Raw genomic sequence first — 47,079 nt, forward strand, 5'->3', positions numbered from 1 at the left:
GCGACAGTCGGGTCGTACGACGAGATCGAGTCGGTGGTCGGCAGCGGCCAGGGCATCTACACCGGCACGGTCAGCATCGACACGACGCTCTCCGGCAGCACGTACCAGATGATCGATCCGTCGCACGGCAACGGCCGTACCTGCGACATGAACAACGGCACGTCGACCTGCACCACCTTCACCGACGCGGACAACGCGTGGGGCACCGGGGCAAACTCCAACCGGCAGTCCGCCGGCGTGGACGCGCACTTCGGCGCGGCGAAGACGTTCGACTACTTCAAGAACGTGCACGCCCGCAACGGCATCTTCGGCAACGGCGCCGGCGTGCCGAGCCGGGTGCACTACGGCAACAACTACGTCAACGCCTTCTGGGACGGCGCCCAGATGACCTACGGTGACGGCTCCAGCAACTCCCGCCCCCTCGTCTCGCTGGACGTGGCTGGGCACGAGATGAGCCACGGTGTCACCGAAGCGCTGGCCGGCCTGGTCTACTCCGGCGAATCCGGCGGCCTCAACGAGGCCACCAGTGACATCTTCGGCAACATGGTGGAGTTCTACGCCGCCGCGCCGAGCGACCCGGGCGACTACCAGGTCGGCGAGAAGATCAACATCAACAACAACGGCACGCCGCTGCGCTACATGTACAACCCGTCGCTGGACGGCTCGTCGGACAGCTGCTGGTCCACCAGCACCAAGAACAAGGACGTGCACTACTCCTCCGGCGTGGCCAACCACTTCTTCTTCAACCTGGCCGAGGGCACCGGCGCCACCTCGTACGGCACCTCCCCGGTCTGTGGTTCCGCCCCCGCGGTGACCGGCATCGGCCGGGCCAAGGCCGAGAAGATCTGGTTCCGGGCACTGGACGTCTACTTCACCTCCAACACGGCGTACGTCAGCACCAGCAACCCGGCGAACACCGCCCGCGCCTACAGTCTGCGGGCGGCCACCGACCTGCACGGAAGCTGCTCCACCGAGTACAAGGCCGTGCAGGCCGCCTGGACCGCGGTGAACGTCGCCGGCAACGACGCGCCTTGCTCGACCGGCAACGACTTCTCCGTGGCGCTCTCGCCGACCGCCGGCTCGGTGAACCCGGGCAGCTCCGCCGCCACCACAGTGTCGACCGCCACCACCAGTGGCTCGGCGCAGACAGTGACGTTCTCCGCGTCCGGCCTGCCCAGCGGGGCGAGCGCCGCGTTCAGCCCCGCCTCGGTGACCTCGGGCGGCTCGTCCACCCTCACCATCAGCACCTCGGCGAGCACCCCGGCCGGCACGTACTCGATCACCGTCAACGGTGCCGGCGCGGTCACCCGCAGCGCCACCTACCGGCTGACCGTGAACGGCGCCGGTGGCGGTTGCACCGCGCCGGGTCAGAAGCTGGCCAACCCGGGCTTCGAATCCGGCGCGACCGGCTGGACGGCAAGCTCCGGCGTCATCACCAACTCCAGCAGCCAGGCAGCCCGCACCGGGTCGTACAAGGCATGGCTGAACGGGTACGGCAGCACCCGCACCGAGACGCTCACCCAGTCGGTGAGCCTGCCGGCCGGCTGCGCGTCGTACGCCCTCAGCTTCTGGTTGCACATCGACTCCGCCGAGACCACCAGCAGCATCGCCTACGACAAGCTCAACGTGCAGGTGCTCAACTCGAGCGGAACCGTTCTGGCCACCCTGGCGACCTACTCGAACCTGAACAAGGCCACCGGCTACAGCCAGAAGTCCTTCTCCCTGGCCGCGTACGCCGGCCAGACCGTCAGCCTGAAGTTCACCGGCACCGAGGACTCCTCGCTCCAGACGTCCTTCGTGGTCGACGACACCGCGGTCACCGTCTCCTGACCTGACCACGAGCCCAGCGACCCGCACAGTGGTCGCTGGGCTCGCCGGTGCGGTGCCGGCAATCTTGGACAGTTTCCGTTCAGCGCTGACGGAAACAGTCCAAGATTGCTTCGGGCAGTCCGCGTGGTCTGACCAGTCGCCGCGCCGTTAGTGTCGCCGCACTGGTGCACGGCGTCGGCTCGCCAGATCGGCGTCGTCGAACGGGTGCGCGGGAAGGGGCGGACGTGTCGGACGCGGAGTTGACCGTCGAGGTGACCGGGCCGGTCGCCACCGTTGTCATCAGCAATCCGGCCCGGCGCAACGCGATGACAGCGGCCATGTGGCGTCAGCTCCCCGAACTGCTCGACCGGCTGGAGCCCGACCCCGACGTACGGGCGTTGGTGCTCACCGGCGCCGGCGACGCCTTCTGCGCGGGTGCCGACCTCGGTGACCTGGCCGAGCTGCTGGACGCCGGTGACGCCAGCATCGCGGTGACCGCCGAGGAGCGGCTGGCCCGGTTCGCCAAGCCGACGATCGCGGCCATCCGGGGCGCCTGCGTCGGCGGTGGGGCTCAACTTGCGGTCGCCTGCGACCTGCGGATCGCCGCAGACGACTCCCGTTTCGGCGTACCGCCGGCCCGGCTCGGGCTGGTCTATCCGGCACCGACGACGCGCCGGCTGGCCCGGCTGGTCGGCCCGTCCGCCGCCAAGCATCTGCTGTTCACCGCCGAACTGATCGACGCCGAGCGCGCCCTGCGGATCGGCCTGGTCGACGAGGTGCTGCCGGCCGACCGGCTCGCCGCCCGGGTGGACGAACTGACCGCGACGATCGCCCAGCGGTCGCCGCTGAGCATCGCCGCCGCGAAGGAGATCATCGAGGAGCGGGCCGAGCCCGCGCGGATCGCCTGGTGGCACCGGAAGGTGACGACGACCGGCGAGGCCCGCGAGGGGGTGGCGGCGATCGCCGAACGCCGGCAGCCCCGCTTCGCCTGGCGGCCACCGACCGACGCCTGAGCGCCTCGGCTGCTGCGGGTGTCATGACAACGCGGAGCCACCCGAGCCGATGTTGAAACCTGCCGGCCCCGAGGCGCCCGACAGCTGATCGCGTTTGTCGTACGACCATCGATGGGTATCCCGGGACCAACCAGGGGCGGGGGCCTTCATGGAGATGGTGACTTCATCGCAGAGCCGCAATCGTCGGCGACTGATGCTCGTGGTACCGCTGTCGATTCTGGCGGCTGCCATGATCGTCGGCGCGGTCGTGGTTGGTCGCGACACCGGCATCGTCGGCGGCGACCCGCCGGCCTGGGCGGCCGCTCTCGGCGGCGTCCTGCAACTCGGCGGGCTCGCCCTGACGATCGCAACCCTTGTCTGGCTGGTGCGCAGCGGCCGGTTCCGTGCCGACCGCGAGTCGTTGCTGCGGCGGCTGCACCCGTCGGACACCCGAAGCCTGCAGCAACAGGTCAGGCGGGGCGCGCCGCAGGACGATGCGGACTTCGGACTACTCCGAGCCGCCGCGCGGACGATGATCAACCAAAGTTGGTATTCAATGGTGCTTCTCGGCTTCGTGATCTCGAGCTTTGGTCAGGTGCTGCTGAAGTTCACACCGCTGTTCACCGGTCTTTTCGCCGTCATGGCGACGTTGGGCGTCGGTGCCGTCGCGTTCTCCTTCCGTGATGCCAGTCGGGCCAAGGCATTCCTCTGCGCCCACCCGGAACCGGAAGAGCAGGAGTCGCACGACTGACGCGTCTCACCGCAGCATTCGGCAGTCTCGGCCCGACCGGCGGCCGGCGAGCGTTTTGGCTGCCATCGTCGATGGGTAGTTTCCCCGCCACGCGGTGATCGGGGGACCACTATGGACGCGACAGCGACGGATCCGGACCGGGCCGGGCGGAAACAACGGCGACTCCGTCTGATTTTCGGGTTCGTGCTGCTGCCCGCCGTGGTCGGCGCGCTCGCGGTCGGTGTCGCGATGGGTGGCCAGAACACCGGCATTTTCGACGGTGATCCGCCGCGCTGGGCCAGTAATCTCGGACGCGTTCTGCTGATTCTCGGAGTCATCGTCGAGGTGGCCGCTGTCGTCTGGGTCGTACGCACCGGGCGCTACCGGGCGTCCCGACAGTCCCCGTTGCTGGCCTTGAACTGGTCGCGCCGTCGGCGGCTGGCGCGGCAGGTTCGACGCGGCACACCCGAGGCCGACGAAGACGCGGCCTTCCTGGTGGAGACCGCCCGACAGTTCGTCGAGCAGCGCTGGTTTGTGGTGCTGGTCGCGGGGTTGGCGATGACGAGCGTCGGTCAGGCATTCCTGGGGTTCGCGCCGTTCTTCGCGATGATCGGCGGGTTGCTGCTGGTGATCTGGGCGGTGCTGACCGTGTCGGTCCTGCGAAACGCCCGCCGGGGCGAGGCGTTCCTACGGGACCACCCGGATCTGAGCGGACAGTAGCCGCAAGCCGACCCCACTCATCGCGGGATTTCGATCCCGAGTGCCCGGTTCTCAGGCCGGTACGGCAGGCTGTCCGTTGTGCAGCGTGATCAGTTGCTTGCGGGCCGCTACCGGCTCCTGGAGCGCCTTGGCAGTGGCGGCATGTCGGCGGTGCATCGGGCGTACGACGAGGTGCTCGAACGGGACGTGGCGGTGAAGGTGTTGGTCGCCTCGGACACCAACGCCCGACAGCGGATCCGAGGCGAGGCCAAGGCCGCGGCCCGGCTGTCGCATCCCCACGTGACGGGCGTCTACGACTACGGCGAATCGGTGCTGGACGGTGCCCAGGTCCCGTTCGTGGTGATGGAGTTGCTCGGCGGTCACACACTCGAACACCGGTTGGTGGTCGGGCCGTTGCCGCCGCGCCCCGGTCTGCGGGTGTGCGCCGAGGTGGCCTCGGCCCTCACCGCCGCGCATGAGCAGGGGTTGGTGCACCGCGACATCAAGCCGGGCAACGTGATGCTCACGCCGACCGGTGCGAAGGTGCTCGACTTCGGCATCGCGGCAGCCGCCGGCGCGCCGGAGATCGACTTCGAGGGGCGGCTGCTGGGCACGCCGGCGTACCTGGCGCCGGAGCGGTTGCTGGCCGGCGAGGTGCTGCCGGCCAGCGACGTGTACGCCCTCGGCCTGCTGCTGTACCGGGTGCTCACCGGCCGGTTGCCGTGGCCCGCTGAGACACAGACCGGGATGCTCCGCGTGCACACGCTCGTCGAGCCGGACCCGCTGCCCCCGATCGACGGCGTACCGCCCGAGGTGCACCGGCTCTACCGCTGGTGCCTGGCCGGCGACCCCGCCGACCGGCCGTCGGCCGCCGACGCGGCCCGCATATTGCTCGCCGCCGCCAGCGGCGCCGCCCTTGAGGCGGCTGCCGCTGCCTCGGCGGCAAACGTCGCTGAGTCGACCGGCCCCGGGTCGACCGGCGCCACAACCACGGCCGCACCAACCGGGGCCGAGCCGACCGGCACCGGGCAGACAAGGGCTGGGCCGACCCGGGATTCGGCGGTGCGGATGAGGCGCGGGCCGTGGCGTCGGCGGCGAGCCATTCTGACGGTCGGCGGAGCCGTGATCGCCGCGGTGGCGCTCGCCGGGTCGCTCGGGGACTTCAGCAATCGTCGACAGGGACAGATCGAAGCGCCGACCGGCAGTGGCCCGGGCACCACCACGGTGGGGATGCCCCGCACCGAGGAGTCGACCGACGCTGCCGATGCCGGACCGACCGCGGTGCCGCCGACCAGGAACACCGCGCCCGCTACCCGGATCAGCCCTCCGGCCGCTCCGGGCGGGACACTGGTCCCGGGCCCGACGAGCCCCACTTCTGACCCAACCCCGACCGCGCCGACTCCCACCGCTGCCGCCGCTGTACCCGTCGACGCTCGTGGCGGGACGGTCACTGCTCGCTGCGTGGGAAGGTCGGTCGAGGTGCTCACTGTGGTGCTTGCGCCCGATTTCCGGGTCGAGGGGTACGACCCGGGTCCGGCGAAGCAGATCGTGGTCGAGTTGACCTCCGCGGAGCACCGCAGCGAGATCCGGGTGCAGTGCCCCAATGGGCAGATGCAGTCGAAGGTCAAGGAACGCGCCGTCTGATCGGGGGCCGGCGGGTGCCGCGCCCGGGACGTACCCGGGACGCGGCCCCCCGTTCCCGCCGGCCGGTCCGTCACCGCCCGGCCAGCGCCGCCCAGCCCGGGTTCACGGGCTCCCGACGCAGCGGCATGCCCGCCTCCGCTGGCGTCCGGTCCCCCTTGCGCTGGTTGCAGGCGTAGCAGGCGGCGGTGGTGTTCCGCCAGGTGTTCCGGCCGCCGCGCGAGCGGGGCAGGACGTGGTCAATGGTGGAGGCCGGGCCGCCGCAGTACGCGCAGCACCGGTCGTCGCGGCGCAGCACACCGGCGCGCGACCAGGCCGGCCCGGAGTTGAACCTCCACCGGGTGACCACGAAGCGGACCAGCCGCACCACCCGGGGCAGCGGGAAGACCCCGATCACCCGGTCCGGCTCGGCCTCGTGGATCTCGGCCACCCGGCGGCAGAGCATGCGGACAGCGTGTTGAACGGTGACCCGGTGCAGCGGGCCGAGGTCGGCGTTGATGACGAGGACGGCGTCCACCGGGATCTCCCTCCGTGCTGATGACGAACATGGCGACGACTTGCAAGGCGACGACGAACAGGGCGATGAGGGACGGACAGCAAGAAGCCGCCCGGTCCGGCTGTCGGACGGGGCGGCTCAGCGCGTACGGATACGCGTCAGTCGGGCCGGCCCGCCCAGGGACCTTCCGCTCGGTAACCGTCACCGGGCAGCGTCGACAGCACGGTGCTGACGTGCCATGTCGTCATGAGCTGCTCCCGCGGTGGTGGTTGACCTTGCGCGCTCACGGTAGGTCGACCCGGGAGACACGGGCAACGTATTTCGATCGGCCAGCCTCGTCGGGACGCCGCTGGCGACGGGTGCGGGGAGCTGCTTTGGCCGAGACCTGGGCGGTGGTCAGCGGCCGGTTCAGCCGCAGGGCCATCCGTGCGGTGAGTTCGCTGTCCAGCAGCGGCCGGTTGACCTCCCCGGCGACGGCGAGGGCGGGCCCGGAGACCGACCTCCAGATCGCGGCCAGCCCGGCGCCGAGGCCCACCAGGGCGACGGTGGCCCGGGTGGTCGGTGAGCCGGCGGCCGCGGCGGCACTCACCCCGACGACCGCGAAGAGCACCAACAGCAGGGGTACGAGCACCGGCCAGAAAATGCCTCGGGCCGCCTGCGCCACCAGTCGCCGGTCTCGGATGATCAGGTTCCTGGCGATCACCGCGTAGTCCTCCTCGTCGAGCAGGTCGCGCGGGTGCAGGCCGCCGGTGAGCACGTCGCGCCAGAGGTCACCCTGGCCGCGTAGCGCCCGGCTCAGGGTGGCGGGCGTCGGCTCGGTCGGGTCCCCGTGGCCGGCCCGGTCGACAGCGCTCGCCCAGGCGGCCAGCGAGCGGCGCACCACCGCGGCCGAGTACGGCGGCAGCACGCTGGCCAGCTCGTCCAACCACCTGCTGATCTGGACCTGCCGGCCGCCGAACTGCCGCAGCAACTGCGAGACGTCGCCGGCTCGGACGGTGTCGGCCACTGAACGGCCCAGTCGGTAGGCCAGCCCGACCCGATGGTTGGCGGCCATCGCCCAGCGCAGCACCTCCACGTTGAGGTCGTCGAGGGCGAGCAGCAGCGGCACCGGGTCGGCGGGGTCGGGCTGGCCCAGGTCGGGGAGCAGGGCTCGGGCGGCCGACGTGTCGGGCACCGGCCCGGTGTGCCGGGTGAGGTCGGCGATCTGGGCCAGGGCTACGTCCACCCCGTCGAGGTACATCCGCATCCGACGGTGGGCGGACATCTCGGTGAGGTTGGAGAGTTTGGCCGGCGGTACGGCTGGGCGGGCCTCGACGAAGGCGCGGGGCTCGGCGTGCTGCCCGTGGTGATAGGCGTCCGCCATCCACCAACCCAGCCGGAGCGCGGTGACGATGCAGGCGCGCTCGTCGCGCATCAGCGGGTACGCGTCGTCGCGGCCGATCTCGTCGATCGACGAACCGTTCTCCGCGCCGGCGCGGTGCAGTGGTGACATCTCCCGCTGCCCTCCCGCCCGGCCGATCGACGGTTGATCATTCGAGCGTACGGCAGCGTACGGTGGCTTATGTTGTGTTTTGTCGATTTGGCCCGGTGCGACCGGCCAACAGCCCACGCGGTCGGATCGAGCGCACCGGCTCGGCCGCGCCACCCTCCGCGCGCAGGATGTGGTTCGCGGCGATGATCCCGGTCGCCGCCGAGCGTTCCATCAACGCGCTCGGGAAGCCCGTGGCGATGCCGTCGCCGGCCAGGTAGAGGCCGTTCGCGTCGGTTCGTACCCCCGGCCGCCAGGCGTGGCTGCCCGGCGTGAACGCCGGCGCCTGCGCCTCCACCCGGGCCCGCAGCTCGCGGACCCGCAGGTCGCCAGCCTCCGGCCAGAGCGCGACCAGCTCGCGGCGCATCCGCTCGGCCAGCTCCTCGGCCGGCACGCCGGGCTCGCAGGCGTACGCGTGCAGCTCGACGACCGACCCTCCGGTCTGCTGCGCCCAGCGCCGCGGCTCGTTCTCCAGCCGGTGGTAGAGCGTCACCGAGTCCAGAGTGGGCTGGCGGGACACGCCGCTGAACACCGCCCGCTCGGCGGCCACGTCCCCGTCACACCAGTACCGCGCCACCGCGTACGGCGGGCCGGGGGTGCCGAAGGCCGGCATCCGTGCCGCCAGCTCGGGTGCCTGCTCGGCCAGGTCCGGGGAGGCCGCCACCAGCGCGGCGAGCGCCGGCGGGTCGACGGCGAGCACGACGTGACCCGCCGGATGGCTGCCGCCGTCGGTGGTCGTCACCCGCCAGCCCTCGGCGTCGCGGTGCACCCCGGTGGCGGCGCAGCCGGTGAGGACCCGGCCGCCGTGCTTCTCCACGTGCCGGGTCAGCGGCTCCCAGATCGCCGTGGCGTAGTCCTCGTCGGGGCAGTCGAAGGCCAGCCCCTCCGGGTTGCCGAGCAGATAGAAGTGGAACTGGGCGACCATCTCGGCGGCCGACATCTCCGCCTCGTGGTTGAAGAACGAGTGCGAGAAGACCTCGAACAGCATCGCCCGCGCCCGGTCCGGCAGTCGCAGCGACGCCAGCAACTCGTCGGCTGTGGTGTCGTCCAGGTCGGCGTAGGTGCGCACCGGGTCGTAGCTGAGCAGCGGCAGCGCCGCGTCCCGGTCCATCAGTCGCAGGTCGGCCAGGCGCAGGCTGGGGCTGCGCAGCAGCAGCGCCAGCAGGTTCGCCGGTGGCGCGGGTGGCAACCTGCCGAACTCCTCGGTCGGCCACTGCTCGCTGAGAATCGGGTAGCCCGGAATGGGCTTGAGGAAGCCCAGGTCACTGTCGATCCGGCGGAGAATGGACCGCCAGTTGTAGTACTGCCGGAAGAACGCGTGGAAGCCGTGCTCGTTCTGCTGGCTGCCGTCGGCGAGCGCCTCCGGCCAGGCGCCCAGTCGACCACCGAGGGTGGGTGCCGCCTCCAGCACCGTGACCGCCACACCCCGCTCGGCCAGCACCACCGCCGCCGACATCCCGGCGATGCCGCCACCCACCACCAGCGCCGTGGTCGGTCGCGGCACCCGGTCGGCGCCACCGCCGCCCGGGTCCACCTGGTGCTGCCGTACGCCGATCAGCCGACCTACCACTTGCGACAGCGCCATGGGCCCAGTCTGCCCCACTTTGGATCAGTCGGCTGGTAAGCAACGGCGGGGACGGTCGGAGGCCGGCCAGACGTACTCCAGATCCTCCGGCACGTCGTCGCCGAACAGCGGGCGGTAGTGCGTCGGGTCCTTGCGCAGCAGCGACGAGCGGTGACTCAGGTGCAGGTCGTCGCGGCCCAGCCACGGTGGCAGCTCACCGGCTCGGGCCAGCTCGTCCTGGGTTCGGATCACGCCGGCCCCGCAGGCGGCGGCGAGGTCGACCGTCATCGTGGTGGCGCAGGTGTCGGCCCGCCCCGGTTCGGTCCAGACCGCGCACATGTCCAGCCCGTAGCGGACGAGCGCCTCCTCGTACCCGGCCCACATCTTCACCGCCGGGTGGTTGCGCCAGCCGTACCCGGGTCGGGTGAGTCCACGCAGCACCTGGATGGCCTCCACCCGCTGCTTGCCGAGCCGCTTCTGGTCCAGCGTGCGGGCGCTGGCCAGAAAGCCCGGGTACGGGAGGAACGTCTGCATGGCGCTGCTCTACCCGTCGCCGGAGCGGACATACCTGGTCCCGGGATGATCCGGACGGGGTCGCCCACCGTGGCCGTGCTGATTACGATCCGGGCATGGCGGAGCCGTGGCGGGACCGGGCGCGACGGGCGGTCGAGTGGAACTGGCGGCTGCGGTCCGTCGGTGATCCGCGCCCGCACTACGTGATCTGTGGCAGGGACGCGCTCGCCTACTACGTGGCCCGGGCGATGCTCGAATCCGAGCTGCCGACGGGTGGGGCCCGGGTGACAGTCGTGGTGCCCGAGCGTTACCGCAGCAACGGGCCGGACGTGGCCGGGCTGCGCGGCGTCCGCGTGGTCCGTTCGGACCGGCTGGACGTGGCCACCTTCGAGGCCGCCGGTCTGGCCGGCGCGACGGGGCTGGCCCTGTTGCACCAGGACGACGTGGGCAACCTGCACGCCGCGCTCTGCGCCCAGGCTGTCGACCAGCGGGTCCGCCAGGTGCTGCGGATGTTCAACGGCACTCTCGCCGACGGCGTACGCAAGCTGCTCAAGGCCCCGGTCGAGGTGCTCTCCGACGCCGAGATGGCCGCGCCGGCCTTCGTGGCCGCCGCGCTCAACGAGGTCGACCCGAGTTCCTTCCAGCATCGGGACAAGACGCTGCGGGTGGCGCGGCGGGCCGACGTCCGACCGCAGGACGTGGTCTGCGCGTTGGCGCACCTCAGTGAGACGCAGGGGGTGGAGCTGCTGCCGGCCGAGCAGGCCGGCGCCGACCTGGTGCTCGCCGAGGCGACCGGTCAGCCAGCGGGCACCGAGGTCGCCGCCCGCCGATTGGTCAAGGCACGTCGGCGGCGTCGTCCGGTCGCGGTGGTGATGGGGGCGGTACGTGGCTTCGCCACCCGCAAGATCGGCATAGCGGTGATGGCGGTGCTCGCGCTGATCGCGGTGCTGGGAGCGCTGATCTCCCGGGCTGAGGACGTCTCTCCGCTGGAGGCGCTGTACCTGACGCTGGTCACCACCCTGAGCGGCGCCGACCCGGACACCACCAAGGCGGCGGACGCCCAGATCATGCAGGTGGTGCTCAACCTGGCCGGGTTGGCGCTGATCCCACTGATCACCGCCGTCGTGGTGGACGGCATCGTCAACGCCCGGCTGGCCCTGCACACCGGCCGCCTGCAACCCGCGCGGGTCGGGCACGTGGTGGTGATCGGCCTGGGCAACGTCGGCACCCGGGTGATGGCGCAGCTGCGCGAGTACGACGTCGAGGTGGTGGCGATCGACAAGGATCCGGAGCCGCGCGGCGCCGCACTGGCCCGCCAACTGGAGGTGCCGCTGATCGTCGGCGACGCCGCATTGCCGGAGACGCTGGTCGCCGCCTCGGTGGCCGACTGCCAGGCGCTGGTGGTGGCGTCCACCGACGACGTGGCCAACCTGGAGGCGGCGCTCGCTGCCCGCGACCTCCGCGCCGACCTGCGCGTGGTGCTTCGGCTCTTCGACGGTGACTTCGCCGAACGGGTGGAGGAGACCTTCGCGCTCGGCGTGTCCCGTTCGGTCTCCTACCTGGCCGCCCCGGCCTTCATCGGGGCGCTCACCGAACGCGCCGTGATCAGCACCATCCCGGTCGACCGGCACGCGTTGCCGGTCGCCGAGGTGCCGGTCGCCGCCGGCTCCGAGCTGGACGGTCGACCGCTGGGTGTGGTCAACCGGGACGGGCAGGTCCGGCTGATCGCCCGCACCCCGGCGGGCGGCGCCAAGACCATCTGGTGGAAGGACCTCGACCCTCGGCAGGTGATCTTCGCCGGTGACCGGCTGACCGTGGTCGCCCGGCGGCGCGGGTTGGACTGGCTGACGCGGCAGTGCGCCCCGCCCGCCTCGGCAAAGGTGACCATGCCGCAGGGGCACGTGGGTTCGGTGCCCCGGCCCGTGCCCACCCAGTCGGGCGCCGTTGCGGCCGAGCCCACCGCTGGCGAGGAGCCGTCTGTATCGACGGCGGTCCCCGGGTCGTTGCCGGCGTCGACCGACTGGGAGGTCGCCGCCTCGGCCCCCGACGCGACAGGGCAACCGGCAGGTCACCCCGCACCTTCCAGCGGTAGTGATCCTCGAACCCGAACGAGCGAAGAGCAGTGACCAGACGCTCCGCGCCGGACGTGTCTGTCTTTTGAGCGGTATTCCTCTGAGTCATAAATATGACTCAGAGGAATACCGCTCAATGCGAGCAGGCCCATCGCGCGGGCTTGTCCCCGATGTACGTGGTGTGGGACAACGAGCACCCGGAGCGTGAGTGGCCCTCCTAAACCGAAGGGTCGACGGTTCGGGCCGCAGGAACCGGCGCGCAGTGGGCGACAATCCATGGCATGCGTTTCCGCATCCTGGGGCCGACCCAGGTGGTGCTGGCCGACGGGCGAGAGGTCCCCGTGGGCGGTCCGCGGCTGCGCGCCCTGCTGGCGCTCCTCCTGCTCGACGCGGGCCGGGTGGTCTCCGCGGAGCGCCTGATCGACGGCCTGTACGGGGAGCATCCGCCCCGGGGCGCGGCGAACGCGCTCCAGTCCCAGGTGTCGCGGCTGCGCCAGGCCCTGCCCGCCGGGCACGACCCGGTCGAGTTTCACCCGGCCGGTTATCGCCTGGCGGTGGATCCCGACGACGTCGACGCGTACCGGTTTGAACGGCTCGCCGAGGCGGGGCGCCGCGCGCTCGTCGGCGGCGACTGGCACCGGGCGGCGGCGGTGTTGCGCGAGGCGCTGGAGCTGTGGCGTGGTCCCGCCCTGGCCGATGCCATCGGCGCAGCCGGCGCGCCCGCGCAGGCGGCCCGGCTGGAGGAGCTGCGGTTGGCCGCCATCGAGGATCGGGTCGAGGCGGACCTGGCGTTGGGCGTACACGGCACGCTGATCGCCGAGTTACGGGAGCTGGTCGTCGCGCATCCGTTGCGGGAGCGGGCGCGGGGCCAGCTCATGCGTGCCCTGGCGGCACTGGGTCGGCCGGCGGAGGCGCTGGCCGAGTTCGAGGACGCCCGGCACACGCTGGCCGAGCAGCTTGGCGTCGACCCATCGGCGGAGTTGGCCGCGGTCCACCTGGCGGTGCTGCGCGGTGAGGAACGCGGGTCGGCTGAACCGGTGCTGCCGAGTCAACTCACCACCTTCGTCGGGCGCGAGGAGGAGCTCAAGCGTGTCGGCGACCTGCTCGGCGATCGCCGGCTCGTCACCCTCACCGGCCCCGGGGGCGCGGGCAAGACGCGCCTGGCGATCGAGGCCGCGGGCCGGGTCGACGGGGAGGTCCGTTTCGTCGAGCTGGCCGGGCTGGCCGACGGGTCGGACGTTCCGCAGGCGGTGCTGAGCGCGCTCGGCCTGCGCGACGCGGGCCTGCGCGCCCCGGCCGAGTCGGGCTGGCAGACGACCGACCGGCTGGTCGAGGCGCTCGCCGAGCGGCAACTGCTGCTGGTGCTCGACAACTGCGAACACGTCCTCGTCGACGCGGCCCGGCTGGCCGCCCGGCTGCTGAGCGCATGCCCGGCGTTGCGCGTCCTGGCCACCAGTCGGGAGCCGCTCGGGCTGGCCGGTGAGGCGCTGTGCCCGCTGTCCGGGCTCACAGTGCCGCCGCTCGGCGCGTCCGTGCTGGACGCCGACGAGTACGCGGCGGTCGGCCTCTTCGCCCAGCGGGCCGCCGACGTCGCGCCCGACTTCACCGTCACGCCGGCCAACGTCGAGATGGTGCTGCGGATCTGCCGCAGCCTGGACGGCCTGCCGCTGGCGATCGAGTTGGCCGCCGCGCGGCTGCGTGCGCTGTCCGTGGCCGAGGTGGCCGCACGTCTCGACGACCGGTTCCGGCTGTTGTCGACGGGCAACCGGGCCGTGTCGCCGCGACACCGCACTCTGCGGGCCGTTGTCGAGTGGAGCTGGGATCTGCTCGACAACGCCGAACGGGAAGTGGCCCGACGGCTGACCGTCTTCGCCGGTGGGGCCACGCTGGAGGCGGCCGAGCGAATCTGCGGCCTGCCCACCGCCGAGTTCGTCGACGCGCTCACCGGTCTCGTCGACAAGTCCTTCGTGGAGATGACCGGCGGTCGGTACCGGATGCTCGAAACGGTGCGGGCCTTCTGCGCCGAGCGTCTCGCCGAGGCCGGCGAGGCCGACCAGCTCCGTCGCGCGCACACCGCGTACTTCCTGGAATTCGCCTGGACCGCCAGCGATCACCTTCGTTGCGCGGAGCAGCTGCACTGGCTGCGACGGCTCGACGCGGAGCGGGACAACCTGCACGCGGCGTTGCGCCGGGCCACCGCGGCCGGTGACGCGTCCGAGGCGGCCGGAATGGTCGCGGCCCTGTCGTTCTACTGGTGGCTGCGCGGCATGCGCGGGGAAGGGGCGCGGCTCGCCGCGGACGTCCTCGAACTGCTCGGCACCGAGGCGCCGCCGGGGTTGGGTGAGGAGTTCGCCCTCTGCGTCTACAACGCCTCGCTCGCCGGCTCCGGCCCTCTGCCGTCCCTCGGGACGCAGCGGTCCGTGATTCGCAGCCTCGACGGGCCGCCCCGACAGCCCTTCCTGCTGTACCTGTCGGGGATCTCGACGGGACCGCCGTCCGGCGGTGCCGAGGACGTCGACGAGCTGATGGGGGAGCTGCGACAGCTGGTCGGCCCGGACCCGTGGATCAACGCGCTCGGCGCGATGGGCACCGGCTCGGCGCTGATGTGGAGCGACCAGCGGGACCGGGCGAGGGCAGCGCTGGCCACCGCGCTCGACGGCTTCCGCGGCACCGGGGACCGGTGGGGCACCATGATCACGCTCGGTGCGCTCGGCGAACTGGCCGCCTGGCAGGGCGACCCGGCGACCGCGGGCACCCACATGGATGAGGCCATGGGACTGGTCGAGGCGCTCGGGTCGGCCGTCGACCAGGCCGACATGCTGCGTACCCGGGGCGAGATCAGGCTGCGCGCCGGTGACCTCGCGGGGGCGCACGACGACTTCGCCGGTGCGTTGCTCCTCGCGCAGCGCAGCGGCGCGCCCGAGTTCGTGGCCAGCGCCCGGCTCGGCCTCGCCCAGGTGGCCCGGGTGCGCGGGGACCTGGCCGCCGCGAGGCGGTTCTGCGAGGAGGCGTTGACCGGCGGGCTCACCGGCTGGTACGTCGGCGAGGCCGCCCGTGCGGAGATCATTCTCGTCCTGAAGGAGATCACCGAGGCGGAGAAGGCCGGTGCGCCGCCGTCAGCGGGCGGTGCGTGATCCGTCAGCGCCCCGCCGCACCGTGGGGGCATGACGACATTCGAGGTGGTCGCCGAGGGTCTGGGCAAGCGGTACGGCCCGACCCGCGCGCTCGACACGTTCGACCTGACCGTGCCGCCCGGCACGGTCCACGGACTGCTGGGACCCAACGGCGCGGGCAAGACGACGGCCGTACGGATCCTCACCACGCTGCTGCGTTTCGACACGGGAAGGGCCACAGTGGCCGGGTACGACGTGCTGCGCCGGCCGGACGAGGTGCGCGCCCGGATCGGGCTGACCGGGCAGTACGCCGCGGTCGACGAGATCCTCAGCGGCCGGCAGAACCTGGAGCTGTTCGGCCGGTTGTTCCGGCTCGGCCGACGGGAGGCCCGCCGACGCGCCGGTGAGCTGCTGGAACGGTTCGGGCTCGACGAGGCGGCGAGCAGGTCTGCCGGTGAGTACTCGGGTGGGATGCGTCGCCGGTTGGACCTCGCCGCCAGCCTGATCCGTACGCCGAGGGTGCTGTTCCTGGACGAGCCGACGACCGGCCTGGACCCGCGCAGCCGCAACCAGGTGTGGGATCTGGTCCGCGGTCTGGTCGCGGACGGGACGACGGTGCTGCTCACCACGCAGTACCTGGAGGAGGCCGATCAGCTCGCCGACCGGATTTCGGTGATCGACGCCGGTCGGGTGGTGGCCGAGGGCTCACCGGACCAGCTGAAGGCGATGACCGGCGGCGACCGGATCGAGGTGGTGGTCCGCGACGCGGCCGAGCTGAGCCAGGCGGCCCGTCTCGTCGCGCCGATCTGCGGTGCGGAGCCCGAACTCGATCCGGAGGTCCGACGGCTCAGCGTGCCGGTGCTCGATCGCGTCGCCGGCCTGGTCGACGTGGTTCGCGCGCTGGACGACGCCGGGATCGCGGTCGAGGACATCGGCCTGCGACGCGCGACGTTGGACGAGGCGTTTCTGCACCTGACCGGGCACCGGCCGGACGACACCCGCGAGCCCGTCGGGGCCGGACGAACTGTGGAGATGGCATGACCACTGCGATCGCCGACGGCTGGACGATGACCAGGCGGAACATGACCCACGTGGTCCGCGCGCCGGAGGAACTGATCCTCTACTTCTCGCTGCCGATCATGTTCGTGTTGGTCTTCGGGTACGTGTTCGGCAGCGGCATGCAGGTGGCGGGTGGCGGCAACTACCGCGAGTTCCTGCTGCCCGGGGTCTTCGTGATGACGATGCTGTACGGGCTGGGGGCCACCGCGACCGGCGTGGCGCTGGACCTCAGCCGGGGCGTGGTCGACCGGTTCCGGTCGATGCCGATGGCACGGTCCGCGCTGATGACCGGTCGCAGCGCCGCCGACCTGCTGCGCGCCCTGCTGGAGATGTCCACCCTCCTGGTGTGTGGCCTGCTCGTCGGGTGGCAGTGGCGACAGGGTGTCGGCAAGGCGATGCTCGCCGTCGGTCTCCTCCTACTGCTGCGAATCGCGATCACCTGGGTCGGGATCTACCTGGCGTTGCTGGTCCGCAACCCGGAAACGGTCGGTGTGATCGTCTTTCCGGCGGCGTTCCCGTTGAGCGCGATCTCCAACGTCTTCGTGTCGCCGGAGCTGATGCCTCCGGTCATCGGGACGATCTCGGAGTGGAACCCCTTGTCGGCCACAGTGGCGGCGATCCGCGAACTGTTCGGCAACCCGGGCCTGGGTGGAGACTCCTGGCCGGCGGAGCACGCGATGCTGTTGGCGGTGCTGTGGCCGGTGCTGCTGATCGCGACGTTCGCCCCGCTGGCCGTGCGCCGCTACCAGCGGCTGAGTCGTTGAACTCCTCCGGGCTGACGCTGAAAAGGTGAGCGGTGTGTACATTCCGTGATGTGGTCAGGGGTGCGATGAGCGAAGGTGATGTTCTCCGGCGTCTGCGCGAGTTGGAGCTTGCAGACGTGGGAGAGGCTCTGGACGATTCTGACCAGACGGAGAGGCTCCTGGCAGGGCTGCCGAGCGTCTATGCAGCAGCTCTTCGCATCGCGAACGGATTCACAGTGCACAGCGGCATGAACCGCGTCTTCGGGGTTCGGGAGGACCGGCATATGGATCTCCGGTCCTGGAACGAGGTGGAGGGATGGCGATTCGCCTGGGGCGAAAAGGCGGATCCCTCCTTCCTTATGTTTGGCGAGACCGCGTTCGGAGATCAGTATGCGCTGCGTTGGACCGGAAGCTCCTACGAGGATGTCGTCTACCTCCTCGACGTGAATCTTTTGAGCGTCCGTCCCATCTTCAATTCGTTTGCGTACTTCTTGGATCAGGAGATCGTGCAGAATGCGATAAGCCCTTCCCACCCGACGGCACTGGCTTGTGTCGAAAAATTCGGCCGCGTGCCTTTCAATGAGAATGTTGTCCTTACGCCTTCCCTTTTATTGGGTGGGTACGAGGACGTTTCGAATATGGTGAAGATCGACAGCTACGCCGCGATGATTTATGGGGGCGACATTTATACTGCGGTGGTGTCGGCGCCTGACGAGGCGGCTGTTGTGGGAGTGGAGCCCTGGGTTGATGACATCGGTCGGCCAAGGCTGCGCGTCGTGTTCGCGGACTGAGGCCGCTTCCCCTGCCAGAAGGGGTAACTCAAGGTCGTGAGGTGCGGGCGGCGTACCAGACAGCGCCGAGCGCCAGCACACCGAAGCCGGCGATCACGCTGCTCAGCGGCAGGTTGACCGCCAGCAGCAGACAACCGAAGAGCCCCAGACCGGCGAGCACCCGGACCGGCAACCGCCGGTCCGGGTCCCGGCCAAGGGTGAGTGCCGCAGCGTTGGTGATCGCGTAGTAGACGAGCACCGTGCAGCTGGAGAAGCCGATCGCGTCGCGTACGTCGCCGAGCAGCACCACCACGATCACCACGCCGGCGACCGCCAGTTCGGCGCGGCGCGGCACCTGGTGCACCGGGTGCACGGCGGCCAGCGCGCCGGGCAGGTCACGGCGGCGGGCCATGGCGAGGGTGGTCCGACCGACCCCGGCGACCAGTGACAGCAGCACCCCGACGACCGCGATGGTGGCACCGGCGCGGACCACCCACGCCAGGCCGGGCAGCCCGGCGGCGGTCACCACGTCGACCAGGGGCGCGGCGGAATCGGCCAGCCGGTCGGCGCCGAGCACGCCGAGGGTGACAACGGCCAGCACCAGGTAGATCACGAGCACCACCCCGAGCGCCAGCGGCACCGCGCGCGGGATGGTCCGCTGCGGGTCGCGGACCTCCTCGCCGAGCGTGGCGATCCGGGCGTACCCGGCGAAGGCGAAGAACAGCAACCCGGCGGCGGTGAGCACGCCCCGCGCCGAACCGCCGGGCTCGCCGAGCCGGTCCAGGTGCACCGGCCCACCGACCAGGCCGACGACGGCGACCAGTGCCAGCACCGCCAGCACCAGCGCGACCAACGCCCTGGTCACTGTGGCGGTCTTGCCGATGCCGCGCAGGTTCACGGCGGTCACCGCGAGCACCGCGCCGACGGCCACCAGCCGGGCCTGGCCCGGCCAGAGGTACGCCCCGACGGTCAACGCCATCGCCGCACAGCTCGCCGTCTTGCCGACCACGAAGCCCCAGCCGGCCAGGAACCCGGCGAACGGCCCGAGGCGCTCCCGGCCGTAGACGTAGGTGCCACCGGACTCCGGGTAACGGGCCGCGAGTCGCGCCGAGCTGGTCGCGTTGCAGAAGGCGACGAAGCCGGCCAACCCGAGCGCGGGCAGCAGGCCGCCACCACCGGCCGCCGCCACCGCCGGGCCGAAGACCACGAAGACGCCCGCGCCCAGCATCGAGCCCAACCCGATGACAACCGCATCGGGTACGCCCAGCCGCCGCGCCAGTTGATTCACGAACCAGAACCCTAGGGGTACGAGGTGAACGGCCGGTCCCATCCGCGTAACCGGCCCGGGAGCGGCACCCCGTCCCAGGGTGCCCGGTGCAGCAGCCGGTCCAGGAGCAGGCCCAGCAGCAGCCCGGCCACCGAGTCGGTCAGCCAGTGCCAGCCGAGATAGGTGGTGGTGGTGAGGACGACCAGCGGCGGCACGACGCGGATCACGGTGACGAGCCGGGCCGGCAGTTGGCGGCCGAAGCTGCGGGCCAGCGGGGCGAGCAGCATCGCGATGACCCCGTACCAGACGATCGCGTTGGCGACGTGCCCCGACGGGTAGGACTGGGCGAACCGCACCGGCAGGTCGTCGTGGAACAGCGGCAGGGTCTGCTCGGGCGTCAGGAACGGCTCCTTGACGCTGGCGCTCGGTGCCGCCCGCGCGGTCCAGATCTTGAGCGGGCCGATCGTCAGGTTGGTCAGCACGAACGCGACCACCGGAGGCAGGATCGGCCGCACCGACCGCAGCCGGACGGCCAGCAGCACGCCCAGCCCGGCGGCGATCAACGTCAGCGGAGTGCCCTGGCCGAGGAAGTTCAGCACCCGGGCCACCCAGTACGCGGCGGCCGGCCGGTGCCCGTCGGCCCAGTCGGCGACCGCCCGGTCCAATCCGAAGAGCTGGTCGGCGGCGAGCGCCACCGTCAACCCGACCAGACCGACCAGCAGGAGCACGTCGAACCACCAGCCGGCCGGGCGGACGGGCCGTAGCCGCAGGTCACGTCGTACCGCTGTGGGTTTGAGCACGCGACCACGCTACCGGCCCGGCGCGAGACCGGGGTGTGCGGCGCTGTGGGCCCAACCACGATCAGGGGCGGATGAGGGGGGCGACCAGTCATGCTTGTGCCCGTGCGGATCACGTCTGCCCTCGTGGACCCGGCGCTGCTCGACCTGCCCTGGTCGACACCGCTGGAGGAGTGGCCTGCCCAACACCTGGTGGCGCTGCCACAGGGCATCTCCCGGCACATCGTCCGTTTCGTCCGGTTGGGCGACTACGTGTACGCGTTCAAGGAGACCCGCGAGCGGATCGCCGAGCGGGAGTACGACCTGCTCCGGGCCCTGGAACGGATCGACTTTCCCTCGGTCGAGGCGGTGGCGGTCGTCGCCGACCGGCAGACCGAGGACGGGGAGCCGCTCGAATCGGTGCTGATCACCAGGCATCTGCAGTTCTCGCTGCCGTACCGGGCGCTCTTCTCGCACACCCTCCGGCCGGAGACGATGAGCCGGCTGCTCGACGCGCTCGCCGCCCTGATCGTGCGGATGCACCTGACCGGCTTCTTCTGGGGCGACTGCTCGCTGTCGAACACGCTGTTCCGGCGGGACGCGGGCGCCTTCGCCGCCTACCTTGTGGACGCGGAGACGGGTGCCCTGCACAACTCGCTCTCCAACGGTCAGCGCGGTGAGGACCTGGAGATCGCCCGGGTGAACATCTTCGGTGAGGCGCTGGACCTGCAGGCCGCCGGCCTGCTGCATGAGTCCATCGACCCCGAGGTGGTCTGCGAGGAGGTCGTGCAGCGCTACGAGCGGCTCTGGCACGAGATCACCTATGAGCAGGCGATCGAGCGGGAGGCCCGGCACGACATCGAGGGCCGGATCCGCCGCCTCAACGAGCTGGGCTTCGACGTCGCCGAGGTGGCCATGTCGTCCATCGACGACGGGCGGTTCCTGGTTCGGCCGAAGGTCGTCGACGCCGGCTACCACACCCGCCGGCTGCTGCGGCTGACCGGGCTGGACGCCGAGGAGAACCAGGCCCGCAAGCTGCTCAACGACCTGGACGCCTACCGCGCGGAGAGCGACCTGATCGACGAGCAGCAGGCCGCGCACCGCTGGCTCACCGAGGTCTTCGAGCCGGTGGTCCGGGCCGTCCCCGCGAACCTGCGCCGCAAGCTGGAGCCGCAGGAGCTGTTCGCCCAGATCATCGAGCACAAGTGGCTGCTCTCCGAGAAGGCCGGCCGGGACGTCGGCATGCGCCACGCGGTCCAGTCGTACCTGTCCGACGTGCTGGTGCACCGCCCCGACGAGCAGGCCGTCCTCGGCGTCGAGGTCCCCGCCATCGGCTGAGCTGGGCCTCCGCCTGCTCCGGCGGATGCGAGCGCCGGCGGGGACGGACGCCCCCGTCACTCCACCCAGGAGCCTCCGCGCAGCACCCGCACCACGTTGAGGTCGTCGTCGAGCACCACCAGGTCGGCGCGGAGACCCACCTGGAGGGCCCCGAGCCGGTCGCCGAGGCCGATGGCCCGCGCCGGGGTGGTGGCCACCATCCGAGCGGCGTCGGCGATCGGGATTCCGGCGTTCACGGCGTGCCGCAGCGCGGCGTCCATGGTCAGCGTGCTGCCGGCGATCGCGCCGTCGCGGGCGAGTCGAGCCACACCGTCGGCGACGGTGACGGCCTGGCCGCCCAACTCGTACTCGCCGTCGGGCATGCCGGCGGCGGCCATCGCGTCGGTGATCAGTGCGGCGCGGTCCGGGCCGGCGGTCGCGGTGACGAAGGTCAGCATGCCGTCGTGCAGGTGCACCCCGTCGGCGACCAGCTCGCAGATCACGGTGGGCGCGTCGAGCAGGGCCACCACCGGCCCCGGCTCACGGTGATGCACCGGCCGCATCCCGTTGAACAGGTGGGTGCCGACACTCGCGCCGGCGGCGACCGCGGCGCGGGTCTGCTCGTACGTGGCGTCGGTGTGGCCCACCGCCGTCACCACCCGCTGCGCGGTGAGCAGCTTGATCGCCTCCAGCGCACCGTCGCGCTCCGGGGCCAGGGTGACCATCCGGATCGCGCCCCGGCCCAGTTCGATCAGCTCGGTCAGCTCGTCGGTCGACGGGTCGCGCAGGTACTCCGGGTTCTGTGCGCCGCAGCGGGCGGCCGACAGGTACGGCCCCTCGAAGTGGATTCCCGCCAACACGCCCTCGTCGACCAACGGGGCGAACGCCTCGGTGGCCGTACGCATCAGCGGAAAGGGCGCGCTGACCAGGCTCGCCAGCAGCGTGGTGGTGCCGTGCGCGAGGTGGAAGTCGGCCGCCGCGCGGGCCTCGTCGGCGTCCCCGGTGGTGAAGGTGTGCCCGCCACCGCCGTGCGTGTGCATGTCCACGAATCCGGGCAGGATCCAGTGCCCGTCGCGCACCGACGGATACTCGGCCACCGCTGTGATCCGATCACCGTCCCACTCGACGCAGCCCTGTCGGACGACTCCGGTCGGGGTCACCACTCGGCCGTTCACCCGTACGGTCATCGCTTCTCCTGATGGTCACGGACACCGATGGCGTCCAGGGCGAGCAGGGCGGCACCGAGGCAACCAGCCTCGTCGCCGAGGGCTGCCGCGACCAGTTGCGGCTCCCGGTGGAAGGTCATTCGTTCGTGCAGCGCCGCCCGCAGCGGGGTCAGCAGCAGGTCTCCGGCCTGGGCCAGGCCGCCGCCGAGCACGATCGTCGCCACGTCGAACAGCGCCTGCCCGCTGGCGAGGCCGTCGGCGAGCGCCTCGACGGCCTCCTGCCAGACCTGTCCGGCGAGCTGCTCGCCGGCCGCGGCCCGCTCGGCCACCCCGGCCGCCGTCACCGGGGCGTCCGCGGTGTCGCCAGCGAGTTCGGCGTAGCGGCGGCCGATCGCGGCGGCCGACGCCATCGCCTCCAGGCAGCCGGGGCGGCCGCAGCCGCAGCGTGGACCGTCGGGCCGGACCAGGATGTGGCCGATCTCCCCGGCTGCGCCGTGGGCCCCCACCGCGGCCGTGCCGTCCACGACGTGCGCGGCGGCGATGCCGGTGCCGATCGCCACGAACAGCACGTGCCCCGCGCCGCGTCCGGCGCCGAGCCGGGCCTCGGCGAGACCACCGACACGCACGTCGTGGCCGAGCGCCGTCGGCAGGCCGAGCCGCTGCACCATCAGGTCCCGCAGGGGTACGTCCCGGAAGCCCACATTCGCCGACCAGACCGCGACGCCGCGTGCCTCGTCCACCACCCCGGGCACGGCGATGCCGACCGCGATCGGGGTGAACCCGTCGGCGCGGGCCTTGTCGGCCAGCCCGCCGGCCACCTCCAGGATGGTGCCGACCACGGCGGCCGGGCCGCGTGCGGCGTCGGTGGGGTGCCGTTCGGTGCGCACCACGACGCCGTCCGGTCGGACCAGGGCGCACTTCATGCCGGTGCCGCCGACGTCCAGCGCAACGACCACGCGGTCGCTCACGGCGCCAGCTCGGTTCGCGACTGCGGGGCTCGCAACCCCGGCTCACTCCTCGCGCTCACGCCAACACCACGGACCGGGTCAGGTGGCGGGGCGCGTCCGGGTCGAGGCCCCGGCTGGTGGCCAGCGCGACCGCGAAGCGTTGGGCCAGGATCAGGTCGGCCATCGGGTCGACCGGGGTACGGCCGGCGGACCAGCTGCCCAGCACGGTGCGCCAGCCATGCGTGCGGCTGTGCACGAAGGCCGCGCCGGTGGCCGCCACGTCCTCGGGCAGCCCGTCGGGCAGCTCACCGAACGCCCAGACCAGCCGGCCCGGCGCGGCGACCGAGATGGGCCCGTGCCGGTAGTCCATCGCCGGGTACGCCTCGGCCCAGAAGGTGGCCGCCTCGCGGCACTTCAGCGCCGCCTCCTGGGCCAGCCCGATCGTCCACCCCCGACCGAGGAAGGTGACCTGCTCGATGGTGGCCGGGTCGATCGGCAGCGGGGATCGCACCGCGACCTCGGCGTCGGCGGCGAGCGCGGTCACCGGGTCGCCGAGCTGGGCCCGGAGCAGGGCCAGCGCGCTGGTCGCGAAGCGGGTCTGCACCACCGACCGTTCGTCGGCGAAGGGCATGGCCACGGTGGCTGCGGCCAGCTCGACCGCCGGGGACGTGGGGTCACCGACGATGACTGTGGTGGGTGTCCGTCCGCGCAGCGCGGCGAGCAGTTCCAGCACCTCGGTGGTGGTGCCGGAGCGGGTGATCGCGATCAGCCGGTCGTAGCGGCGGCCGGCGGGGAACTCGGACGCCTGGAACGCGTCGGTCTCACCCTGGCCGGCCTGCTCGCGGCGGGCCGCGTACGCCATCGCCATGAACCACGACGTGCCGCAACCGACGACGGCGACCCGCTCCCCGGGGCGCGGCAGGTCACCGCGTACGACCTCGGCCAGCCGGGCCGCCTCCCGCCAGCAGTCGGGTTGGCTCGCGATCTCCGCGTCCACGTACGCCATGGGAAACTCCTCGCAGGGCCGATCGGTGCGCAATACGGCTCGTTAGACCCGCATTTCGCGCGTTATTCTGCGCGAACGCGGGTGACCATGGCAACCGGCCGGCCGATCGCGCAGGTCAGCCTTTTGCGCCAGCCTAGTTTCGCGCACTAGTGTGCACGCAATCAATCACCGTCCGTGCAGTTGCTGGGAGGGCCCCCGCGGTGGACCGGTACGCCAGATGGAACGCCCTGCTCGAAATGCTGACCGACAACGGCCGGGTCAGCGTCGAGGCGGCAGCCGAGCGGCTGGACGTCTCCCAGGCCACCATCCGGCGTGACTTCGACCAGCTCGCGCAGCAGCAAATGATCACGAGGACCCGGGGCGGCGCGGTCGCCAACGGCGTGTCGTACGACCTGCCTCTGCGCTACAAGACGGCCAAGCACTCGGCCGAGAAGCAGCGGATCGGGGCGGCTGCCGCCGCGCTCGTCACGCCGGGCACCGTGGTCGGCCTGAACGGCGGCACCACCAGCACCGAGGTGGCGAGGGCGCTCGCCGTGCGACCGGATCTGAACACCAGTGCCGAAGGTGCCCAGCTCACAGTGGTGACAAACGCGCTGAACATCGCCAACGAGCTGCTGGTTCGATCCCGGATGAAGGTCGTGGTGGCCGGCGGCGTGGTGCGCCCGAAGTCGTTCGAGCTGGTCGGCCCGCTGGGCGGGGCGCTGCTGCGCGAGGTCACCCTGGACGTCGCCCTGCTCGGCGTGGACGCGATCGACCCGCAGCTCGGCGCCGCCGCCCACCACGAGGGGGAGGCGGCGATGAACAACCTGATGGTGGCCCGCGCCAAGCGCGTGGTGATCATCGCGGACTCGTCCAAGCTGGGGGGTCACGCCTTCGCCCGGATCTGCCCGGTCGAGCGGGTGGAGACGCTGGTGACCGACTCCGGTGCCGCGCCGGAGGTGGTGGACGCGTTCCGCGCCGCCGGCGTGCAGGTGATCTGCGCCTGAAGGGTCACGCTCGGTCGATGAACTGGCCTGATCGGCGCGTCGATGCATACCGCGTATTGCGCGCTTCTGCATACCGCGTATGGTGTCGGCTGTCACGCCCACCCATCGGGGGAGGTGCAGCTTGCCAGCTGTCCTGGAGATCGAAGGTCTACGTAAGACGTACAAGAGTCGTCGACGCGGCACCCGCAACGCGCTCGACGGCTTCGACATGCGGGTCGACGCGGGGCAGGTGCATGGCTTCCTGGGTCCCAACGGGTCCGGCAAGACCACCACGCTGCGTACCCTGCTCGGCCTGATCCGACCCGACGGCGGCCGGATGGCGCTGCTCGGACACGAGGTCCCCGACGCGCTGCCCACGGTCGCCGGCCAGGTCGGCGCGATCGTGGAGAGCCCGCAGTTCTTTCCGCACTTCACGGCCCGGGACACGCTGTCCCTGCTCGCGGGGGCGGGCGAGGTGCCGGCCGTCCGGGTCGACGAGGTGCTGGAACTCGTCGGGCTACGCGACCGGTCCGGCGAGCGGGTCAAGACGTACTCGTTGGGCATGAAGCAGCGGCTCGCCGTGGCCTCGGCCCTGCTCAAGAACCCGAAGCTGCTCATCCTCGACGAGCCCGCCAACGGCCTCGACCCGGGCGGTATCCGGGAGATGCGCACGCTGATGCGGACGCTCGCCGAGTCCGGAATGACAGTGGTGCTGTCCAGCCACATCCTCGGTGAGATCCAGCTGATCTGCGACTCGGTAACCATCATCTCGCTGGGCCGGCGGGTTGCGTTCGGTCCGGTTGACGAGGTGCTCGCGCAGCACTCGTCCGGTGCGGTCCGGATCCGGCTGGAGGCGGTCAGCGACCTGCCGGTGGCCACCGAGGCGCTCACCCAGGCCGGGATCCGGGTCACCGGTCACCCGGACCACCTGATGCTGGCCGGCGTCGACAAGCCGGCCTCGGTGACCCGGCTGCTCGCCGAGAAGAACCTCTACGTCAGTGAGTTGGCGCCGATCGCCGTCGACCTGGAGAGCGTCTTCCTCGAACTGACCGCCACCGCGCCGGTACCCGGTCAGCACCGGCAGGTCGACGAGTCCATGAAGGTCGGTGGGACGGGTCAGCCCGGTCCCGCCGGAGGAGGGTGGGGCGCGTGAGCCTCTTTCGTACCGAGCTGCGCCGGCTCAGCAAGCGGCGTTTCACCCGCTACATGACACTGCTCGGCCTGCTGGTGCTGGCCGCGGTGGTGGTCGGGGTGTTCTTCACCAACCAGAAGATCGACGCCGGCCAGCTCGCCCAGGCGGAGCGTCAGGCCGACCAGCAGTACCAGGAGCAGATGCGCTGGAGCGAGCAGGAGCGGGCCGCGTGTGAGCAGGCCAAGACGGCCGGCACGGCGACCGACGGCCGCTACCCGGACGACTGCTCGGTGATCACCCCGCCGCCCCGCGAGGAGATCAAGGCCGAGTGGTTCCTGCCCTCGACTTTCGACTTCAAGGAGACGTTCGCCGAGACCCTGATTCCGTTCGCGGCGATCCTCGCCCTGGTCGGATTCGTCATCGGCGCGTCCTTCGTCGGTGCCGAGTGGAGCACCGGCGGCATGATGAACCTGCTGCTCTGGCGGCCGAAGCGGCTCACCGTACTGCTCACCAAGCTGGCCGCGCTGCTCACCGGCATCCTGGCGGTGACGCTTCCTGCCGCGGTGCTGTGGTTCGCCGGGTTCTGGGCGGTCGCCAACTTCCGGGGCAGCACCGAGAAGATGACCTCGGGCACCTGGCAGTCGTTCATGCTGACCGGTGTACGCGGCGTGGTGCTGGTGTTGGTGCTCACCACCATCGGCTTCGCCCTCGCCTCGCTCGGTCGGCACACCGCGATGGCCCTCGGTGGCGTGGTGGCGGTGATGGTGGTCGGCCAGTTCGGCCTCGGCATCCTGCTGTCCATGGCGAGCGTGCGGTTCGCCGAGGCCTGGCTGCTGCCCACGTACGTGCTGGCCTGGATGACGAAGACGGTCACGTTGCAGGACTGGAACTCCTGCAATGCGACCTACTACGGGGAGTGCAAGCCGGCCACGATGGACATCACCTGGCAGCAGTCCTCGATCCTGCTCTCGGTCGGGGTGGTGGTGATCCTCGGGGCGGCGCTCTGGGCGATGCGTCGCCGCGACATCTCCTGACCTGACCGAAGCGACGCGGCGCGGCCGGCCCGGCCGTCGGGGTTCCCGGCGGTACGGACCGGCCGCGCCGCCTGCTGCGTCCCTGGTCGCCGCTGACTAGGCTGAACGACATGTCCGCCGACACCACCCCGGCCGCCCCCGAGCCGTCCATCGACGCTCGCCCGGGTGAGGCCGTGGGTGCTGCCGGGCCGACCGTCCCGAATCCCCGACCGGCGCCTCCCATCGAGACCGCCGACGAGTCGGGTCCAGCCGACAACGAGCCGGCGCAGCCCACTGATCCCGCTGATCCCACGCCGGGGCTGACCGAGCGGGAGCGGGCCATCGTCGCCTTCGAGCAGCAGTGGTGGCGGCACGCCGGCGCCAAGGAGCAGGCCGTCCGGGACACCTTCGGGATCTCGTCGACCCGGTACTACCAGCTGCTCAACGCCCTGCTGGACAATCCGGCAGCCCTCGCCGCCGACCCCGTGCTGATCAGTCGACTCCGCCGGTTGCGCTCGTCCCGCGCCCGTAACCGCCGCCGCTGACCGAACACCGCCCCGGCGTCGTTGGCTCGCCGACCGCCCGCCCAGCCGCATGCCGGCTGGCCAGGCGGGTAGGCGGGAGGCGTTCCGGGGTCGCACGCGACCCTGGGCCCAGGAAGGGAGCGGGGTATGACGGCAACGAACCAGAGCGGCAGAGGTCAGCAGGCCCGCCAGGAGGCCTCGCGCGTCGGCCAGCAGGCCGCGCAGGCCGGGGGTCAGGTCGCCCACACCGCAGCTGAGCAGGGCGGGCAGGTGGCCGCAGAGGCGCGGCGGCAGGCCCAGCAGTTGACCGGCGAGGCGACTGGGCAGCTGCGGGACCAGGCGCAGACGCAGCAGCGGCGGGCCGCAGCGGGCCTGCGCGACCTGGGTCAGAACCTCAGTTCGATGGCCGAACGGGACGGCGATTCCGGGCTGGCCGGTCAAGTGGTACGCAAGGCAGCCGACGCCGCCCAGCAGGCAGCCGGTTGGCTCGACGAGCGCGAACCCGGCGAGGTGCTCGACGAGGTTCGCACGTACGCGCGGCAGCATCCGACGACGTTTCTCGCGGGCGCTGCGCTAGCCGGGCTGCTGGTCGGGCGGCTCACCCGTGGCCTGACCGCGCCGGCCTCGGGCAACGGTCAGGGTGGTAGTGCCTCCGGTGCTCCGTCACCCGCGCAGGGCGCACCGGCGGACGTCGGTCAGCAGCCGTACGTGGGGACGGCGCGGGCGCAGAACGTCACGCCCGCCGGTGAACAAGCGCGAGACCTGCCCGGCGGGGTGGCACCGTGAGCGCCCCGGAGAAGGAACGGACCCAGGCTTCGGTCGGCGAACTGCTGGGCGATGTGACCCGGGACGTCTCCACTCTGATGCGCAAGGAGGTCGAGCTGGCCAAGGCCGAGCTGCGCGAGGAGGTCAGCCAGGCAGGAAAGGCTGGCGGTATGTTCGGCGGTGCCGGGCTGGCCGGGTTCCTGGCGGTGCTCTTCCTGTCGTACGCCCTCTGGTGGGGGCTGTCCAACACGATGGACCAGGGGTGGGCGGCGCTGATCGTCGCGGTCATCTGGGCCGCCGTGGCCGGTGGTCTCTTCATCAACGCCCGGACCCAGCTGAAGCGGGCTCGTGCGGTTCTGCCCCGGTCGAAGCAGACTGCCCGGGAGCTGCCGGACGCCCTGCGGGGTCGGTGAACGAGTCGGGAGGGAAAAGGTCATGTCCAGTGATCCGGATCAAATCCGGCGGGAGATCGAGACCACCCGCAACGAGTTGAGCAGTGACGTCGACGCGCTGACCGACAGGGTCAACCCGCGTCGGATCGCCGGTGACCGCGTCGGGCAGGCGCGCGGGGCGTTCACCCGAGCGAAGGAGAAGATGATGGGCAGCTCGAGTCACATGGGGCAAGAGGCCACCCAGCGGATGTCGCACGCGGCCGGTTCGGTTCGTGACGAGACCCGTTCGCTCGGGCAGCAATCCCGCGAGCAGGCTCAGGGCAACCCGATGGCCGCCGGCCTGGTCGCCTTCGGAGTCGGCCTGCTGGCCGCCTCCCTGATCCCGCCGAGCGGACGTGAGCGGCAACTCGCCGGACGCGCGCGGAGCATGGTGAGTGAGCACTCTGGTGAGCTGCGCGAGCAGGCGAGCCAGGTCGGCCATCAGATGCAGGACAACCTGCGGGAGCCTGCGCAGCAGGCGGCGCAGTCGGTCCGCTCCAGCGCCCAGCAGGGCGTGTCCGCGGTACGCGACCAGGGCCGTTCGGCCGCCGGTCAGGTGCAGGGAGAGACGCATGCGGCCGTCGACGACCTTCGACAGCGCTGACCCGATCGGTGTGCCGGGGCCGGCGCCGGTGATGCGGGTACGCTCCGCGTCCGCGCCGGCCCCCGGTCGGCCGGTCAACGAGGACCTGGTCTTCCGGTTCGGCCCGCTGGTGGGTGTCCTGGACGGCGCGACGGTGCCGGACGGCTTCGACACCGGCTGCGTACACGGGCCCGAGTGGTACGTCCGGCACCTGGCGGCCCGGATCGGCGTCGCCGAGGCGGTACGCCCGGCCGCCCGGCTGACCAGCAACCTGGCCGCGGCCATCCTCGCCGTACGCGCCGACCACGGCGGGCAGTGCGACCTCGACCATCCGGGCACCCCGTCCAGCACTGTCTGCCTCCTGCGGGACTGCGGGGATCAGGTGGACTACCTGGTGCTCTGCGACAGCCCGCTGGTCCTCGACGCCGGCGGGCAGGTCAGCGTGGTCACCGACAACCGGCTGGACACGGCGATGGCGGAGCTGCGGGAGACCGTGGCCGTCGTGCCGGGCGGCGCTGCGGACCCGGTCACCCGGTTCCGGCACGCGGTGAGCGTCCAGCGGGAGCGGATGAACCGCACCCACGGCTACTGGGTGGCGGCCTCCGACCCGGACGCGGCCTTCCACGCGGTCACCGGGACCGCGCCCCGGCGCGGTCCGGGGGCGCTACGGCGGGCGGCACTGCTCAGTGACGGCGCGTCCAGCGCGGTGGAGCAGTTCGCGCTGACCGACTGGGCCGGTCTGCTGGACCTGCTGAGCGCCGACGGTCCGGGCGCGTTGATCGACCGGGTGCGGGACGCCGAGCGCGACCATCCCGATCGGCTGCGCCGACACAAGTCCACCGACGACGCTTCGGTGGTGTTCTGCGAGTTCGGGTAGGCGCTTTGGTCCACTGACACCCGGTCGGGTGACAACAGAGCGTGATGTGGAACACCCTGGCCGCCCGACCGGCCGGTACCGCTGTCCGGACCGCCAGTGGATGGCCAATGGGGTGGACTTCGGCCGATGAGCGCGGCAGACTGCGGCACGTGGCGGGTGCGGTCCGGCTGGAGCCGGTGGACGAACGGAACCTGGAGCCGTTGCTCTCCGTAGCGGCTGCGGAGGCGGAGCCGGGTGATGTGATGCCCCCGGTCGAGGCGCCCGCCGGCTGGTCGCTCGCCCGTCGCGAGGCGTTCCGCGAATTCCACCGGGCAAGCTTCGGCGGGCTGGACGGCCCGACCGGTTCGCAGATGTACGCCATCCTCGTCGGCGGCGAGGTGATGGGCATGGTCCGGATGACGCGCTGTGACGAGCCGCGCACGGTGGAGGCCGGGATGTGGCTCGGCCGGTCGGCGCGCGGGCAGGGAATCGGCGCGGCCGCCCTGCGGGAGCTGCTGAATGCCGCCGCTCGGGCGGGCATGCGGGCCGTGGTGGCCGAGACGACACCGGACAATATCGGCGCGGTCGCCGTGTTGCAGAAGTGTGGCGCGAAACTGCGCGAGGACGGCGGCAAGGTGCGCGCCGAAATCTGCCTCGATTCGACGCCGCCCGCTCTCTGAAGACTGTTTGGGCTTTTTTCCTCTCCTCGCAATCTCCCTGCTCATGACCGACTGAAAGTCCGGTCTGGGTATTCCGGTGCCGCATTTCCGGATCTCTTTTGGCGGCGTTCGACGAACATTGTCGTAGCGGTTTCGACATGACGTCGTCGGGTACTGCCGCCCGGGTCCGCAGAGGTGGACGCCTGATTGAAGGCACGGTTCGCGCTATTCCCCGGTACCCCTTCTTTGGTCCCGACCGGGCAGGCGTCCGGACCCTCCGGGAGCGAAGGAGACCTGATGAAGAACGGAACACGAATTGGTCTGGCGGTGAGCTTCGGCTACCTGCTGGGCCGTCGCCGCAAACTGCGTACCGCCCTCACCCTGGCCGCTGCGGTTGCCGCTGGCCGGGCCAGCCGGGACCCGGGCGGGCTGCTGAAGCGGGGCAGCGCGGCGCTTCAGTCGTCCCCCCAACTGAGCAACCTGAGCCGGCTCGGTGTGCCGTTGGTCAACGCCGGCCGGGCGGCCGCGACTGCGGCGGCCGGCAGCGGCGTCGACGCGCTCACGGGTCGCCTCCGCGGCTCCGCTGATGCCCTGCGTCGGCGCTCCGGCGACCAGCGCGGCGACGACAAGGGCCGCGACGCGGCGAACGACGGGAACGCGACGAACGATCAGGACGCGACGAACGACCAGGACGCGACGAACGATCAGGACAGCACGGCGGCCGGGCAGCGGCGGGGGAGGTGACCATGGCGGGGAACACCAACGCGGGCGGCCTAGGCGACAAGCTCCGTGGCCAGTTGGCCGACGAGGTGCGCAACCTCGCCGGAGCGATAGGCGATCGTGCGGTGAGCGTGGTGACCGAGCGGATCACCGGCGCGACCGGCCGCCTCAGCGAGTACGCGCGCCAGGGCGGCGGCCCCGGTCTGATCGCCGCCGCCACCGGCGCACAGAAGCTGGCTGAGGGCGGGTCACCGGTGAAAGCGATGCTGCACGCCGGGGTGGCCGGCGGTAAGGAGAAGGTGATGTCAGCTCTCGGCCGCACGGGCGGCGGTAAGGGCGGCGGCAAGAAGAAGAAGGTCACCAACATCGTCGAGACGATCGAGGTCGGTGTGCCGGTACGGGCCGCGTACAACCAGTGGACGCAGTTCGGCGACTTCCCGAGCTTCATGAAGAAGGTCGAGAACGTCGACACCGACTCGGACGAGAAGCTGACCTGGAAGGCGCAGGTCTTCTGGTCGCATCGGACGTGGGAGTCGACAATCGTCCGTCAGGTGCCGGACAAGCTCATCCACTGGCGGTCGAAGGGCGAGAAGGGCTCGGTCGACGGCACCGTCAGCTTCCACGAGGTCACCCCGGACCTGACCCGCATCCTGGTGGTGCTGGAGTACCACCCGCAGGGGCTCTTCGAGCACACCGGCAACCTGTGGCGCGCCCAGGGTCGGCGGGTGCGGCTGGAGTTGAAGCACTTCGTCCGGCATGTCATGACCGAGGTGGTGCTCGACCCGGACCAGGTCGAGGGCTGGCGCGGCGAGATCCGTGACTCCCAGGTGGTCAAGGACCACGAGACCGGCCTACGCGAGGAGCGGGAGCAACGCGAGCGGGGACAGGAGCAGCGAGGCGGGGCGCCGGCCGGCACCGAGGACGACGAGTTCGCCGAGGACGAGCAGGCCGAGGAGGAACCGCGCCGCCGGCCTGGCGGGCGACTGCGCCAGCGTCCGCGACGGCGACCGGTCGAGCCGGAGTACGAGGAGGAGTACGAGGCATCCGACGACGGCTACGACGAGGGGTACGCGGACGAACCCGACGAGGAGCCTCCGCCGCCGCCCCGACGTCGTGCGCCGGAGCGGGCCCGCCGGCCTCAGCCCCGGGAGGAGCCGCAACGACCTCGTCCGCCTGTCCGACGTGGACCCGAGCCGCCGCGCCGGCCCGTGGTGCGCCGCCGCCGCGAGGAGGACGAGTGACGCTGGCCGCTGGCGATGCCGCCGCCGGCGGAGCCCTGGAACGCGTGGGCTCCGCTGGCGGGCTCGCCGACGTGGTGGAGACGGTGCTCGACAAGGGTGTGGTGATCGACGCGCAGGTGACGGTCGGGGTCGTCGGCATCCCCCTGGTGGAGATCAACGCCCGGGTGGTGGTGGCGAGCATCGAGACGTACCTACGGTTCGCCGAGGCAGTTGACCGTCTGGACCTCGCCCCGGCCGAGGGCGAGGGGCTGGCCGGTCTCGTCGGTGGTGTGACCGGCGCGGTCCGGGACGTCACCGGGTCGGTCCGAGACGTCACCGGCGCGGTCGGCGACGCCACCGGCAACGTGCGGGACCTTGGGAGGAGCTGACATGGCAGGGGAGACGGGACTCTTCCTCTACGGGCTGGTGCCGGCGGACGTGGAGGCGACGCCCGACGCCGACGGGGTCGGCGAGCCGCCCGGCGAGGTGACCGTGGTCCGGCACGGCGACCTCGGGGCCCTGGTCAGCGAGGTGCCGTTGGACACGCCGCTGGGCCGGTCGGCCGACCTTCGGGCGTACCAGGAACTGCTCGACGGGACAGCGGTCGTTGCGCCGGTCCTGCCGGTGCGGTTCGGCACCGTGGTCACCGGCCCGGACGCGGTGCTCGACCTGCTGCGACCACACCACGACCGGTTCGCCGCCGCGCTCGCCGAGTTGGAGGGCACTGTGCAGTACGTCGTGCAGGGCCGTTTCGAGGAGCCGGCGTTGCTGCGCGTCATCCTCGACGAGAACCCGGCCGCCGCCCGGCTCGCCGAGCAGGTGCGTGGCCGGACCGAGGCGGCCAGCCGGGAGCCCCGGATCCGGCTCGGGGAGCTGATCAGCCAGGCGGTGGAGCTGCGCCGCGAGGCGGAGAACCGACGGCTGCTCGACACGACGGCCGAGTATGTCGTCTCTACGCGGCTGCGCCCGCCCAACCACGAGATGGACGCGGCCCACGTGGCACTTCTGGTGGACAGCAACAAGGAGGACGCCCTGGTCGACGTGCTGGAGGAGTACGCGCAGGATCGCCGGGGCCTGCTGCGGATGCGGCTGCTCGGGCCGCTCGCCCCGTACGACTTCGTCGACGCGCACCAGCTGGCGGGCTGACCGATGGACCTGCTCTGGGCGCTGCTGACCTTGCCGTACGCGCCGGTGCGCGGGCTGACCGCGGTGGTCGGGGTGGTGGCCCGGGAAGCGGAGGCGCGACAGCGGAACCCGGTGAACATCCGGCGCGAGCTGGAGGCGTTGGACGCGGCGGCGGCAGCCGGCGAGCTCAGTGCCGAGGAACGCGACCGGGCCGAGCAGCGGGTGCTGGACCGGCTCACCGGGGGTGCGGGCCAGGCCGGTGAGCGGCCACGTCCGCGCCGGCAGCGCCCGGCCCGCCAGGAAGGAGTGCGCCATGACCGACGGCGACCGCGCCCGGCGACGTGATCCGACCGTCGACGGTTACTCCGACGAGGAGTACGTCGAGCCGGTGTCGGCGGCCGAGGCTGCCCGGGCGGGGCTGCGGCAACTCGTCGAGCTGACCGGTCGCGAGCCTTCGGTGACCACGTCGCTGGAGGCCACCGAGGACGGCTGGCTGGTCGGGGTGGAGGTGGTGGAGGCACGCCGGATCCCCAACTCCATCGACCTGCTCGGCCTGTACGAGGTGGAGCTGGACGTCGAGGGGAACCTGCTCGGTTATCGGCGGCTGCGGCGCTACCAGCGCGGGAAGAGTGAGGTGGATTGAGATGACCGCTGCGCAGCCGCCGCCGGTGGTGCAGAACTCCGGCCAGGTCCTGCCCGCCGGCCATGAGCCGGCGAACCTGGGCGACATCCTGGAGCGGGTGCTCGACCGGGGCATCGTGATCGCCGGGGACATCCGGGTGAGCCTGCTCGATATCGAGCTGCTGACGTTGAAGCTGCGACTGGTCATCGCCTCGGTCGACACCGCACGTCAGATCGGCATCGACTGGTGGGAGCACGACCCGTGGCTCAGCTCGCGGGCCCGTCCGCCGGTGGAGTTGGAACCGCGTGACCCGGCGCAGGTTGAGGTGGAGCGACGGTCCCGGGCGCTACGTCGCGATGCCGAAGTGGAGGAGTGGGATGGGTTCGACGGCTGAGGTGACCATGCAACGTCCTGCCCCGGTCGCCGGGGCCTGGCTGCACGGCGTGGTTCGGAACATCGAGCCGGTGGCGTTGGCGATGATCGTCGGGATGGACGGTGGCCCGGTCCGCGCGGTGCCCGCCGCTGGGCTGATCGCCGTGGTCAGCGCCGCGCCGCTGAACGAGTACGGCGAGGAGTCGCTGCGCCGCAACCTGGAGGACCTGGTCTGGTTGGAGCGCGCGGCTCGGGCGCACCATGCCGTGGTCGAGACGTTGGCTCGCCGGGGGCCGGTGGTACCGGCCCGGCTCGCCACAGTGCACAGCGGCGACGACGGGGTGGCCGCCTCTCTCGCCGCCCGGCGCGCCGAACTGGTCGCCACCCTGGACCGGCTGACCGGGCGCGGCGAGTGGGGCGTGAAGGGTTACCTGGTGCCGGGTGCCGCCAGCGTGAACGCCGAGGCGGCGAGCGCCGGCGGGGTGGGGACGGCGTACCTCCGTCGCAGACGTGCCCAGTTGACCGCCCGGGAGGAACACCAGCAGGTCGCGAGCGCCGCCGCGGACGCGGTGCACGCCGCCCTCTGCGACGTTGCCGTGGCAGGCCGCCGGCACGCCCCACAGGACCGGAGGCTCTCGGGTGCGCCCACGCCGATGGTGCTCAACGGGGCGTACCTGGTCGATGTCACGGAGTTGTCCCGCTTTACCGACCTGCTCGGACAGCTGGGTGGCCGGCACCCGGGGGTTCGGCTGGAGTTGACCGGCCCGTGGCCGGCGTACTCCTTCGTGGCGGATCGGCCGGATCCCGACGGCGCCGTCGGGGAGTCGCGGTGACCGCAGTCCTCGCGCCGAACAGCGCTGACGATTCGCTGGCCTACCGGCCGGTTGCCCTCGTCGACCTGCTCGACCGGGTGCTCGCCACGGGGGTGGTGATCAGCGGTGACATCACGCTGTCCATCGCCGACGTCGACCTGGTCCGGATCTCGCTGCGCGCGTTGGTCGCCTCGGTCGGCGCGCTGGCCTCGCCGGAGAACACCGGATGACCGGGCGGGACGAGGCCGCGGAGCTGGCCGCTGCACTGGGCGCCCAGTCGTGGCTGCCACCCCGGGTCACCCCGCTGGACCGTCGGATCGCGGTGGACCGTGACTCGGTCGAGCGAGGCCTGGCCAGCCTGGTGCTCACCGTCGTCGAGCTGCTGCGGCAACTGATGGAACGGCAGGCCCTACGCCGGGTCGATCTTGGTGACCTCTCCGAGGAGCAGATCGAGCGCATCGGGGTGACGCTGATGGCGCTGGAGGAGCAGATGACGGGGCTGCGCGAGCACTTCGGCCTGGCTCCGGAGGACCTGAACGTGGACCTCGGCCCACTTGGCCCGCTGCTTCCTACCGACTGACCGTGCCCGCACCGGCCAGCCGGCGGCAACCCCTGCGATGGTCGCCGCCGACCGCCTGGGTCAGGCCGGCAGCCGAACGATGTCGTAGTCGGTGCTCGGCGTCGACTCCACGTCGAACCGGCCGTTGACCACGTACAACGCCGAGCCGAGCAGGTCGCCGGTGGCCGGCGAACGCAGCTGCGGGCCGGTGATCTCCCGCTGCACCACCCCGGCGGTGTAGCCGGCGTTCATCCGGACCACCGCGATGACGTTGGTCAGGTTCCGGATCACATAGAGAGTGCGACCGCGCAGCACCAGCCCGTCGGCCCGTTCCACCGAGTAGCCCCCGAGGTCGACGAGGCGACTGCCGCCGGTACGCGGGTCGACGCGTACGAGCTGACCGGTCAGCATCTGCGCGACCAGCAGATCGCCGTCCGGCAGTGCCACGATCCCGTTGTGGTAGACGTCCGGAGTGGCGGCCGGACCGCTGAGCTGCAGCACCCGGAAGGCGGTGGGGGCCGGAAGGCGACCACCCGGGCCCAGGGGCACCACGTACAGCACCTGCCGCGCGGAGTCGGTGAAGTAGACCGCTCGCTGGGTGATCACGAGGTCGTTGACGTAGCTGCCCGGGACATCGGTGAACTGGTAGTGGGCCAGCTTGGTGCCGGTCTCCGCGTCGTACACGCTCGCGCCCCCGCCGGAGAAGTCGGCGGTCCAGAGCCGGCCCTGCGGGTCGAGCTTGAGGCCCGCCTTGTCGGTGCCGGGTGTGCCGGGGATCAGCACCGAGCCGCGTCCGGTGCGTAAGTCACCCCGCCACACGGCACCGTCAAGAATGGATCCCACGAACACTGTGGTGCCACGACCGATCGTCAGTCCTTCCGGAGTGAACCCGTTCGGCAGCGCGATCCGGGCGGGGAACGGCTTCGCCGGATGAGCCGCCGCCGGTGCGCCGACCGAGACCACCGTCGCCGCCGCCACGAGGGGGACGATGAGAAGAGAGAGCAACTTGCGCAAGGAACACCACCTGACGTCGCAGTGGATAACTCCACTGAGGAATGTGACGCCTTAGGAACGCCCTGGGCGCGACGAAAGGTTGTCCTGTTCTGATCACTCCCGGCCGGCGGCGTACGCGGCCAGGCCGGCGACCTGGGCCGGGTCCAGCGACGGCCGTACCCGGGCCCGTGCGGTCGACACGTGCTCGGCGGTGACCGTGGCGGCGGCGAGCGACTCCCGCATCGCAGCCAGCGCAGCCTCGCGGATCAGCGCCGCGCAGTCCGCGGCGGAGAAGCCGGTCAGCTCGTCGCCGAGGGCCGGCAGGTCGACGTCCGGTGCCAGCGGCACCTGCCGGGACGCGGCCCGCAGGATCTCCGCGCGGGCGGGACCGTCCGGCGGCGGCACGTAGACCAGCCGCTCCAACCGGCCCGGCCGAAGCAGCGCCGGGTCGACCAGGTCCGGCCGGTTCGTCGCACCGACCACCACCACGTTGCGCAGCGTCTCCACCCCGTCCAGCTCGGTGAGCAGGGCGGCGACCACCCGGTCCGTGGTGCCCCCGTCGGTGACCTGGCCGCGGACCGGCGCCAGCGCGTCCACCTCGTCCAGGAAGATCAGCGTGGGGGCCGCCTCCCGGGCCCGACGGAACAGCTCGCGGACCGCGCGTTCGCTCTCACCGACCCACTTGGAGAGCAGTTCGGCCCCCTTGACCGACAGCACGTTGGCCCGCCCCGAGCCGGCCAGTGCGGTGACCAGGTAGGTCTTGCCGCAGCCCGGCGGCCCGTAGAGCAGCACGCCGCGCGGCGGCTGCACGCCGAGGCGGGCGAAGGTGTCCGGGTAGGTCAGCGGCCACAGCACCGACTCGGTCAGCGTCTGCTTGACCTCGTCCAGGCCGCCCACGTCGTCAAGGGTCACCGACGCCAGATCCAGGGTGGACGCCGCCATCGTGGTGGGTCGGACCACCTCCCGGGCGGCGGTGAAGTCGGCCATCGACACAGTCGGCGTCTCGGCGGCCTTCTGCCGCAGCGCCGCGCGTACCCCGGCCTCCCGGACCAGCGCGGCCAGGTCCGCCGCGACGAACCCGGGGGTACGCGCGGCCACCTCGTCCAGCCGGACGTCGTCGGCCAGCGGCACCTGCCGGGTCAGCACTGTGAGCTGTTCGCGGCGCAGCGCCTGATCCGGGAGCGGGACGCTGATCCGCAGCGACAGCAGGTCGGGGGCGCGCAGTGCCGGGTCGACCGCCTCCGGCCGGCCGGTGGTGCAGACCACGGCGACGCCGGCGCGGATGCTCTCCGCGAGGACCTGACGGAACACCGTCGCCACCGGAGGGGGATCGTCCGCGGGGGCGAGCGCCTCGACGTCGGTGACCAGCAGTACCGCCGGCCCTTCGGCCCGAGCCGCCGATGCCGCGACGCGCAACCGCTCGGCGGCGGCCTGACTGGCCAACGCGGCCACCTCCGGCGCCCAGAGCGGGTGGACGCGGGCACCGACCCGGGCGGCCACGGCCCGGACCAGCGCCGACTTCCCGGATCCCGCCGGACCGACGAGCAACACCCCCAACGAGATGGTGGTGCCGAGCCGGCCCAGCACCTCCCGGTGGTGGAAGCCGAGGTCCAGCAGCTCGGTCAGCTCCTCGGCCTGGGCCCGCAGCCCGGGCAGCTCGTCCACGTCGGGCGCGTCCTCAGCCGCAACGGCGTCGGCGCTCGTACCCGGTCGGGTCGACGCGGCACCGACCGGGGCGGGCCCGCCGTGGGTCGTCGCACCGTGCTCCCAGGCGACCGATGTGCCCATGGTGACCAGCGCGCCGGCCGCCGGCTCGACAGTGACCACGCTGAGCAGCGTGCTGGTCCAGGCGAAGCCGACGGTGTTGGCGAGGCTGCGTCGCGCCGCCTCGACCAGGCTGCGGACCGAGGCGTCCGGCAGCACGTCCTGCGGCAGCAGCGACACGTCGTCCCCGGCGGTGAGCACCTTGCCCAGCAGGGCGAGCCGGAGCATCTCCGGGCTGACCGCCGCGACGACCCCCACCGGCCCGGCCAGGACGACCCGGCTCGCCGAGACCAACGGCACCGGGCTCACCCGCACCTGACCGCCGTCGCGCAGACCCAGGTTGCCCAACGTCAGGTCGTCGGCGTACAGCAGGGCGCTGCTCGCGCCCGGCCCGGCCGCCACCGCGATCCCGGCCGTCTCCCGGCGGCCGACAAGGCGGACCGGGTCGCCGGGGCGCAGCCCCAGCGCTGTCAGTGCCTCCGGGTGCAGGCGCACGATGCCCCGTCGGGCGTCCAGCGCCGCCGGCCGCAGGCTCGCCGTCAAGGTCAGGTCGGGTTGCGCCACTGCCCGACCGTAGCCGCCGGCAGCCAGCCCCGCCGGTCAGCGCCGCGGATCCAGCTCGTCCAACAGCGTCGGGTCGCGTCGGATCAGCTCGGCCAACCGGGCCGCCGGGTCCGGGGCCAACCCGTCCGGACCGGGTGCCCAGGCGGGCACCGTCCGGCCGGAGAGCGGCCAGGCTGGCGGGGGTTCCACCGGCGTCGGCGGGGGAACCGGTCCGACCGTGACGGCAGGCCCGTTCCAGGAGACCCGCATCGGGTACGTCCGCCCGGCGTGTTCCACCTGCACGGTCACCGCCAGCCCGGGGTACGCCCCGACGACCTGGCGGATCGCCTCGGCCACCTCCTCGACCGGCCCCCATCCGGCCACCTCGCTCGGGGCCTCCACCCCCGCGTGGCGGCCCGACCGGGCGTTGCGGGTGTCACCGCCGAGGCCGGGCGGGCTCGACGGTGCTGTGGTGTCGTCACGGTCGGCGGCCCGACGGCGCGACGCCTCCTCACGTCGGGCCAGCCGGGCCAGCGTCTCGTCCAGGTCGCCCCTCACCAGATCACCTCTTCCCGCCATGGCCGGAGCTGGTCGGCTCAGGCCCTCCTGTCCCGGGTGGCGCGGTCCAGCGCGCGGTCCAGGACGACCAGTAGCGCGTCCCGCACCGAGAGCCGGTCGCGGGCATCGAACTGCACCAGGGGTACATGATCACCGATTGCCAGTGCCCAGCGGATCTCGCCGAGTTCCAGGGCCAGTCGCCCGTCGAAGGCGTTGACCCCGACGACGAACGGCAGCCCGGCCCGCTCGAAGAAGTCGATGGCCGGGAAGCAGTCGTCCAGCCGGGCGCTGTCCACCACCACCAGCGCGCCGAGCGCTCCCCGGGCCAGGTCGTCCCACATGAAGCCGAACCGGGTCTGCCCCGGCGTGCCGAACAGGTAGAGCTTCAGGCTGCGGTCGATCGTCACGCAACCGAAATCCATCGCCACAGTGGTGGTGGTCTTGGTGGACCGGGCACCCGGGTCGTCGACGCCGATCCCGGCGGTGGTCATCTCGGCCTCGGTGGTCAGGGGCGCGATCTCGGAGATCGCACCCACTGTGGTGGTCTTGCCCACCCCGAACCCACCGGCCACCAGGATCTTGACCGGGATCGGCGGTGCGGCCGGCTTACCGGTCGGAGAGATCGACCCCGCATCGGACGAGGGCCGGTACGGAGGCGGTGCGGTCGCGGGCGGGCTCGCCCGCCCGACTATCGGCCCGGTGCCCGGGGACATGCCGTAACGGGCGGCGGCGCTGTTCGCGGCGACCCCGCCGAGCGGGGCGACCGGCCATTCAGGAGATCGCACGGAGTCCATCAATCACTCGCAGGATGAGATCGGGGTCGACAGCGTCGTCGGTGTCGGTCACGTGCACGTCCAGGTGCCCGGCGGCGCGTAGGTCGCCGACCAGGACCCGCGTCACGCCGAAGTGCAGTCGGGCGCGTGCCGAGATCTCGGCCACCGAGATCGGCTCGGCGCAGAGCGCGATGATCGTCTGAAGTTCCGGTGCCAGCAGGGCGCCGGGTGGGCCGGCCCACCAGCCGCTGTCCACGCGGACGGTCACCTGGGTCTCCAGACCGATCGCCGGGTCGGCACCCGAAACCCGCCCGGAGGTGAGCACGAACGGACGGGGACCGGCCGGTTGGTCCCCTTCCGGATCCGGCTCGGACAGCGCCGGTGTCGCCGCCGCGCCCACCCCGGCCGGGGGTGACGTGCGCAGGTACGGGCGGATCCGAACCCTCGGGTCCGGATCCGGATCCTCGCCGGCGACGTCGGGGGTCACTGCTGAACGGCGTTCTTCAACTCGACGATCAGTCGCGGGGTCAGGGCGCCACCGGCCCGCCCGGCGAAGAGCGTCATCTCGTACGCGACGGTGCCCAGGTTCGCCGAACGGTCGGCGACCACCCCGAGCACGGAACCGCTGCTGATCGCGCTGATCAGCAGGTAGCCGTCGGCCATGTCGACGATCACCCGGTTCAGGCCGCCGAGGGCGTACCAACTGGCGGCCCCACCGGCGAGGCTGGTCATTCCGGACACGACGGCGGCCAACCGCTCCGCGTTGGACCGATCCTTGATCGCCGACATGGCCATCAGCAGACCGTCCGAGGAGACCGCGATCGCCTCCAGGACCCCGGCGGTGCTGGAGGTGAACGAGTCCAGCAGCCAGTTGAACGTACGGGCCTCCGGGCTGAGATCCCCATTGGCGCTGGGCTGACTCTGGTCGACATTGTCGTGCAGGAAGGGGCTGGTCACCGTGATGATCCTTCTTCGTTCCGGTGGTCGGGGCTGACTTCGCGGAGAGCGCGGGCGACGCCCGCCTCGAACTCGCTGATGAGGTCGCGGACCTCGGCCGGGTCACCGAGGTGGGTGCTGGGCGGTTGGCAGACCGGGATGGCGGTGAGGTTCGCTCCCGGCACCCGTCGGCTCAACCGGGGCCGCTCCGGTGCGGCATCGGTCGAGCCACCACCACGCGGCACCGTGGGGCCGGCGCCTCCCGGGGTGCTGGGCAGGTCGACGGTCGTGCCCAAGTCCACCACGGCCGCCCCGGCGCTGGCCGTCGGGTCGCTGGCCGTCCGCGCCGACGCGCCGTCGAGGCCCGGCGCCACGTGCAGCTCGGCGCGGCGTACACCGGCTTGGAAGGCCTCCACCAGCGCGCGGGCAGCGGCGGGGTCTGCGCCGGTGGCGTCCACCGGCCGGGTCGTCGGGGCGGTGGCGTGCAGCGTGGCCCCGGGAACCCGCTGCCGTACCCGTGGCCCGCCCGGCTTGCCCACCGGTTCGGGACTCTGGGGTTCGGGAACGGTCTCCTCCGGCTGGCCCCGACCGAACGCGTTCCAGGACGGGCCGGCGTCCAGGCTGAGGGTGGCCCGGCTCAGCAGGTCCGAGTCGAAGCGGGCCGGCACGGCGACGGCCACCGCGCTGGGCCGCGCTTCCCGCTCGGGGTTGGGCGTGGCCGTCGTACGCCGGTCCCGATCCGGCACCGCGGCGCGGGCAACGGTGGCCCCGGCGCGGTCGGCGCGGCGCAGCACCAGCGACGTCGACGGGATCTCCAGCTGTGCGGTCACCCCTCCGCCGCCGGTGGCGGCCAGGGCGACCTGCCAGCCGTGCCGACGGGCCAACCGGCCCACCACGAAGAGACCGAGCACCTCGGTCGGGGCCAGGTCGAGCCGTTCCCGGCGGGTGAGCCGGGCGTTCTCCTCAGCCAGGCGTTGCTCGCTCATGCCGATGCCGTGGTCCACCACGGTGATCCGCGCGCCGAGGCCGGACGTCTCGGCGGCCACCAGCACCCGGGTGTGCGGCGGGGAGAAGACTGTGGCGTTCTCCATCAGCTCGGCCAGCGCAAGGACGAGGTCACCGACCACCGCCGGCGCGGCCGAGACGCCCGCCGGCACCTGCACCTCCACCCGGGTGTAGTCCTCGATCTCACCGAGTGCCAACCGGACCACGTCGGCCAGCGGCACCGGCGCGGTGTGCGCGTCGGCCCCGGCCGAGCCGGAGAGCACCACGAGGCTGCCGGCGTTGCGCCGCAACCGGCTGGAGATGTGGTCGAGTCGGTACAGGTGCTCCAGGCGGCCCGGGTCGGCCTCCTGCTGCTCCAGCCGGTCGATCAACGCGATCTGCCGACCCACCAGGTTCTGGGTACGTCGTCCGACGTGGCCGAACATCTGCGCCACGTTGCGTCGGCCGGCGACCTGCCGCTCGACCAGTTGCGCCGCGGTGTTCTGCACCCGGTCGAAGGCCCGCGCCAGGTCGCCGATCTCGTCGTTGGCGCGGATGTCCACCGGCTCCAGCCGGACCGCTTGAGGTCTCTCCGCCTCGTCGTCGGTGACCCGGACCAGCTCCGCCTCCGCGACCCGGGCGACCCGGTCGGCCGAGCGGGTGAGTCGGGTCAGCGGTCGGGCCACCGTCCGCGCCACCGCCACGCTGAGCAGCACCACCAGCGTCAGGATCAACGCCGCCGCGGCGCCGACCAGGTACGCGGCGGTCAGCGCGCGCCGCTGCTCGGCCGTCACCTCGGCGAGCACGTCGGCGACAAGCTTCTTCTCGACGAACTGACCGAGCCGGATCATCGTGCGGACGGCCGGGAAGAGCGCCTCCAGCGGCACGTCGCGGACCGCGGCGGCCGGATCCCGGGCGCTCCTGACCAGGAAGTCGGGGCTGGTACGCGCGGCCACGGCGGCGTCGTTGAGCTGTGCCACAGTGAGCTGCTCGGGCGTGATCAGGCTGCGGAAGCGCGAGTTGTCGACCATGAGCGCGGCGATGCACGCCACGTACCCGGCGGTGGTGTCCGGGGTGCCGATCGCCTTGACCAGCAGGCTCAGGGTGGCGCAGGTGCCCAGGCCCTCGTCGGCGCGGAGCAGCCCGTCGAGGGCGAGCACCTGACGGCCCGGCAACGTGTCGGTGTCCACGCCGACCACCAGCCGCAGCGACTCGATGATCCCCTTGTTGACCGGGCCGAACGCGTCCATCACCTGACCCGGGTTGGCGGCCCGGGCCAGGACGGCAGTGCGCAGGTCGATGAGGCCGGACACGCCGTCGAGGGCGCTGTCGACCTGGTCGGTCAGCGCGTCGCTCCGCGCCGCCCGGAGGTCGGCCACCCGGTCGTCCACGTCGGCGGACTTACGGACCAGCTCACTGCGTTCGACCCGGCCGAGCAGGAAACCGACGGAGAGGATGCGTTCCTGCTGGAGGTCCTGGACCAGGCTGCCGACCCGGCTGGCGAGCCGGACCCGTTCGGCGGTGTCGCCGGCCCGCTGTGCCGCGGCGACCCGGTCGAGCATCACCGGCACGGCCAGGCCGACCATGCTGAGCAGCGGAATCACCACGAGCAGCGCGAGCTTGCCGCGGATCCGGAGCCTACCGAGCAGCATCGAACGCCCCCCACTGTGCGGTCTCCGGGTCACGGGCCGCGCCGACCGGTTGCAGCGCACGCGGCTCGTCAGCTGGCGGCTGCCACGGGTCGCGGTGTGGCGGGGTGTCGGGAGTCTCCGTGTGGGTCGCGGCCAGGGCGGCCCGACGCTGGGCCCGGCGAGCTGCGGCGACCAGCAACGCGGCGAGCCAGCTCAGCAACAGGACGGCGACGACACCCGCCCCGGCGGTCAGCCAGCGGTCCCGGTTGAGCCGGTCGATGCGCTCGGCCAGCACCGCGTCCAGTTCGGTGAGGATGACCGGCTGAAGTTGGCGGGCCGAGCGGTGCGAGTTGAGCGCTGCGGCACTCAACTGGCCCGGGTTGACCACGCCGGTTTCCTTGCCCGGCACGGAGTACGCGGCAAGCGCCTCCACCGAACGCTGGTAGGTGTCCAGCGGGGTCAGCACGTTGGCACCGAGGTCGGTGCTCTCCGAACCGTCCACGGCCGAGCGAAGGTTGTCGACGAGATCGGCGGCGGGGGCCAGGGCGGACACCCGCAGGCCGGTCAGTTCCAGCAGGCCGCGCGGTTGGTCGGCGGCCGGCCGGCGGGAGACCAGCGTGGCGAGGTCGGCCAGCCGGCCGGCGGCCACCACCGCCTCGGGCAGTTCCTGGCCGGCGCTGTCCTGGAGGAAGAAGGAGTCGGCCTCGGGGTCGCGGACCAGCCCGGAGCTCTCCCGGACCTTCCGGTGCAGGGCCAGCAGCAGGTCGGAGACCTCGCCGTAAGCGGTGTAGGCGGCCTCGGGGTCGGATGCGCTTCGCCCGCGCAGCGCCTCCAGCTTGGCCCGTACGCCGGCCCAGCGTTCCTGGCTGAGCAGCTCCCCGCCGATGCGGGCGTCCACCTCGGCGGCCTTCTCGACCGCCCCGTTCAACGCCTCCCGGGCGACGGGGCGACCGTTGACCGCGTTGGACTGGGCTTCCACGAGGGCGTCGGTGACCGCCGCCAGCGCGGTGAGGTACTGCACGCCGAGCCGTTCCCGGGCGGCGAGGTCCCGATCGTCGGTGACCTGCCGCCAGTTCGACGTGACGAGCAGGCCCAACGGTGCCAGCAGTGCTCCGATGAGCAGCAGGGGCAGTAGCCGGCCCAGCGTGGACGGCCGTCGACGGGCCCGCGGCGCGGGGACTGTCATGTGTGTCTCCTCCGGCGTGGGGCGCTGATCGGCGCGGCGTCGGGCTGGCCGACAAGTCCCGTGCACCGGACCGGAAAACTAATCGAACCCCCGCCTGGGCAGACCCAACTCGGTTAGTCAGGTTCGCGTCACTTCGAGCCATGTCACCATTTGTCCGCGTTACCGGCACGCTCTGTGTCAGCTGTGGGTGTGACATGGAGGGATCGAGGTGGATATCCGCGGAAGATCGGAATTCACGGGATCCGAACTCAACTCACTGTGCCGCGTCGATCGGTGCGCGCTCGCACCCCACTGCGCACCGATCGGGGCAACCGGACGGACGTACGGCGGATCTCAGCCAACGCTCAGGCTGCGGGCCGTACCGTGTGCCGCATGACATCGCCGTCGCCGGCCGCGTGGTTCCGGCGTGCCCTTCCCACCCGCCGCCGGGCGATCGCCGCCGCGGTGGTCGTCGTGCTGTTGGCCGCCGCCGTGACCTGGGCGGTGTGGCCACAGGGACCGGGCGTACGCACCGAGAGCGCGATGCTCACCGTCCGCTCCGGACCGTCCGGTGACCAACCGGTGAACCTGGACACCACCCTCTACCTGCCGGACGACGCCTCGTCCGGTCGGAAGGTGCCGGCGGTGCTGCTGGCGCACGGGTTCGGCGGCACGAAGGAGTCGGTGCGCTCCGACGCGGAGGAGTTCGCCGGGCGTGGCTACGCGGTGCTCACCTGGACCGCGCGGGGCTTCGGCCGCAGCGGCGGTGAGATCCACCTGGACAACCCGGACTACGAGGTACGCGACGCCGAGCGGCTGCTGGACTGGCTGGCCGCACGGCCGGAGGTGCGCACCGACGCCGCCGGCGACCCGAAGGTCGGTGTGGTCGGCGGCTCGTACGGCGGTGGGTTGGCGTTGCTGCTGGCCGCCCAGGACCGTCGGGTCGACGCGATCGTGCCCATGATCACGTGGAACGACCTGTCCCGCGCGTTCCTGCCGGAGAGCACCGGCGGGGCGCCCACCGAGGGTGTGTTCAAGAAGGGCTGGGCCGGCCTCTTCTTCGGCGGGGGCGGCAACGTGGGCTCCGGCCCGGCCGGGCTCTCCGGCGCGACGGCCGCCCAGCCGCAGGGCGCACCGGCGTCGGCCGGCCCGCCCAGCCCCGGGCC

Annotated in this window: 48 protein-coding genes (1 of these 48 cut by a window edge); 31 read left to right on the forward strand and 17 right to left on the reverse strand. The window is 72.0% G+C overall.

Annotated elements, in window-relative coordinates:
* From GUI43_RS17670 to GUI43_RS17690, 5 genes are all read left to right on the forward strand, one after another.
* Positions 1–1,830, forward strand: partial view of a M4 family metallopeptidase gene (locus GUI43_RS17670; protein ID WP_112699315.1) — the 3' portion only. 558 nt of this gene lie to the left of the window's left edge; only the last 1,830 of its 2,388 coding nucleotides appear in the window; the start codon falls outside the window, past its left edge; it ends in the stop codon at positions 1,828–1,830.
* Between the two features lie 224 nt (positions 1,831–2,054).
* Positions 2,055–2,822, forward strand: coding sequence for an enoyl-CoA hydratase/isomerase family protein (locus GUI43_RS17675; protein WP_112582889.1), 768 nt, complete (start codon positions 2,055–2,057; stop codon positions 2,820–2,822).
* Between the two features lie 148 nt (positions 2,823–2,970).
* Positions 2,971–3,552 (forward strand): hypothetical protein, encoded by a 582-nt coding sequence (locus GUI43_RS17680; protein ID WP_146758764.1) that lies wholly within the window; start codon positions 2,971–2,973, stop codon positions 3,550–3,552.
* 111 nt (positions 3,553–3,663) lie between these two features.
* Positions 3,664–4,251, forward strand: a complete 588-nt coding sequence (locus tag GUI43_RS17685; RefSeq protein ID WP_112699298.1) for a hypothetical protein — start codon at positions 3,664–3,666, stop codon at positions 4,249–4,251.
* Positions 4,252–4,329: 78 nt separating this feature from the next.
* On the forward strand, positions 4,330–5,874 hold the full coding sequence (locus GUI43_RS17690; protein WP_249037777.1) for a serine/threonine-protein kinase: 1,545 nt from the start codon (positions 4,330–4,332) through the stop codon (positions 5,872–5,874).
* 70 nt (positions 5,875–5,944) lie between these two features.
* Here the strand turns inward: GUI43_RS17690 and GUI43_RS17695 are convergent, their stop codons facing one another.
* From GUI43_RS17695 to GUI43_RS17710, 4 genes are all read right to left on the reverse strand, one after another.
* Entirely contained in the window at positions 5,945–6,388 is a 444-nt protein-coding gene (locus tag GUI43_RS17695) for an HNH endonuclease (protein WP_112582893.1), read from the reverse strand.
* Positions 6,389–6,650: 262 nt separating this feature from the next.
* Complete coding sequence (locus tag GUI43_RS17700) at positions 6,651–7,859, reverse strand: hypothetical protein (RefSeq protein WP_112582894.1); 1,209 nt, start codon at positions 7,857–7,859, stop codon at positions 6,651–6,653.
* Between the two features lie 67 nt (positions 7,860–7,926).
* Entirely contained in the window at positions 7,927–9,480 is a 1,554-nt protein-coding gene (locus tag GUI43_RS17705; protein ID WP_112582895.1) for an FAD-dependent oxidoreductase, read from the reverse strand.
* 24 nt (positions 9,481–9,504) lie between these two features.
* A complete protein-coding gene (locus tag GUI43_RS17710) occupies positions 9,505–9,993 on the reverse strand; it encodes an MSMEG_6728 family protein (RefSeq protein WP_091403045.1) in 489 nt (162 codons plus the stop codon).
* Positions 9,994–10,088: 95 nt separating this feature from the next.
* On the opposite strand from GUI43_RS17710, the gene GUI43_RS17715 reads away from it, so the two are divergent.
* From GUI43_RS17715 to GUI43_RS17735, 5 genes are all read left to right on the forward strand, one after another.
* The gene (locus tag GUI43_RS17715) at positions 10,089–12,098 is read left to right on the forward strand and encodes a potassium channel family protein (protein ID WP_225855162.1); all 2,010 of its coding nucleotides are present in this window, start codon (positions 10,089–10,091) and stop codon (positions 12,096–12,098) included.
* 227 nt (positions 12,099–12,325) lie between these two features.
* Complete coding sequence (locus tag GUI43_RS17720; RefSeq protein WP_112699300.1) at positions 12,326–15,178, forward strand: AfsR/SARP family transcriptional regulator; 2,853 nt, start codon at positions 12,326–12,328, stop codon at positions 15,176–15,178.
* Positions 15,179–15,208: 30 nt separating this feature from the next.
* Positions 15,209–16,198 carry an ATP-binding cassette domain-containing protein gene (locus GUI43_RS17725; protein ID WP_112605155.1) on the forward strand — a complete coding sequence of 330 codons (990 nt, stop codon included), beginning with the start codon at positions 15,209–15,211 and terminating at the stop codon, positions 16,196–16,198.
* Positions 16,195–16,980, forward strand: coding sequence for an ABC transporter permease (locus tag GUI43_RS17730; RefSeq protein WP_112699301.1), 786 nt, complete (start codon positions 16,195–16,197; stop codon positions 16,978–16,980). The genes GUI43_RS17725 and GUI43_RS17730 overlap by 4 nt, the downstream gene beginning before the upstream one ends.
* A 65-nt stretch (positions 16,981–17,045) precedes the next feature.
* Positions 17,046–17,750, forward strand: coding sequence for an SMI1/KNR4 family protein (locus GUI43_RS17735; RefSeq protein ID WP_146765920.1), 705 nt, complete (start codon positions 17,046–17,048; stop codon positions 17,748–17,750).
* 28 nt (positions 17,751–17,778) lie between these two features.
* On the opposite strand, the gene GUI43_RS17740 is transcribed toward GUI43_RS17735, so the two are convergent.
* Both GUI43_RS17740 and GUI43_RS17745 read right to left on the reverse strand, forming a co-directional pair.
* Positions 17,779–19,017, reverse strand: a complete 1,239-nt coding sequence (locus tag GUI43_RS17740; protein WP_112699303.1) for an APC family permease — start codon at positions 19,015–19,017, stop codon at positions 17,779–17,781.
* Positions 19,018–19,028: 11 nt separating this feature from the next.
* A complete protein-coding gene (locus tag GUI43_RS17745; RefSeq protein ID WP_181518671.1) occupies positions 19,029–19,766 on the reverse strand; it encodes a phosphatase PAP2 family protein in 738 nt (245 codons plus the stop codon).
* A gap of 132 nt (positions 19,767–19,898) precedes the next feature.
* Between GUI43_RS17745 and GUI43_RS17750 the strand changes: the two genes are divergently transcribed.
* Positions 19,899–21,110, forward strand: a complete 1,212-nt coding sequence (locus GUI43_RS17750; RefSeq protein ID WP_373861038.1) for a DUF4032 domain-containing protein — start codon at positions 19,899–19,901, stop codon at positions 21,108–21,110.
* Between the two features lie 56 nt (positions 21,111–21,166).
* Here GUI43_RS17750 and nagA read toward each other — a convergent pair whose 3' ends face one another.
* Genes nagA through GUI43_RS17765 form a run of 3 tightly spaced genes read right to left on the reverse strand, consistent with a single transcriptional unit; the run spans position 21,167 to position 24,208 of the window.
* Positions 21,167–22,276 carry an N-acetylglucosamine-6-phosphate deacetylase gene (nagA, locus tag GUI43_RS17755; protein WP_112582901.1) on the reverse strand — a complete coding sequence of 370 codons (1,110 nt, stop codon included), beginning with the start codon at positions 22,274–22,276 and terminating at the stop codon, positions 21,167–21,169.
* A complete protein-coding gene (locus GUI43_RS17760) occupies positions 22,273–23,223 on the reverse strand; it encodes an ROK family protein (protein WP_112699304.1) in 951 nt (316 codons plus the stop codon). The genes nagA and GUI43_RS17760 overlap by 4 nt, the downstream gene beginning before the upstream one ends.
* A 55-nt stretch (positions 23,224–23,278) precedes the next feature.
* A complete protein-coding gene (locus GUI43_RS17765) occupies positions 23,279–24,208 on the reverse strand; it encodes an SIS domain-containing protein (RefSeq protein WP_112582903.1) in 930 nt (309 codons plus the stop codon).
* A gap of 200 nt (positions 24,209–24,408) precedes the next feature.
* On the opposite strand from GUI43_RS17765, the gene GUI43_RS17770 reads away from it, so the two are divergent.
* The 19 genes from GUI43_RS17770 to GUI43_RS17860 all read left to right on the forward strand — a co-directional run bounded on the left by GUI43_RS17770 (position 24,409) and on the right by GUI43_RS17860 (position 36,587).
* Complete coding sequence (locus GUI43_RS17770) at positions 24,409–25,194, forward strand: DeoR/GlpR family DNA-binding transcription regulator (RefSeq protein WP_091403015.1); 786 nt, start codon at positions 24,409–24,411, stop codon at positions 25,192–25,194.
* Positions 25,195–25,315: 121 nt separating this feature from the next.
* Complete coding sequence (locus tag GUI43_RS17775) at positions 25,316–26,326, forward strand: ABC transporter ATP-binding protein (protein ID WP_091403013.1); 1,011 nt, start codon at positions 25,316–25,318, stop codon at positions 26,324–26,326.
* On the forward strand, positions 26,323–27,339 hold the full coding sequence (locus GUI43_RS17780; RefSeq protein WP_112699316.1) for an ABC transporter permease subunit: 1,017 nt from the start codon (positions 26,323–26,325) through the stop codon (positions 27,337–27,339). The genes GUI43_RS17775 and GUI43_RS17780 overlap by 4 nt, the downstream gene beginning before the upstream one ends.
* 110 nt (positions 27,340–27,449) lie before the next feature.
* Positions 27,450–27,863, forward strand: a complete 414-nt coding sequence (locus GUI43_RS17785) for a DUF3263 domain-containing protein (RefSeq protein WP_112605174.1) — start codon at positions 27,450–27,452, stop codon at positions 27,861–27,863.
* 126 nt (positions 27,864–27,989) lie between these two features.
* Positions 27,990–28,628, forward strand: a complete 639-nt coding sequence (locus GUI43_RS17790; protein WP_112582906.1) for a hypothetical protein — start codon at positions 27,990–27,992, stop codon at positions 28,626–28,628.
* Positions 28,625–29,020 (forward strand): phage holin family protein, encoded by a 396-nt coding sequence (locus GUI43_RS17795; protein WP_112582907.1) that lies wholly within the window; start codon positions 28,625–28,627, stop codon positions 29,018–29,020. Before GUI43_RS17790 ends, GUI43_RS17795 begins: the two co-directional genes overlap by 4 nt.
* Positions 29,021–29,042: 22 nt before the next feature.
* Positions 29,043–29,642: a DUF3618 domain-containing protein gene (locus GUI43_RS17800; RefSeq protein ID WP_112582908.1), complete on the forward strand. Its 600-nt coding sequence runs from the start codon at positions 29,043–29,045 to the stop codon at positions 29,640–29,642.
* Complete coding sequence (locus GUI43_RS17805) at positions 29,611–30,498, forward strand: hypothetical protein (protein WP_112582909.1); 888 nt, start codon at positions 29,611–29,613, stop codon at positions 30,496–30,498. Before GUI43_RS17800 ends, GUI43_RS17805 begins: the two co-directional genes overlap by 32 nt.
* A gap of 149 nt (positions 30,499–30,647) precedes the next feature.
* Positions 30,648–31,157, forward strand: coding sequence for a GNAT family N-acetyltransferase (locus GUI43_RS17810; protein ID WP_112582910.1), 510 nt, complete (start codon positions 30,648–30,650; stop codon positions 31,155–31,157).
* 276 nt (positions 31,158–31,433) lie between these two features.
* Positions 31,434–31,880: a hypothetical protein gene (locus GUI43_RS17815; RefSeq protein WP_112582911.1), complete on the forward strand. Its 447-nt coding sequence runs from the start codon at positions 31,434–31,436 to the stop codon at positions 31,878–31,880.
* Between the two features lie 2 nt (positions 31,881–31,882).
* Positions 31,883–33,097: an SRPBCC family protein gene (locus GUI43_RS17820; protein WP_112699306.1), complete on the forward strand. Its 1,215-nt coding sequence runs from the start codon at positions 31,883–31,885 to the stop codon at positions 33,095–33,097.
* Positions 33,094–33,465 (forward strand): gas vesicle protein GvpJ, encoded by a 372-nt coding sequence (gene gvpJ / locus GUI43_RS35145; RefSeq protein ID WP_112582913.1) that lies wholly within the window; start codon positions 33,094–33,096, stop codon positions 33,463–33,465. The genes GUI43_RS17820 and gvpJ overlap by 4 nt, the downstream gene beginning before the upstream one ends.
* Before the next feature lies 1 nt (position 33,466).
* Entirely contained in the window at positions 33,467–34,222 is a 756-nt protein-coding gene (locus GUI43_RS17830) for a GvpL/GvpF family gas vesicle protein (RefSeq protein WP_112605189.1), read from the forward strand.
* Between the two features lie 3 nt (positions 34,223–34,225).
* A complete protein-coding gene (locus GUI43_RS17835; RefSeq protein WP_112605192.1) occupies positions 34,226–34,546 on the forward strand; it encodes a gas vesicle protein GvpG in 321 nt (106 codons plus the stop codon).
* Entirely contained in the window at positions 34,515–34,844 is a 330-nt protein-coding gene (locus GUI43_RS17840; protein WP_112582916.1) for a gas vesicle protein GvpO, read from the forward strand. The genes GUI43_RS17835 and GUI43_RS17840 overlap by 32 nt, the downstream gene beginning before the upstream one ends.
* Position 34,845: 1 nt before the next feature.
* Positions 34,846–35,217 carry a gas vesicle protein gene (locus GUI43_RS17845; RefSeq protein ID WP_112582917.1) on the forward strand — a complete coding sequence of 124 codons (372 nt, stop codon included), beginning with the start codon at positions 34,846–34,848 and terminating at the stop codon, positions 35,215–35,217.
* Complete coding sequence (locus GUI43_RS17850; RefSeq protein ID WP_211326718.1) at positions 35,201–36,028, forward strand: GvpL/GvpF family gas vesicle protein; 828 nt, start codon at positions 35,201–35,203, stop codon at positions 36,026–36,028. Before GUI43_RS17845 ends, GUI43_RS17850 begins: the two co-directional genes overlap by 17 nt.
* A complete protein-coding gene (locus GUI43_RS17855) occupies positions 36,025–36,237 on the forward strand; it encodes a gas vesicle protein (protein ID WP_167457614.1) in 213 nt (70 codons plus the stop codon). Before GUI43_RS17850 ends, GUI43_RS17855 begins: the two co-directional genes overlap by 4 nt.
* Positions 36,234–36,587: a gas vesicle protein K gene (locus GUI43_RS17860; protein ID WP_112605198.1), complete on the forward strand. Its 354-nt coding sequence runs from the start codon at positions 36,234–36,236 to the stop codon at positions 36,585–36,587. The genes GUI43_RS17855 and GUI43_RS17860 overlap by 4 nt, the downstream gene beginning before the upstream one ends.
* A 60-nt stretch (positions 36,588–36,647) precedes the next feature.
* Here the strand turns inward: GUI43_RS17860 and GUI43_RS17865 are convergent, their stop codons facing one another.
* The 8 genes from GUI43_RS17865 to GUI43_RS17900 form a co-directional block, all read right to left on the reverse strand.
* Positions 36,648–37,580, reverse strand: a complete 933-nt coding sequence (locus tag GUI43_RS17865) for an SMP-30/gluconolactonase/LRE family protein (RefSeq protein WP_146754566.1) — start codon at positions 37,578–37,580, stop codon at positions 36,648–36,650.
* Between the two features lie 93 nt (positions 37,581–37,673).
* Positions 37,674–39,887 (reverse strand): AAA family ATPase, encoded by a 2,214-nt coding sequence (locus tag GUI43_RS17870; RefSeq protein ID WP_112699307.1) that lies wholly within the window; start codon positions 39,885–39,887, stop codon positions 37,674–37,676.
* A gap of 36 nt (positions 39,888–39,923) precedes the next feature.
* Entirely contained in the window at positions 39,924–40,424 is a 501-nt protein-coding gene (locus GUI43_RS17875) for a hypothetical protein (protein ID WP_112582922.1), read from the reverse strand.
* A 38-nt stretch (positions 40,425–40,462) separates the two neighbouring features.
* Positions 40,463–41,218: a GTP-binding protein gene (locus GUI43_RS17880; protein ID WP_181562527.1), complete on the reverse strand. Its 756-nt coding sequence runs from the start codon at positions 41,216–41,218 to the stop codon at positions 40,463–40,465.
* Positions 41,196–41,684 (reverse strand): DUF742 domain-containing protein, encoded by a 489-nt coding sequence (locus tag GUI43_RS17885; RefSeq protein ID WP_112699308.1) that lies wholly within the window; start codon positions 41,682–41,684, stop codon positions 41,196–41,198. The genes GUI43_RS17880 and GUI43_RS17885 overlap by 23 nt, the downstream gene beginning before the upstream one ends.
* The gene (locus GUI43_RS17890; protein ID WP_091402960.1) at positions 41,681–42,154 is read right to left on the reverse strand and encodes a roadblock/LC7 domain-containing protein; all 474 of its coding nucleotides are present in this window, start codon (positions 42,152–42,154) and stop codon (positions 41,681–41,683) included. The genes GUI43_RS17885 and GUI43_RS17890 overlap by 4 nt, the downstream gene beginning before the upstream one ends.
* Complete coding sequence (locus tag GUI43_RS17895; protein WP_112699309.1) at positions 42,151–44,769, reverse strand: sensor histidine kinase; 2,619 nt, start codon at positions 44,767–44,769, stop codon at positions 42,151–42,153. Before GUI43_RS17895 ends, GUI43_RS17890 begins: the two co-directional genes overlap by 4 nt.
* On the reverse strand, positions 44,756–45,934 hold the full coding sequence (locus tag GUI43_RS17900) for a hypothetical protein (RefSeq protein ID WP_112582925.1): 1,179 nt from the start codon (positions 45,932–45,934) through the stop codon (positions 44,756–44,758). The genes GUI43_RS17895 and GUI43_RS17900 overlap by 14 nt, the downstream gene beginning before the upstream one ends.
* A gap of 372 nt (positions 45,935–46,306) precedes the next feature.
* Here GUI43_RS17900 and GUI43_RS17905 point away from each other — a divergent pair.
* The coding region (locus tag GUI43_RS17905; protein WP_146765921.1) for an alpha/beta hydrolase at positions 46,307–47,079 on the forward strand (773 nt) is incomplete at its 3' end.

This window comes from Micromonospora noduli (assembly GCF_003264365.1).
GTDB lineage: Bacteria > Actinomycetota > Actinomycetes > Mycobacteriales > Micromonosporaceae > Micromonospora > Micromonospora noduli.

Bases quoted from the DNA above. Each gene is read 5' to 3' on its own strand.
- GUI43_RS17680 (WP_146758764.1), top strand. From the start codon at position 2,971: ATGGAGATGGTGACTTCATCGCAGAGCCGCAATCGTCGGCGACTGATG.
- GUI43_RS17685 (WP_112699298.1), top strand. From the start codon at position 3,664: ATGGACGCGACAGCGACGGATCCGGACCGGGCCGGGCGGAAACAACGG.
- GUI43_RS17700 (WP_112582894.1), bottom strand. From the start codon at position 7,859: ATGTCACCACTGCACCGCGCCGGCGCGGAGAACGGTTCGTCGATCGAC.
- GUI43_RS17705 (WP_112582895.1), bottom strand. From the start codon at position 9,480: ATGGCGCTGTCGCAAGTGGTAGGTCGGCTGATCGGCGTACGGCAGCAC.
- GUI43_RS17710 (WP_091403045.1), bottom strand. From the start codon at position 9,993: ATGCAGACGTTCCTCCCGTACCCGGGCTTTCTGGCCAGCGCCCGCACG.
- GUI43_RS17715 (WP_225855162.1), top strand. From the start codon at position 10,089: ATGGCGGAGCCGTGGCGGGACCGGGCGCGACGGGCGGTCGAGTGGAAC.
- GUI43_RS17720 (WP_112699300.1), top strand. From the start codon at position 12,326: ATGCGTTTCCGCATCCTGGGGCCGACCCAGGTGGTGCTGGCCGACGGG.
- GUI43_RS17725 (WP_112605155.1), top strand. From the start codon at position 15,209: ATGACGACATTCGAGGTGGTCGCCGAGGGTCTGGGCAAGCGGTACGGC.
- GUI43_RS17730 (WP_112699301.1), top strand. From the start codon at position 16,195: ATGACCACTGCGATCGCCGACGGCTGGACGATGACCAGGCGGAACATG.
- GUI43_RS17735 (WP_146765920.1), top strand. From the start codon at position 17,046: ATGAGCGAAGGTGATGTTCTCCGGCGTCTGCGCGAGTTGGAGCTTGCA.
- nagA (WP_112582901.1), bottom strand. From the start codon at position 22,276: ATGACCGTACGGGTGAACGGCCGAGTGGTGACCCCGACCGGAGTCGTC.
- GUI43_RS17765 (WP_112582903.1), bottom strand. From the start codon at position 24,208: ATGGCGTACGTGGACGCGGAGATCGCGAGCCAACCCGACTGCTGGCGG.
- GUI43_RS17785 (WP_112605174.1), top strand. From the start codon at position 27,450: ATGTCCGCCGACACCACCCCGGCCGCCCCCGAGCCGTCCATCGACGCT.
- GUI43_RS17790 (WP_112582906.1), top strand. From the start codon at position 27,990: ATGACGGCAACGAACCAGAGCGGCAGAGGTCAGCAGGCCCGCCAGGAG.
- GUI43_RS17800 (WP_112582908.1), top strand. From the start codon at position 29,043: ATGTCCAGTGATCCGGATCAAATCCGGCGGGAGATCGAGACCACCCGC.
- GUI43_RS17805 (WP_112582909.1), top strand. From the start codon at position 29,611: ATGCGGCCGTCGACGACCTTCGACAGCGCTGACCCGATCGGTGTGCCG.
- GUI43_RS17815 (WP_112582911.1), top strand. From the start codon at position 31,434: ATGAAGAACGGAACACGAATTGGTCTGGCGGTGAGCTTCGGCTACCTG.
- GUI43_RS17820 (WP_112699306.1), top strand. From the start codon at position 31,883: ATGGCGGGGAACACCAACGCGGGCGGCCTAGGCGACAAGCTCCGTGGC.
- GUI43_RS17830 (WP_112605189.1), top strand. From the start codon at position 33,467: ATGGCAGGGGAGACGGGACTCTTCCTCTACGGGCTGGTGCCGGCGGAC.
- GUI43_RS17835 (WP_112605192.1), top strand. From the start codon at position 34,226: ATGGACCTGCTCTGGGCGCTGCTGACCTTGCCGTACGCGCCGGTGCGC.
- GUI43_RS17840 (WP_112582916.1), top strand. From the start codon at position 34,515: ATGACCGACGGCGACCGCGCCCGGCGACGTGATCCGACCGTCGACGGT.
- GUI43_RS17845 (WP_112582917.1), top strand. From the start codon at position 34,846: ATGACCGCTGCGCAGCCGCCGCCGGTGGTGCAGAACTCCGGCCAGGTC.
- GUI43_RS17850 (WP_211326718.1), top strand. From the start codon at position 35,201: ATGGGTTCGACGGCTGAGGTGACCATGCAACGTCCTGCCCCGGTCGCC.
- GUI43_RS17860 (WP_112605198.1), top strand. From the start codon at position 36,234: ATGACCGGGCGGGACGAGGCCGCGGAGCTGGCCGCTGCACTGGGCGCC.
- GUI43_RS17880 (WP_181562527.1), bottom strand. From the start codon at position 41,218: ATGGACTCCGTGCGATCTCCTGAATGGCCGGTCGCCCCGCTCGGCGGG.
- GUI43_RS17895 (WP_112699309.1), bottom strand. From the start codon at position 44,769: ATGCTGCTCGGTAGGCTCCGGATCCGCGGCAAGCTCGCGCTGCTCGTG.
- GUI43_RS17900 (WP_112582925.1), bottom strand. From the start codon at position 45,934: ATGACAGTCCCCGCGCCGCGGGCCCGTCGACGGCCGTCCACGCTGGGC.